This window comes from Rhodococcus sp. NPDC078407, from assembly GCF_044542515.1.
Lineage (GTDB): Bacteria > Actinomycetota > Actinomycetes > Mycobacteriales > Mycobacteriaceae > Rhodococcoides.
Window position 1 is genome coordinate 1 of sequence record NZ_JBITUQ010000026.1, and the last position, 54970, is coordinate 54970.

Sequence of the window (54970 nt, forward strand, 5' to 3'; positions counted from 1 at the left end):
TTGTTGCCGCACACCGCTGCGGCGCTGCGGGCGGGGTTGCTCGATACCAAGCACGTGCAGATGATCCGCGAATTCTTCAAACACCTTCCCGCGAGTGTGGACACGCAGACCAGAGATCTGGCCGAGCAGCAGTTGGTGGGCTTCGCATCGACCAGGCTGCCCGACGACTTCGCGCCGTTGGTGGCGAACCTGGATTCGATCCTCAATCCCGACGGCGACTTCGACGAGGACGAGGACGAGGACGGCAAGCTGAAGCCGCGGAAGCGGCGGGATGCGTTCTTCTATCTCGGGGAGCAGGGTGCCGACGGGATGTCGGAGGGCAACTTCTGCGTCGACCCCGAGTTGCGGGCGTACCTCGAAGCGTTGTTCTCCAAAGCCGCGAAGCCGGGAGTGAACAATCCGGCCGACCCGACATCGGTGGTGCACGACGCGACCGGCAGCGACCAGGCCGGTGACAAGACCAGCAGCGGTAGCAGCAGCGGCAGCGGCAGTGACGACAAGGGCGGGAGCAAGAGTCGCGGGAACGGCAGCGGCGGGATGCCGAACCCCGAGCCCAGCGATGCCGGGTCCAGTGATGCCGGACTGTGGCACAGCAACAACTGTGGCGGCGACGGCGACTGCGGCGACGATGAGTGCGGCTGCGACGAAGGCAACTGTGGCGACTGTGGTTGCGGCACAGGGTCTGATCGTTCCGACGACACCGACGACACCGACGACACCGACGACACCGACGACACCGACGACACCGACGACACCGACGACACCGACGACACCGACGGATCCGGCATCAACGGATCCGACACCGACACCGACGCCGACGATGCACCGGACAGTGCAGCACCAGAGACCGCAGCGCGGGATGCTGCTGCCGCTCGGGATACACGCAGTCAACGCGAACGTCACCACGACGCCCTCAAACTGGCGCTCCGGCACACCCTCGCGTCCGGGACTCTCGGCACCCACCGCGGACTACCCGTCACCGCCATCATCACCATGAGTCTCAAAGACCTCGAATCGGGCTGCGGATACGCCATGACCGCCACCGGATCCCGCGTGTCGATCCGTGACGCCATCCGCATGGCCTCCCACGCCCACCACTACCTGACGATCTTCGACGACAACGGCAGAGCCCTCTACCTCGGTCGATCCAAACGCATCGCCTCCGCCGACCAACGCATCGTGCTCATCGCCCGCGACCGCGGCTGCAGCTTCCCCTCCTGCACCCGACCCGCCACCTGGTGCCAAACCCACCACCTCGACGACTGGACCGACGGCGGACCCACCGACATCGACTCCCTCACCTTCGGCTGCGACATGCACCACGCACTCGTCGGCACCGGACCAGGAAAATGGGCGACCACCAAAACCGGAGCAACACACAGATATCCGGGCCGCACCCTGTGGCATCCACCCGCCCAGATGGACCCCAAGCGTCGCGGGCTGATCAACCACGCACACCACCCAGAAGAGGTCCTCTACCCACCCGACCACCACCACGACACAGGCGACACCGGCGACGAGGAACCACGACAACCTGCCTGACGACCCACAACAGCATCAGGGGCACAGCCCTGCCTTTCGTCGGTACATGGCGGCCGCGGAGACGGATTCACCTACGTCGAAGGCGACATCGCCCGCGGCACCCCACGCCGGTAAACCCGCCTCGCTGCCGGTAACCACCCGACCCAGTGAACCAAAACGGCACTGGGGCAACACCCATGACCACCTGGAAGGAACGCCCCTGATGCCTGCACAAGCATGGATCACCCTGATCGTCGGCGTCCTCGCCGTCGTCGGCGTCGCCCTGACCGTCCGCCAACGCACCGTGGCCGACAAACGCGCCCAAGCCTGGCAACGGATCACCTGGTGCTTGGAACGCACCACCAGCGACAACGACACCGAAGCCGAACTCGGATGGGACATCTACGCCACTGTCACCGACTCCGCCCTGATCACCCGAACCGAGCAGGATGTCCTGGTCGCGGTTTCCGATCGAGCTGCAGCCCGACGCGCACTGGCGGACCAGGAGCAAACCGAGGACACTGAAAACCAGAACGAGCTGGAGGAACCACGATGACCACGACCGAAAAGCGCACCGACCGCCCCGCCGAGCGTCCCCGAGTCGCCGCCGCAGCAGCCCGCGCCTCGATCGCGCTCCGCGAACGCAGCGGTCGCGAGGTACCCCAATGGCTCCGTGACACCGCCGAAGGGCGCCCGACCACCCCACCGGCCGAGCTGACCTGACACTGAGGCTCACAGCCCGTACAACCCGTCAAGGCCCGCATCCCTGTACACCGGGGCGGGTCTTTTCTGTTGCCCAGGTATGGACCAGCGAAACGAGTGGGACGGGGCGACCCTGCGGGCGACCACCGATTCGAACTCCGCTGCCCTGCAGCCGTTTGTGGCCATCGCAGCGACCACGTCGGGAAATTTCGCGTGGCCGGGGGTGCCGCCCTTCCCCAGATCGTCGAAAGCAGCGAGTTCGACCGCGTGGTCTGGAGCTCGCCGTGGCCCAACCTTCCCGACGTCCTGGTGCAGTTCGACCTCACACCCCAAACCCGGTTGCGCTGGACGCTCTTGGCCCACCCGCCCGTACCCGATCCGCAAATCGTCCAATGGCTACGCGAACAGGCGAGTCATCTGGTGAACATCGACCTACGCAATGCGACCGGATACTGAACTGTCATCGGTTGCCACCGCTCGGTCCGTAGGGATAGCGCTTACCGACTGTGAACCACAGGATCGGCCCGACGATCGGCAGTATCACCACGACGAATGCCCACGCCAGCTTCCCTGCAAGACCCAGGGTGCGGTCACGGACGATCGACAGCAACGCCAACAAGGACAGCAGAACTGTCACGGTGCGACCGGCGGAAGCCGTACCCGACGGTAGCCCAGTGGCTAGGCTGGCCCTCGAGGCGAAAGGGGTTGGCGGTGAACAGTGACAGCAACCCGACCCTGCCGTTGGCGTTCGATCTCGCCTGGATGGCCGCGGTCGTGGTGTGGCTGCTGATCGTCGGTGTTGCCTGGGCATCGATTCTGCGTACTCCCCACCGCCGCCGCGGAACCGCCTTCTGGTGGTGTCTGCTCACCTTGCTCATGCCGATCACCGGCGCGCTGATCTGGTTCATTGCTCGACCGAAAACCCCCGGCTCCGATCAGCGAACGAGTTCGTAGCGGGCCAACCACAGGCCCGGCACTACCTCTCGATCCTCGGTGTGCACGAAACCGAAGGACTCGTACAGCCTGCGTGCCGGAGGGTTGTCTCGCCCGGTGGCAACGTGCACACGTTGTCCCGCAATCGAATCCAGCATACCGTTGACCAACCGGCTTCCGATGCCCTGGCGATGGACACGGGGAGCCACCACCAACCGGTCGATCTCGGAACCGAACCACGCTGCAGCGCCCACGACTTCGTCGACATCACGCGCGACGAGCCAATGAACCTGTGCAGCAAGCAGATCGTCCACCGACTCGTGCAACAGCGGAATCCGGTTGTCGCCGATCAGTGCCGCTTCGACCGCATACGAACGCTTCTGCACCGCCAGAATCCGCTCAGCCAACGGTCGATCGGAGTGAGGGTCGACGCGAACGATCTCAATAGCGACCACCAGCAGGTTCCGGCAGGGCATCGAGGGTTGCGAGGTGCTCGGCGCTCAACATCAGTGAGGCCGCGCCCGCATTCTCGTCCAGACGCGACGTGCGTCGGGTGCCGGGGATCGGGACCACGTGCTCGCCCTGCGCCAGCACCCAGGCCAGGGCCACCTGTGCCGGCGTCGCACCGAGCTGGTCGGCGACGGCCGCGATGGCGTCGACGATCACGAGGTTCGCATCGAGGTTGTCCTGGCTGAAGCGCGGCAGCCGAGCGCGGAAATCGTCTGCAGCAGGCGTGGTTTCGCGGAAGTTTCCGGTCAGGAAGCCGCGGCCCAGCGGCGAGAACGGTACGAACGCAGCGCCGTTGTCCTGTGTCCATTTCAGGGATGTGGCGAGGTGATCTCGCGTCCACAACGACAGTTCCGACTGCACTGCGGAAATGGGATGCACCTGCTGGGCCCGATCGAGCTGTTCGACGCTGAACTCCGAAACACCAAGTGCTCGAACCTTTCCGGCCTGCACAGCCTCGGCCATCGCCCCGATGCTGTCCTCCACGCTCACGTCTGGATCCGGGCGGTGCAGGTAGTACAGATCGATGTGGTCGACGCCCAGCCGGCGCAGCGAATCGTCGATGGCCGATCGTAGGTGCTCGGGCTTGCCGTTGGGTCCCGAAATGACCGACTCGCCGGCGTCGCCGACGTGGGAGACGAGACCGCCCTTGGTTGCGAGGACGACCTCGTCGCGTCGGCTACCGATGGCCTTGCCGACGACCTCTTCGTTGGTGAACGGTCCGTACACATCGGCGGTGTCGATGAAGTTCACCCCAAGGTCCAAGGCGTGCCCGATTACCCTGTCGGGGGTCTCCGTCCGACCGTCGTCCTTGTATGCCCAGCTCATTCCCATGCAACCGAGTCCGATGGCACCCACCTCGGGGCCGTCGTTCCACAGCGTGCGGGTCGGTGTAGTCATGCATTCGACGATAGACCGACGGAGAAAGGTGTTTCATCAGCGATCAGCGGCCACGGGACGATTTCTCCGAACGTCGCTCGGTGTTCACCGAACATTCATGATTTCTTCGCCGTATCCGGTCTCGATCAGGCGGCCCGCTCTGGAGAACCGGGTGACAATTAGCCGGTGGTTACCTCGGCAAACGGCGTTCGGGCACTTGCCGTGTTCGACCTTGGGTGGATCACTGACGGCGGTAGACGCTTTCTGGGGCTCGACACCGAATGGATTCGGCACCCGCGTGGTGTGCGCACGCCCATCACGGACGGAGCGCTCGCGGGCATCTTTGCCGTGTACGCCTTCGTTTCGCTCGAGACCACGCGAAGCCTCGACGGTTTGGCCGACCTCAGATCACCCGTGTGGATGCAGGTGTTGTGGCTGGCGACGGCCTGTGGGTCCCTTGTCCTTCGCCGCACCGCGCCTCTGACCGTCATGTCGATCTCCCTGGCTCACCTCGTGCTCACCTCGCTCGCTATGCCGGAGCTCGAGTTCGTCACGGCCGTGCAGGTGTACTACTACCTGGTCGTGTACAGCACGGTCGCATGGACCAGGCGTCGCCGGTTTCTCCCGCTGATACTGATGCTTCAGGTTGCCGCTGTAGCCACCTGGTTCGTGCTCGACATCGTCGGGCGCGACCGGTTGAGTCGCTACGAAGACCGCCCGCAGACGGGGCTGTTTTCTTCGGAGCTGGCGGCGGTACTGCAAGTGGTGCTCAATTCGTCCGCGCTGATGGGTATCGCGGCGGTCGCCGGAGCGATGTCCTGGCACAGTGCCCGTCGCTACGCCAGGATCCAGGAGCAGGCGGCGGCTCTGGACAGACAGGCCGATCTGGCCCGGGAGCAGGCGGTTGTCGGTGAACGCCTGCGCATTGCGCGTGAGCTGCACGATGTCGTCGGGCACTACGTCGCGGTGATCGGCATCCAAGCGGGTGCAGCACGCCGCGTGGTGGACCGCAGCCCCGACGAGGCCAAGGGTGCCATGAGCATCATCGAGCGAATCTCCAGGTCCGCCGCCCGTGACATGCAGCTCGCAATCGGAACGCTGCGAACGGCCGAGAAGCGAAGCGAGCCCACCCTCGACCTGACCGACATTCCGGCTCTACTGCGCGAATCCGAAGGAACCGGTGTCCTCGTCGATTACGAGGGCGAGAGCGCCGGCGCTGCAATCCCACCCTCCGTGGCCACGTCCATCTACCGATGTGTCCAGGAATCGTTGACGAACGTCCACCGCCATTCGACCGCGCGACGGGTACTGGTGTCCGTCCAGGTGGCCGAGGTATGTCCGCAAACGGCGCGAGCTACTCTGCGCGTCGTCGACGATGGAGCTGCCCGCACGGACACGGCAGGCTCACGCGTCGGCCAGGTGGGAATGCGCGACCGCACGTCGATCCACGGAGGCACCTTTCACGCCGGTCCGCTCGACGGTGGCGGGTACGCAGTCGAAGCGACGTTCCGCTGGAAGATCGAGGACTGTGACGGCGAACGGACCAGTGTCGATTCCGGCGCTGGAGAGAGCCGCGACGCGATCGGTGTCATGCCATGACGATCACGGTGCTGATCGTTGACGATCAGACGCTGGTTCGATCGGGCATCCGGTTGATGTTGACGGCCGAGGACGACGTACTGGTCGTCGGCGAAGCCTCCAACGGTCGCGATGCGGTCACGGCCGCCGAATCGCTACGGCCCGACGTCGTGCTGATGGACGTCGAGATGCCGATCATGTCGGGTATCGAGGCCACGGAGAAGATCGTGACGGCCGAAACCGCGAAGGTGATCGTACTGACCACGTTCGATCGCGACGATTACCTGTTCGACGCTCTCCACGCGGGGGCCAGCGGGTTCCTGCTCAAGAACAGTGATCCGGAGGCCTTGGTCGCTGCGATCGGGACCGTCAGCTGCGGACATGCTCTGCTCGCCCCAGAGGTCACGCTGCGGGTGATCGAGGAGAGCGTCAATCATGCACGGTCGGTCGAGGGCGCAGCACCTCCCGGCCGAGACGAGCCCGGGTCGCCGTGTGGCGCGGACGTGCTGACCGTGCGCGAGCGTGAGGTGCTGTCGCTTCTCGTTCGGGGACGGTCCAACTCGGAGATTGCGAAGACTCTTGTGGTGGGTGAGGCCACGGTGAAGACCCACGTGTCGAACCTGTTGACCAAGCTTGCCTGTCGCGACCGAGTGCAGCTCGTCGTGCTCGCCTACGAGTGCGGGTTCGTCCGGCCGGGGGACGAGAGCGGCCCGGACGACCTGGCTGGACCCCGGTAGGACGCCGCCTCCCCCCATTGGGGGAGTGCCGGATCGACCGGAACGATGCATATTTCCGCCGCATGCTGGATGTGCCCGGTCGTTCGGCTTCGTAACGTTGGCCCTGCAGTGAGACAGCGAGTTCGGACAACGTAGAGCCGACATCCGACTCGCCCGTCTGCCACAGACACCGGCGATGCTCCCGAAAGGGGAATTCCTCAGATGAGCGCTGTTCACTACTCCGACCGGCTCGCAGCCGTATACGACCGGATGTACCCGGACGCGTACGGCGAGCTCGACTCTCTGTGCGCCTTCGTCGTGGGCAGACTTCCGGCGAACGGACGGGTGCTCGAGTACGGCGTCGGGACCGGACGTGTGGCCCTGCCGCTGGCCGAGCGCGGCGTAGAGGTCACCGGGATCGACGTCTCGGAAGAGATGCTTGCAGTGTTGAAGAAGAAAGACCCCGACGGCCGGATCAGTTGCGCCTCAGTTGATTTCATCGATGACCGAGTGGCCGGCACTTACAACGCGGTGTTGCTCGTGATAAATACGTTTTTCGTGGCGCAGTCGCTCGATCAGCAGGTCCGGATCTTCGAGAATGCGGCGGCGAACCTGGAGGCGGACGGATTCTTCGTGCTGGAGACGTTAAACCCGGCCTCGTATCATGCTCTCTCCGAGCCGAAGACGGACGTGCGTCACCTCGCCGAGGACGCGGTCATGATCGACCACTACATCGTCGACCAGGCGCAGCAGATCCTGCTGTCGCGGCACACGCTGCTCGACGGGGGCGCACCGGAGACCACCACCCACGTCGTCCGGTATGCGTTCCCGGCGGAGATAGACGCCGTTGCTCGGATCGCGGGCTTCGAGTTGGTCGAACGGTTCTCGAGCTGGCGAGGCTCGCCGTACGTGCACGGCAGCCCCCGATCGATTGCCGTGTACAAGGTGGGCAACCGATGACCGCGCCAGTGATCGATCGCCGCAGAACCGTCCTCGATACGCGAGCGCGCACGGTAGTGGATGCTGCATCGGCGATGCTCGAAACCGCCGGCTTCGATTCCGGTCGAGTCGCCGACGTCATGTCGACCGCAGGTCGAAACGACAGTGCCATAATCACATTCGACGACGAGACGAAGGTCTTCTTCAAGCAGATTCGTGGGATCGGCGGCGAGGCGCGATACGCCCGGAGCGCCGCATTCTTCGACGCTCTGGACGTGGAAGTCCTCGGCTTCTCGACGCCCGGATTGTTGGCGTCGGACGACGACGCGTTGGCGGCCCTGTACGAGTTCGTCGACGACGGTCCGGATGCATCGCAGCGGTTTCGGGCCGGAGAGATCGGGACCGTCGAGTACGTGCGGATCGGTTCTCTGCTTGCGCAGCTGCACGGTGCCCGCGTAGTGCGCGCGGACCGTATCGATCACAGCGTCCCGCCGCTTCCACCCACAGGAATCAACGCGATCCCGGTGGAGTTGTATGCGCAGTCGACGATGGGGCAGCTCGACATGTGGAAGTTGCTGCAGGGCGACGCTGAACTTCGTTCGGCTCTCTCGCGTCTGATCGTGGACGGCCGACAGGTCGACCGAAGTCCCGTTCACGGAGACCTACGTCTGGACCAGATCGTTCTCGGCGCATCTGCGTGGATCTTGGACTGGGAGGAGTTCCGTCTCGGTGACCCGGCGCGCGATGTGGGCGGAGTGCTGGGTGAATTGTTCTACTACCGGATGCGGCGCATCGTCGACGGTGCCAGCGACGATCTCACCGAGGGATTGACCCATGAGGAGGTCATGCGCCGAGGCGCTGGATTGCTGGCCGAATCACTACCCGACATGCAGACGGTGTGGAAGTCGTACCTCGGCACCGCGTCCTGTCTCGGGGACGGGGCGTCGTTCTCCGCCCGCTGCGTCGGGTACTTCGGCTGGCAGCTGTTCGACCGCGCTCTCGCGTCGGGCACCGCGTTCGGGCGGGTGTCGGCCCTGGATCGTGCGCTCGCTGGGATCGGCCGAGAAGCCATGGTGCGTAACGAACGCTACGTCTCGGCACTCGGACTGGAGGCGGCGGTATGACCACGGTGCACCCAGATTTGGAATGGTTGGTAGGACAGACGACCATCGCTCCGAACGGCCGCACCGCTCGAGTGGGCGGACACGACCTCACCGCGGAGACGTCGCAAGGACTGGTCAGCCGGATCAGCACTCACCTGTACACCGAATGGCACGCCGGCATCGTCCGGAAGGATTCGACTCCGTCGATGCCCGGATTGACCCGCGATCTGCAGTTCGAGGAACGACTCACTCAGGTGACGCCGCATACGAATCGCGAGGTCGAAGTACGGGTGCTGGAAACGGTCGACCGGGGTGAGGGCAGAAGGAACGGAATCGTATTTCTGCACAACGGGATACGGCTTTACGCTGACAGGGAATTCGAGCTGTCGGCGTCCGGCGACCGAGCTCGGGTTCGAGTGCCGAGCCTAGCCCCCAATCTGACACCCGGGTTCTTGTTCTACACCTCGCGCAACGGCACCGGCCACGCGAACAGGCCCTTGCGGTTGTACGTGCATCTGACCAACGGTGACGCTGCCGTCGATGCCTGGCAGCGGTGCCTGACCTGGGCCGAGGACCGAGGCCTGCCTTTTCGGGCGAAGGTTCTCTCGCGAGCCGACTCGTTCCCGCGACGTGATGCGCTGGTGCTGTACGCGCCGACGCAGATGTGGAATCGACTCGGAGACTTGGCGCGTCATCTGCGCGCTCCCGCATCGTTCGCGTCGACCAGCTCGGTCTTCGCCACTCGCATAGAGCACGGCGTTTCCGCTGCGTGGGAGCCGATGGACGCGCGTCGGTCGGCGGGTCAGACGAGCTTCGGTGAGCATCGCAGTCAGGCGGTAGCGCGTTCACTGGTGGCCAATCGGCACTTGACCGGCGAAGCGCTGTCGAGTCGACTGGCCGCAGACCTGATGGCAGCGAACATCGATCCTGCACACCCGCACCGCAACCTGGATTCGCCCCTACTCCTGCAGGGCTGTGGGATCTGAGTGGTGTTGTGACACAAAGACTCCGGTCGATCTCGACGATCGGTGACAGATGCTCTACCCGAACAGGGTCGCCGACCGGCAACCCGCTACTCGTGAGGAGAACCAACATGTCCGATGCCAACGCGCTCATCGAGGGATACCGCTCGTACGCGGCCGCTTCCGAACTGTCCAGCATCGACTCGTCCGCGCCGGCAATCACCCCCGCCACACCGCCGGTACTGAGTTTCATCGCCGAGTCGTCCGTCGCCTGCGGGGCAGGCGTAGGAGTCATCAGCAGCGGTGCCATCGGTGCCAGCGTTGCCTGGGGCTGCTGAGCCGGGCCACGCACTCTCACGCAACACATACTCGAAAGGAAACCGAAATCATGCACGCAGCACACGATTTGATCAGCGGTTACAAGGCCTACGCGCGCGCCGCAGAATTGACCGACATCTCCTCGGACGCACCGGCATTCTCGCCGGCCAGCATCACGGTGTCGTCTCCGGAGTGCGTTGCCTTCTCGATCGGCGTCGGTAGCGGGGCGATCACCAGCGCCGTCGGGACGGTTGCGGCCGGCTGCTGAACCTTCTATTCGCGAGGGTGACGGCGCTCCTCGGTCGCAGCAACGTGGCCGAGGAGCTCACCGTCACCCAGTCGACCACAGACGACGGGAGCTAGTTCGATGAGCGCATCACCAGTGCGGGACGTGGCTGTCGACCGGTGCGTCGGCGGGGTGACCCCGACCGGCCTGCGAGTGGTGGCTCAACACGTTCCGGGGTCTCGGTGTGTAGGGGTAACTCTGGTCGTCGGCTGTGGCTTCGTCGACGAGCGGGTCGGGCAGGCGGGGTATGCGCACCTCATCGAACATCTGTTGCACCAATGGTCGACCGGTCCGGGCGGGGATTTCCTGGATGCTCAGGTTCACCGGAGAGGGGGCATGTCGAACTCGAGAACATACCGTCATCACACCGAATACACTGCCGTCGCGCCCGCCTCGGAGGTGATCTGGACGAGCGCATCGCATCGCTTGGTCTGGCCCCGTCTCGACGACGAGGCGGTTGCCGCCGAAGTGCGCGTGATTGCTCGCGAGGTGGACGAGGTGACCCTCGACCGGCCACTCGGTGCGTTCCCCTGGTTGCAGTTGCCGGACGCTCTGTTCACCTCGTACCGCGAGACCCACGACCCGTTCACGAAGACGGCACCGGTGACCGGATCCGAGGACGGCGGGCTCCGGGAACTGTTCGAGCGGACCTATACGCCCGGGCGTGCGGTGCTCGCCGTGGTCGGAGCGATCGAGCCCGACGCAGTCCTTGCTGATCTCGATGCGGCTCGAGTCGAGTCGACCGACGCAGAGCTCGTGGCCACGAGGGTGCCGGTCGATCGGTGCCGGAGTGACCTCCCGCGTCACCTCGTTCGGGTCGACGGCCGGCTGCCCGGCACCGCGCGGGCCGAGGCGCGCGAACTCGACCTCCCTCGCGACATCTCCTGGCGTGCGGCGGCGATGGTTGCCGCCGAGGTCTTGTCCGAGCAGGGTGGCCCGACATTCTCGATCGGCCTGTTCGGTCCGCTGCGCGGACCCGATTGCTCCCTTCTCGTCGGTACCGAGCTGACCCCGCTCTCTCCGGTCTCGACCGACCGGGACCGAGGCGTCGCTGTCACGAGCGCTGTCGAACGTGCGGCCGAGCACCCGCCTGCTTACGACGAGATCGAACGCGCGCGCGGGAACGTTCGTTTCGCCATCGAATCCGAATTCGCTGGATGTGCTTCGCACAGTGCCTTTCTCGCCCGCGAGCAACTCTTCGGATACCCGCCGAACACGCTTCTGGCTGCGGTGGACGCACTCGATCTCGAGCAAGTCGTGGCAGTGCTGAGCATCGCCGCGAACAGTGATGCCGGTTCGGTGACGATCACGGGGCGTGCGTCATGACCACCGCCACACGCACTCGGCAGACTGGGCTGCTCGAACAATTCGGCACCACGACACTTCTGCACTTCTCCTGGGTTCTCCCGGCTGCAGACCTGATGCCGACCGAGCGCACCGCCATCGCGTACGCATCGGGTTGCGCACTGGCAACTGTGACAACATGTGCCGCGGCCGCGCAGGTTCGTACGACGGATACCTCGGTGGTGATGTCGGTGCGAACGTCGGCCGCAGGGCTGAGCTGGGTAGCTCGAATACTGCGGGATTGGCGGCACGAGACCGCCGAGAATCTGGCCCGCCGTGCGCGCCCCGGATCTCCGAGCGGACTCGTCGAGCTCGCGGATCGCTTGACCGTGATTGCGCCCGGCGACAACTCGAGTGACACCGATTCCCCCGACGCAACAGACTTCGGGAGGTCGACACAGGTGCTGCTCGGACGAGATGTATTGGTACACATGGCCGGCGGATATGGCCCGGACGACCTCGCTTCGTTTCGTGATCGGGTGACGATCGCGCTGGGGCCGGTACTCGGCACGGCGGTTCCGGTCTGCTCATCGATGGTGGTGCCGCGCACAGCAGGCCGGCTACGGCTCCCGAAGTCCGCGTGGGTGGCCCTCCCTGGGAGCGGATCCCCTCTCGTTCGGCTCTACACCCGTACCTGCGTGGACTCAGACGACCAGCGAGTGGCGTTGTCGATGGCCAATGTTCTGTTCGGCGGGGTCTTCGATTCGGCTCTGGTTCGAGCCGTACGGCGACGGAGCGGGCTGAGTTATTCGTGTGGATCGCAACTGAGATCGCTGCATTCCGTCGGGATGCTCGTCGTGGACATTCGGACTGGACCGGGAATGGAGCTCGCCTGTGTCGGCGCGGCCGCGGCTGCGGTCGACCGATTTCGCGAGAGCGGGGTGTCTGCGGAGGACGTCGATGCAGTTCGTCAGTACCTGATCGGTCGCGCAGTGGTCGAGTCGGACATTCTTCCGGCCCGAACACAGAACGCCGCCGTCGGGGAGAACCCGCACTCGGTGGTCGATCGACTCGCCACGGTCGATACGCGTGACGTCGCCGAGCAGATCGAACGACACTTTCGGTCGGACCACTTCAACCGTCTGGTCGTGTCCACGGCGAGTTGCCCCAGAGGATGGAAGGAGATCGGACGATCATGACGATGACCGGAGTGGGAATACTGTTCCCCGAGATGCCGACCCATACAGGGGCGGTGATTCCGTTCGCCGATCGAGCACTCGACAGCGGCGCTCGACTGTGGTTCGGACACTCGACCGCAGTGTGCTCGCTACAGACCATGGCCGCACTGATCGGGCGCGGCTACACCATCCCGTACGGAAGTGGAGTTGCGCTGCATCCGCTGTGGCACTGGTCGAACTTCGCCGTACAGGCTCGATCGATCTCCCGGCTGTCCGGTCACTCGTACGTCGCCGGTGTGGGTCCGGGAAGTGTTGCTTTTCAGCGTGATTGGCTCGGTGCCCCGCTGAAACGGCCGGTCGCTGAGTCGGAGGAGTTCCTCTCTCGCGTGTCGGGCCGGATAGGCACCGGGCCCGGCGGGGTGGAAACCGGACTCGGTGTCTTGCGCCCCCCGATGGCGCGTAGCGCCGGTCGCGTCGCAGACTGGGCGATCACGTGGCTCACCCCGACGTCGTACGTGCGCGATGTGCTGATCCCGGCCATGCACGCCTCCGCCGAGGAGGCGCAACGGGCAACGCCCAGAGTGGCGATGATCGTGCACGTCGCAGTCGAACGCCCCGGCCGTGACCCGTACGCCATGGCCCTCGAATCCGCACGGACTCATCTGCAGGCCCCGCACTACGTCGACATGTTGCGCCGATCGGGACTGGACATCGATGCCTCTGATCCGGTCGCCGGTGCCCGCGAACTCGTGCGATCGGGCACCTACATGTACGGAAGTGCTCGCGAGATAGCGGAACGCATTCGCAGCGCTCATCTGGACGGGGTCGAGGAGGTCGTCCTCAACACCGTGGGGTCGTATTCCGGACACGGCATCGGCGACGCCCTGATGGATATCGACGACATCACCGCTGCTCTGGACTCGAGCGCGAGGCCGGACCCGGTCGGGATTGCCTCATGAGTGCCGAGACCGCCGACCGGACGGAGAAACCGACTGCGAGCGGCGATCTGGCCGGGCGAAACATCGTCCTGGTCGCCACCGGTTCCATCGGTACGTCGCTGCTCCCGATCTGGTTGCCGTGGCTGCGCCATGCCGCCGACGTGAACATCCGCGTGGTGCTGACCCGCGCCGCGACACGGTTCGTCGGAACGGCCGCGGTGCACGCGTTCGCCGGTGGGTCGGTGCGGCTCGACGACTGGGATGCCTGCGGTGACGAGGCCGCTCACGTCGAAATGAACTCCTGGGCCGACGCGTATCTCGTCCATCCGGCGACGATGAACTTCGTATCACGATTCGCGGCAGGCCTCTGTGATTCTCCCTACCTGCTTGCCATGCAGGGGTTCACCGGGCCGATCGTGATCGCAGGCGCTGCGCCGCCCGGATTCGTCGAATCGCCGGTGTGGGGGCAGTACGAGCGCGCGATCGGGGCTCGACCGAACGTACGATTGCTCGCGCCGACCGAGGGGTTCAGCACGGCCGATCCGGACAATGCCGGTCTCCCCGCGGTGCAGTTCCCGCTGGCGGTCGGCGCACTGGCCGACGCGATAACTCAGGTCGCCTCATGACCCCCCGATCGGGCAGCGGTGCCCTGTGGCACCGTTCGACCGCAGTCTGGGAGCAGCAACTATGCACCGCCGAAACAGGTTTCGAGCTACGGCGCCGGTTCTGCCGTCGCGTCGATGCGCTTCCCGCCCGTACCGAGGTCGCTGCCGATCGACTGCCGGACTCGTCCGACTCGCCGGTACGGTGGGCCAGTCCGACGTTGCGCGACGAGACCGCTGTTTTCACGGTGCGAGGGTCCGCCCAGATCGCCGAGCAACTATGGCCCGAGCCGGGGCGATTCTGGACCGACCGCACCGGTGTGGAGGCCTTCACCGAGCTGGGGCGTGCACTGAGGCAGCTGCACACCGAGCCTCCGGATTTTCGACTGCCCACGTCGACACCGCATCTCGAACGGCTGGCGGCGTACCTCGACGACCGATGTGACACCTCGGGTGCGGCGACCGCTGTTCTGACCGATCTCGGTGCCGATGTCGTGGCGGTGTTGCGGATCTGGTTGCGGGAATTGCCTCCCGCGGACGCATTGGGGCACGGAGGGCTCAGTCTCGGCTCGACGTTCGTCGACGCAGATCCCACCGTCCATATCGATGTGGTCGTCGGGCCGGAGCTCGTACGAACAACGCCGGCAGTGGATTTGGGCTGGATCGTCGGCGAACTGATGGAGTTCAGCTACCTCCGCGCGATTCGCGGGATACCGGGCGATCCGTATCGCAGACTCGCGACGGCCTTCACGACGGGTTACCGCGGATCCATGGAGGGTCCGATGGACGACGAGATCGTGCATCGGGTGGCTTTGCTCCGAATCGTGCTTCACCTCTGCGACTACGCCGAGACCGTGCGCCTGAACGGTGATGCGGGGGCGCATGCCCACTTGGCGATCTACACACCGTTCGTCCGGGGACTCGTTGCGCACCCGGACCACAGAGAAGAAGGAGAGTAACGATGGTCGAGAATACGATGACGCTTCCCACCCCAGCATCCGCGCCGCCCACCTCCGACGCAGCCGTCGAGGTGAAAGGGTTGTCCATGAAGTACGGCAACCGCACCGTCGTCGATGACATCGACTTCACCATCGGTAGGGGTGAAGTGGTCGCCGTACTCGGACCTAACGGGGCTGGAAAGTCCACCACGATAGAGGTTCTCGAAGGCTTTCGGCGTCCGTCGGCCGGTCGGGTGAGCGTTCTCGGATGTGATCCGGCAACGGCCGATGAGCAGTGGCGCTCTCGTGTCGGCGTCGTCTTGCAATCGTGGCGAGACCACGGAAAGTGGCGTGTCAGAGAGTTTCTGGACTACACGGCAGCCGCACACCGAGCCATCGGACGTGAGCCGCGCGACGTCGATGCATTGGTCGAGACGGTGGGGCTCAGTGGCTTGGAGGGCCGTCGCATCGACAAGCTCTCCGGCGGTCAGCGGCGTCGCGTCGACGTCGCGGTCGGCGTCATCGGTCGACCCGAGGTGCTCTTTCTCGACGAGCCGACATCGGGCTTCGATCCCGAGGTCAAACTGGCCTTCGGTCGGATGATCGGGGATCTGGCCGTAGGAACCACCGTCATCCTTGCGACGCATGATCTGTCCGAGGCTCAGCGGCTGGCCGACCGGATAGTGATGCTCGCCGGCGGCCGAGTGGTGGCTTACGGCACGTCGGAAGAGCTCCGAAACAAGTTCGCCCGCGGTGTCCGCGTGCGGTGGACCTCGGACGGCGAAGCACGGGAGTCGATCGTGGACGAGGAGGTGCCTTTCGTTCGCGAGCTGCTCACCGGTCCCGACTGCCATCGGGTGGCGAATCTGGAGGTCACGCACGGGTCTCTGGAGGACGTGTACATGTCCATCGTGCGAAGCCAGCAAGATGCGATCGCCGACGCGGCGATTCAGGAGAAAGGAAATCTGCGATGATCACGAGCCTCGAAGCCGATTCCTCTCGTGTGTCGGCCTTCTCGCGAACTTCGTCCATGCCGCGCATTCAGGCAAAGGTGGAGATCCGCAATCGATTCGCCACGTGGACCGCCATCGGTATGTTGATCGGCCCGGCGATCGCCATCGTCGCACTGCATGCAACGGTCGGTGCAGGTGCCGACGCATCGCGAATTGTCGTAGGACTGGCGGCCGCATCCGTTGTACTCGGTGGATTCGTTGGCGTAGCAAGCGAATTGGTCACAGACCAAGCCGACGGTACGGTCCTGCGTGCCCGCACACTGCCGGTCGGCCTGCGGGGATACCTCGTCGGCAAAGTGGCATCGCTGACGGTGTACAACTTGGTGACGATGATGTTGCTCATCGTGCCGGCTCAGCTGTTCTTCGGAGGGATTCTGCCGGCGAATCCAATCGTGTGGATCGGTCTCGTCGTCATCGGTATCGTGGGCCTGGCATCGACGGTTCCGGCTGGTGCTGTTGTCGGTTGCGCTGTGCGCAGTCCGCTTGCCCTGCTTCCGGTTTCGTTGGTGTCTTACGCGTTGATGGCAGTGTCCGGAATCTTCTTTCCGGTCTCGAGTCTGCCGACCTTCCTGGAGTATCTCGGCAAGGCAACGCCGATCTATTGGATCGGTAGTTCGATGCGGCTTCTGCTTACTCCGGAATTGGCCGAGTCAGCCGGTGAAGCCGCCACTTCTCAAGTGGCCCTTGGTATACTCGTGCTCGGGTTGTGGACGGCGGCAGGTTTGGTACTGGCTCCGAGGGCGCTGAAGAGAATGTCCGGTCGTCAGTCCGGAGTCAAGCTTGCCAAGCAGCAGGAGCTCAAGGCCGTTCGCGGATACTGATCCGAATTTCATGCAGCACAACCACACAACACAGATGGAGGATGAACGATGGGCTGGACCGATCTGATTGCTGGAGACCGACGCGACCCGAATGCCGTCATCAACGAAATCTTCGGGAAAGACGGGCTCGGCGAGGCGCAGCGGTGGGCAACCGCCACGTTGAGCGAACATGGGGTCAACGCCTCTTCTGACCCCCTCGATGCCATGAAAGTTCTGCGCGATGCCCAGCCGCGACTGAGTCTGAAGGCCACCAAATTCCTCACGGAGTCGCTGTCCGCCTGAGGATCCGATAGTTCTCCATCGAGGCACCGTGGGTCGACGACATTCGACCGGCGGTGCCTCGATGCCGTCGGCGAGACGTACCCACAATGGCCATGGCGTCAGTTCGAGCATTTCTCGGGCAGGGAGAACGCTGGTCAGCGATCGACCTGGCCTGCACTCGAATTCAGCAAGACCTCCGCCGCAGCTCGTGCGGCAGCGGCAGATTCGGCCAGTTCGGTGATGGCCGCGGTGGTTTGCGCACCCTCGGCGAGCAGCGCTATCTGCAGCCCGACGGACGGCTCGCAGCCGGCTTCGACAGCCAAGGCGGTGACGTACTCGATGAAACTCTTCTTGTGCTGCAGTGCCGCGTCGGCGACCTCGGGCATGGTTGCGCCCAGTTCTCCGAACGAGTTGATGAAGGCGCACCCGCGGAAGTCGTCCTGGCGAAACCAGTGGTGCAGGAAGTCGAAGATGGACAACAGTTTTTCTCGAGGGGACTGGTGCCTTTCCGCCTCGGCGTGGATCCCGTCGTTCCATTGCTGGGTGCGACCGCGAAGAACCTCGGCGACGATGGCGGTCTTCGAGGGGAACAGCGTGTACATGCGTTTGAGGGATATGCCTGCCGCCGTGCGTAGCTCGTCCATGCCGACCGCCTGGATGCCGCGCGCATAGAACAGCTCGTCCGCGGCGTTCACAACCTGTGCCCGTCCGATTTCCGTACTCGTCATCCTTTACCCCTTGCCGAGAGAACCAACGTTCTCTACAGTAGTCCACACGCAGTGAGAACGACCGTTCTCCTGCGTCGGACTTCACTCACGAAGGAAGGCGACACCATGGCGTACATCAAGGTCGACACCGAGAACTCCACCCCCGTCGAGGTCTACTACGAGGATCACGGCACCGGTCAACCCGTCGTGCTCATCCACGGCTACCCACTGGACGGCAACTCCTGGGAACGTCAATCACGCGCTCTGCTCGACGCCGGCTACCGCGTCATCACCTACGACCGTCGCGGATTCGGCCAGTCGAGCAAGCCGACTGTCGGATACGACTACGACACCTTTGCCGCCGACCTGGACAAGGTACTCACCGAACTGGATCTCACCGACGTCATCTTGGTCGGGTTCTCCATGGGCACAGGCGAATTGGCTCGGTACGCCGCGAAGTACGGCACCGATCGTGTGGCGAAGTTCGCGTTCCTGGCCTCGCTCGAGCCGTTCCTGCTGCAGACCGACGACAACCCCACCGGCGTCCCGCAGTCGGTGTTCGACGGCATCGAGACCGCAGCTCGCGAGGATCGCTTCGCCTGGTTCGAGAACTTCTACAAGGACTTCTACAACCTCGACGAGAACCTCGGCAGCCGCATCAGCGAAGCAACGGTGCGCGCGAGCTGGAACACTGCCACCACCAGCGCCCCGGTTGCGGCCTATGCCGTCGTACCCACCTGGCTCGAGGATTTCCGCGGAGATGTCGCGAAGGTTCGTGAATCCGGCAAGCCCACGTTGATCCTGCACGGGACTGCCGACAACATCCTGCCGATCGATTCGACCGGCCGTCCGTTCCACGAAGCGTTCCCCGAGGCAGAGTACGTCGAGGTCGAGGGCGCTCCGCACGGACTGCTGTGGACGCACTTTCAGGAAGTGAACGACGCGCTGCTCGCGTTCGTGAAGTAGTGATCACGGGCGGCAGGCAACAGGCCTGCCGCCCGAGATGTCACTGCTGAACTGCGACGACTCCATCGTGGTCGCTGTAGACGATCTCTCCCGGGTTGAACGTCACTCCGCCGAAGCTCACCGGTACGTTCTTCTCGCCCGAACCCGTTTGCGTGCTCTTGCGCGGGTTGGTTCCCAGTGCTTTGACGCCGATGTCGAGCGTGCGCAGGATCGCCGAGTCACGCACCGCGCCATTGACGATGACGCCGGCCCAACCGTTGTCGACGCCCCGTCCGGCGATGATGTCGCCGACGAGCGCGGTATGCACGCTCGCATCGCCGTCGACCACCAGTACGCCGCCGTTGCCTGGCTCGCTCAGAGTTTGCTTGACCAGCAAATTGTCCTGGAAACAGCGGATGGTGGTGACAGGGCCCGCGAACTCGGTGTTCTTGCCGAACTGGATGAACTGGGTATCGCAGCTGCGGATGTCGGGACCGATCTCGTCGGCCAGATCAGCTGTTGCCTTGAATTCCACAGGTGAAGTCATGCGCCACAGACTATCGTCCGACCGTCAGCCGCGGCCGTGACGCCGTTCGTAGTCGTCGCGAGTGCGGTCGACCCGACTCTGCGCCTTGGCGTTGATCAACTGCGGATCGAGGCCGTGGATCAACAAGCGATGTCGTCGGTACACATTCATCAGGGCGATTGCGAAGTAGACCAACGGGATGAACAGCAACGACATCATCGCCAAGGACATCCACAGCGGCCCTGGAATCAGCAGGAACAACAGCAGCAGCGGGATGACCGGCACCGTGAATCGCGCGATGTAGCGGATCTGGGCACCATTGCCCACGAGGTCCTCGCGAACCCAGTCCTGCATCGACTCGGGCAAAGTGCGACCGAACGAGTAGCCCAGAAACTGCAGCGGGGTGGGCGTGGTTCGTTCGGTGGTCATCGCGCAATGCTAGTACGTGCGGTTCTGGTAAATCTCACCGTTGACTGCGGTTTCTCTCATATGTGACGATAGCGTCAGTTAAGCCACCGCGAGAGAAAGACGTCCCCGTGATCGATCGCAGAACCCTGCTCGGAGCGCTCGGAGCCGCGACGATATCCGGTGCCGCCCTCTCGGCAATGACGTCGGCAACGGTTTCGGCGTCGCCCACTCCAGCAGCCGGCGGGGTGATCGACGTCCATTCGCACATGGTGCCGGACTTGTACCTCCGAGAAGCCCTCGCGTCGGGCATCGTGTTGCCCGACGGCATGCCGAAGTGGCCGAGCTGGTCTGTCGGTGAGCACCTGCAGATGATGGACGGCTGCGGCATCGACAGTGCGATCCTGTCCGTCTCGTCACCCGGTGTGCACTTCGGCGACGACCGACAGGCGGCCGATCTGGCTCGACGGGTGAACGACTTCGGGGCCGGGGTGGTGCAGGGCCAACCCCGCTTGGGTTTCTTCGCATCGCTCCCGCTGCCGAATGTCGTCGACTCGACGATCGAGGCGATTCGCGCGCTCGATCAGCTCGGTGCCGACGGCGTGACGGTGATGTCCAACGCCGGCGGAATGTACCTGGGCAACGCCGTACTGACGCCACTGCTCGCCGCGTTGGATGCCCGTTCGGCAGTTGTGTTCGTCCATCCGACCTCGCCGCCGAACGCGCCCGCCGTCACGCTCGGGCGTCCGGCACCGATGATCGAATTCCTCTTCGACACAGCACGTACCGTCGTCGACCTGATTCTGTTGGGCGTGGTCGACCGATTCCCGAACATTCGTTGGGTGTTCACGCACGGCGGCGGAGTGTTGCCACTGGTGGCGGATCGTGTCGACTTCTTCCGAACTCAGGTGGGTCTGGGAACGCCGACGACGCCGGATATGCTGCAGCGCTTGTGGTTCGACCTTGCCGGAACCCCGGTCCCGCGGCAGCTGCCTGCCTTGCTGTCGACCGTGGGGCCCGACCGTCTGGTGTACGGAAGCGATTACTGCTTCACGCCGATCACCGGCGTGCAGGAGCAACTGCGATCACTCGACGCCGGTGCCGGCGCAGGTGGCCTCGAGAACTGGCGCGCCGCCACCTCCGCGAACGCCCGCCGACTGCTCGATCTCTGATTCGAAGGAACTGGCCGATGGCAATGAAAGCCCAAGCACTACAACCATTCTCGGACCACTGGGATTGGCAGATGAATGCGGCCTGCCGCTCGATGCCGGTCTCGATGTTCTACCCGCCCTTGGGGCTGCGGGGATACTCGCTGAGAAACCTCGAGCGTCAGGCCAAGCTCGTATGCGGTCGATGCCCCGTGGTCGTCCGCTGCCTGCAACACGCACTCGACACGGACGAAAAGCATGGTGTCTGGGGCGGATCGACCGCACACGAGCGGTCCCTGATGGCTCGCGTCAGCCCTGCCGAGCAGCGTTCGCGACGATGACGTCACGGAGGTACTGCGCCAAGCCGTCGGCAATTCCATTGTAGTGCTTCGCGAATCGTTCGTCGGCGATGTACACCTCCGCCAGATTCACCTGCATCTCGTAACCGCAGTCGTAGTACCGCTCGATCGATGCACGATGACGTTCGGCCAGCACCCCGGCCTCGGCGGACTCCGGCGACACACCCCGCTGCATCGCGGCAGCGAGATCCGCTTCCAGTAAGTCCGTCTCTGCCTTGACCGCTTTCCAGTCTTCCTTGGTGAACGACGCCGTCCGCTGCTGCGACTGCTTCCACTCGTCGGTTTCGCCCCAGCGCTGCTCGGCTTCCTCGGCGTATTCCTCGCCTGTCCAGTTGTCGCCGAAGATCTCTCGTTGCTCCTCAGGGGTCAGTTGCGTACCCATCTTCTTCGCCTCCATCATCTTGTCCACGGCCGCAGCCATTGCGTGCAAGTGATCGATCCGCTCGTTCAACAGCCCACGCTGCCGACGCAGATGCGCCATGGCGTCGACCGCTGGGTCGTCGAGCAACTCGGCGATGACGTCGAGCCCGAACCCGAGCTCACGGTAAGTCAGCACCTGGTGCAGCCGCTCGACGTCGGCGGACGAGTACGTCCGATAGCCCTTGGGTGTTCTCCCCGACGGCACGACCAACGCGATCTCGTCGTAATGATGCAGCGTTCTGACGCTGACACCCACCAACTTCGAGACCGCGCCGACCTGCATACCGACAGAACTGCTTGCGGACGAATCACTCACGAAGGACACTGTGCTGCCTCCCGTGGCGTGAGGGTCAAGCTTCTGGCCTCCCGGGTCGTTCCGCAGGCTCCACTCCTAGCGAACCACGCGTTCGCAGCCGGAGGTCGGTACTCCCGCGAGCCGCTGCGCAAGCCAATCGTATGCACCGGGACGGCCGTTGGCCTGAGCGAGCGTGTGGTCACCGGGGACCAATTCGAGATGGACCGAAGCACCTGCGGCGCACCACTGATCCTGCACGGCCTCGGCACCTTCCTTGGGAATGAGGAAGTCCTGCAGACCCTGGTAGATGTACACCGGTGCGTCCGGTTTCGTCTGGCCCATGCGATTCTCCTCGACGACGGCCCGGGTGATCGGGTGCTCGAAGACATCGGGCACGTTGGACAGGTTTCGCTGGTCCAACAGCAACAGTCCGGTGTAGGACAACACATCTACGCATTGGTCCTTCTGCGCCAGAGCCAGTCGCTTGCCGTTGTCGTTGGCGAGCTGCCGCATCTCGGGGTACTCCCGGGACAGTCCGATCGTCGCCGCAGTGAACAAGCCCGAGCCGATCTGGCCGTTCAATGAGGTCTGCAGAATTTTGTAATCGGTCGGCGGGCCGCCGAACGCAACGCCGGCGATGTTCAGCTCGGGTGCGTACGCCGGGGCCAACTGCGCTGCCCAACCCGAGGCGATGGCCCCGCCGGAATAGCCGGTGATACCGATCGGTGCATCCGCGCTCACACCTGCACTCTGGGAGGCGCGGAGGCCGTCGAGCACGGTGTGTCCGGAGACGAGACCGGCCGAGTAGGCCTGCCGAGGACCTTGGTAGTCGGTGACGACAACGGTGTAACCACGGTCGAGCAGGATCCGAACCTGATCGATTTCCTTGTTGTTGCCCCGCGGCAATGTGTAGGACGGCGCGCATTTGTTGCCGAGCGAGTCCGTGGCCTCGTTGTAGGCGATGACGGGCCGGTCGCCGCCCCCGGTCCACGGCGCGGTGGGCGTCAGAACCGTGGTTGCCGCAGCGATGGGCTGGTTCTTGGAGTCGGTCGAGCGGAATAGCAACTGCACCGAGGACGCCCCGGGCGTCACCGCCACATCACGACGGTTGAGGACAGCGCCCGGCTGGAGACTTTCGAAACCCGCCGGCGGATCGAACCACGGATCACCGAGGGACGTGGGGAGATACGCAGCCGGATCGCTCGGCGGTGCGATGAAGTCCTGAAGAGGATCGGCTTGAGCCGACCCTGCGAACGACAGCATCAACGCTGCAGCTCCGGCCAAAACGAATGCCTTGCGCATGTATTTCCCACCCCAGTAGCTCCGTACGCCCCGACGTCCGGCAGACCACTGCCCATCGTGCCACAGGGTCCGGGGATTTCAGCCCTGTGAAGTGAGCCGAAGACGGGGTAGGTTGTCTGTCAATCCAAACGTTACTCTTCAGTAGGGATGCAAAAATGCCTGCTCCGTCCACTGCGACCTTCTCCCGGCTCGCTGATCTCATCGCCTTTCCCGACGCCGAATCGCGGCCGACCAAGACGATCACCGAGGTGTTCACCGGTAAGGAACTGGCGACCATCCCGGTCGGCACCGCCGCAGATGCTACGGCAGCCATCGCGCGCGTACGCGCAGCTCAGGTCGCCTGGGCCAAGCGGCCGGTGTCCGAGCGAGCCGAAATCTTCCACCGCTACCGCGACCTGGTGCTCGCCCACCGCGAAGAACTGATGGACATGGCGCAGGCAGAGACCGGCAAGTCCCGCGCTGCGGCCCTCGAGGAAGTCCTCGACATCGCGATGACCTCTCGGCATTACGCCCGTACGGCAGCGAAGCTGCTGGCCCCGAAGAAGGTCTCCGGCATGTTGCCCGTGCTGACGAAGACTCGGATCCGCTACCAGCCCAAGGGCGTCGTCGGAATCATCTCCCCGTGGAACTACCCGATGACCCTCGCGGTGTCCGACGCGATCCCGGCGCTGCTGGCCGGCAACGGCGTGGTCCTCAAGCCCGACAGCCAGACCCCGTACTGCGCACTGGCCTGCGTCGAACTGCTCTACAAGGCCGGTCTGCCCCGCGACCTGTTCGCCGTGGTTCCCGGCCCCGGCTCGGTCGTGGGCACCGCCATCGTCGAGAACACCGAATACGTCATGTTCACCGGCTCCACAGCCACCGGTCAGTTGCTCGCCGAACAGGCGGGTCGTCGACTCATCGGTTTCTCCGCCGAGCTCGGCGGCAAGAACGCCATGATCGTCGCCAAGGGTGCCAACCTGCGGGAGGTGTCCGACGCGGCAGTCCGTGCCTGCTTCTCCAACTCCGGCCAGCTCTGCATCTCCATCGAACGTATCTACGTCGAGAAGTCGATCGCCGCAGAATTCACCGAGAAGTTCGGCGAGCGGGTGCGCAAGATGACCCTCGGAGCCGACTACGAATTCGGCATCGAGATGGGCAGCCTCATCTCCGAGGACCAGATCAAGACCGTGTCGGCGCACGTCGACGACGCCAAGGTCAAGGGTGCGACCGTCGTCGCCGGCGGCAAGGCCCGCCCGGACATTGGCCCGCTGTTCTACGAGCCCACGCTGCTGGCGAACGTCACCGAGGACATGGAGTGCGCGGCGACGGAGACCTTCGGGCCGCTGGTGTCGATCTACCCCGTCGCCGACGTCGACGAGGCGATCGAGAAGGCCAACGACACCGAATACGGACTCAACGCCAGTGTGTGGGCGAAGACCAAAGCGCAGGGCGAAGCCATTGCGGCGCGGCTGCATTCGGGCACCGTGAACGTCGACGAAGGTTATGCACCGACGTGGGGAACCACCGGTGCGCCGATGGGTGGCATGGGCGTGTCCGGGATGGGTCGCCGGCACGGTACCGAGGGCCTGCTCAAGTACACGGAACCGCAGACCATCGCGACGACCCGCCTGCTCAACCTCGGTGGGCCGCGCGGACTTCCGCCGAAGTTGTGGGCGAAGATCATGCCGCCGTTCATCAAGGCGCTCAAGTACGTCCCCGGTCGGTAGGGCCGCAGTCTGCTAGAACACGGGTAGACAAAACCACCGTCGACGACGGGGGAGTTCTACGTTTGTCGTAGAACCGAGATGCTCAGTGCCCTGCTGTAGATCGAGTCGGCATCGACTCGGTTCAGCGTCGGCCACGCCTGCATATCGATTCCCTCGTCGTCGAACGCCGTTGTGGGGATGTCCCACACGATGTTCCCGGTTCTGACGTCCAGGCCCCGCAACACATCCGGGCCGAACAGGGTGGCGACGTCACCGTCCACCGCGCCGACCTCGGCGTATCCGTCCGACTCCCGACTCCACACCGTGGCTCCGGTGCCGAGGTCCACGGCGAATTCCGTTGCCGTGTCGTTGTTACGGGCCAGAGCCACCGACCCCACGACGGCATACGCAAGTCCGTTCGTGGACAGGAACTTCGCGGCGGGCTCGGAGATGCCGTCCGGAACAGCCCAGAGGAGACTGTCCTCGACCCAGACCGGATCGGGATTCGACGGCTCGTAGCCGCCGGTACCGAGCAGCCGGGGTCCGGTCTCCGACGGCGAATCGAATGAGGGTTGCTGAACGGTGACGGAATCCGTTGCCGCGAGCACAGATCCATCGGTGCCGACGATTTCGGAGCCCGTGACTGCGCTGGGATCCGAGCAGTCCGCCCGTACCACCCGTACCGTGCCATCGAGCGCGGCAGCGCCGGAACGTGCGCAGTCGGGAGCCGTTCTGGCCCAGAGGTTGTCGCCGGACTCGAGATCGAACGCAAACAGGCCCTGATCGTCGTCGAACAGTCCGATTCCGTTCTCCGTGTGCAGTGTGGAGACCGACTGCGGGTTCGCCGAATCGAACTGCGCCGACCAGTCTGCGTCGAGGGAGTCTGCGGTGCCGCGCGATACCGTCGGCTCATTGCCCTCGTTCCCGCGATGCAGGGTGTAGACGTGGCCGTCGGTCGTAGTGAGATTCATGATGGCAAATGGTGCGTCCCGCGTGCTCGACTCTCCGGACTCGCCGTCGACGGTGACGATCTCGGAATTCGACCCACTGTTGCTGCGATAGCAGACGATGTGGCCGTCGACGAATTCCTCGCCGCAACCGTCGATGTCGTCCGCGGAAACACGCCAACGCTCTGCTCCATCGGCTGTGTCGAGACCCACCAGGTTGGCGTCGACGTACTCCCGCCCATCCTGACGGCCGATGAAAGTGACGACCGTCGACCCGTCGGAGACGGATCCGGATTCGGCCGAGTCGGTGGTGCTACCGCGCACGGGATCGCGGAACTGCCCGTCCGGGACACCGAGGTCAGCGGGCGAGAGTGCCCATGCCAGACCAGGTGCCGCTCCCGTGGCACCGTCGATCGGGGTGCCGGCCATAGGCGGTTGCTCCTCGGTTGCGCACGCCGTGCAGGCAACAGCCGTTGCCAGTACCGCCGCGACGAAGGAGAAGGGGAAGCGACGGGTCATGGAGGTTCTTTCGCCGAACTGGTGGTTCGAGTGTCGCACCAGCATAGGGGGAACGACGAAGCCCCGCACTCCAGAAGGGGTGCGGGGCTTGTTGTCGCAGACGAACTAGTTGACGCTGTGGCCGTTCAGTCCGGCGTGTGCGTAGTGATTGCGACTGTCGGGAATGTGGTTGTCTCCCAACACCCGTGCAATCTGGTCCTCGCTGAGTCCGAGGCGACGAAGCCGCTCGCACACTGCGTCGAAGTCGATCATCTTGGCATCGAGTTCCTGTTGCAGTGCAACAACTTCGGCGCGAATGGTCTCGGCCTCGTCGAGCGCGGCCAAGGTGTCTGTCGGCTCGGGCAGCAGCAAGGACAGCAGGCGATCACGTGCGTCGGTGCTCAGGCCCTCGAAGGGACGTTGCCCGGGCTGGGCCTCGTGGCGACCCTCGTACTCGCCCTGGTACCCGGCCGTGACGTACTCCTCGGTTGCACTCGAGGACGGGATCTCGGCGAGCTGATCCTTGGTCTCGTCCACCGGTCCTGCTGGGGGAGTCGAGGCGATGTCGATCGTCTGGCGCAGAGGGCGGTTGGGAATGAAGATCACTGCGATCAGGGTGACGATCGCGACGAAGCCGGCGATCATGAAGATGCGTCCGGTCGCGTCACCGTAGGCGGTGCGGATGACGCTGACGATCGGTGCGGGCAGCGAGGTGAGGTCGAGCGATCCACCACCACTCTGCGAGCTGTCCACGCCGAGCTGAGCCAGTCCGCTGGCCGACTTCTCGGCGACTCGGGTTGCAAGGAGCGAACCGAGAACCGAGACACCGATCGCGCCGCCGAAGGTACGGAAGAAGGCAACCGTCGACGATGCCGCACCGACGTTCTGCACGCTCACCGTGTTCTGCACTGCGAGAACGAGATTCTGCATCAGCATGCCGGTACCGAGGCCGACGATGGTGATGAAGATGCCGACCGTGACCAGGCTGGTGGCGTGATCGATGGTGCCCAGGAGCAGGAATCCGACGACCAGCAGAACCGAGCCGGTGACGATGAACGGCTTCCACTTACCGAACTTGGTGATGAGCTGGCCGGAGCCCACCGAGGCGACGAGCATGCCGAACACCAGTGGGATGGAAAGCAATCCGGCTTCGGTGGGGGTGTAGCCGCGAGCGGTCTGGAAGTACTGACCGAGGAAGGTCGTGGCTCCGAAGAGGCCGACACCGACGGCGATGGACGCGACGATGGCGAGTCCCGTCGTGCGCTCGGTGACGATTTTGAGCGGGATGATCGGCGACTTGTGCCGAGCCTCGACGATGATCGTCAGGACGAGCAACGCAACTCCGCCGCCGACGAGGTACGCCGTCTCACGGGAGATCCAGTCGTAGTAGTCCGCCTTGCCGGCGAACGAAACCCACACGAGGAGAACGGAAACGCCTGCGGTGAGCAGCAGTGCGCCGAGCCAGTCGATGGAGACGTTGTCCTTGCGGACGGTCTTGATGTGCAGTGTCTTCTGCAGCAGACCGAGGGCGACGACAGCGAGCGGCACGCAGACGAAGAAGCACCAGCGCCAGCCGAGGGGGCTGTCCACGATGACGCCGCCGAGGATGGGTCCGCCGGACATCGATACGGCCATGACAGCGCCGGTGTAGCCCGAGTAGCGACCGCGATCACGCGGGGAGACGATGGTGCCGATGATGGCGATGACGAGTGCCGTCAGACCGCCCATGCCGATGCCCTGCACCACGCGTGCGGCGAGCAGCACCGGAACGTTGTGTGCGAAGCCGGCGATCAGCGAGCCGATGACGAAGATGACGATGGCGCTCTGAACCAGGACCTTCTTGTTGAACAGGTCGGCGAGCTTGCCCCAGATGGGCGTGGACGCGGCGTTGGCGAGCAGCGCGGTGGTGATGACCCAGGCATACGCGGTCTGCGAGCCCTGCAGGTCACCGATGATGGTGGGCAGCGCCGTCGAGACGATGGTGGTGCTGAGCAGTGCGGTGAACAGCGCGGCCAGCAGGCCGGTGAGGGCTTCGAGGATCTGGCGGTGCGACATCGCGTCGGGATCGACGACTGCCGTATTGGGCGGATTCTCCGCGCCGGATGAGGTGGTCATGTGTTATCTCGCAATCAATTCAATACGGGCCACGTCCTGGTGCTGGGCGTGGGCGTCTTCGGTGAACGTGTCGTTGAGCTTGCGGATGGAATCGAGGGCGTCGAGCGCCTCGGTTTCACTCCATTCGCTCAACATCTCGGCCAGGCGACGAGCTCGTCTGTCCCAAATCTGTTTCAGTCGAGCCTGGCCCTCGTCCGACACGCAGACCCTGGACGCTCTTCTGTCGTCCGGATCCGGATGTCGATCGATGTAGCCGAGGTCGACGAGGTCCGCGATCTGCCGGCTGAGGGCGGACTGGCTGACGCAGAGCCTGCTGGCGAGGTCGGTCTGTCTGCATTCACCTTCGGCCGCCAGGATGGCCAGAACTCCGGTCAGCGCTTGCGGTAAGGGCGAATCCTCGACTCCGGTGGTCACGGCCCGCTTCAGCGTGCGCCCGAAGAGGAAAACCTCTTCGACCAGCGACTCCGCCGTCGTGGATTGAACTGCCATGAGTACTCCAACACTGAGTTCGATTACGTACTGTTCGATTACTTGCTGTCTGCAACCATATATATACATACATGCGCTAAGCAAACAATATTCCTGTCTGGTGGCTCACAGCGCTCGAGCTGGATCGAGGATCGGCTCCCCAGATATGGATTCCGGCTTCCGATCGGAGGCATATATCCGAAAGTGGGGAGCCGATTCGCGGCCACTCTCAAGCCCGGCGAAACCCTTCGAACCAGATGGGCCGCACTGAAGGATGCACCGACGGACAGGGTCGCGTGAGCCTCGCAGTCCGCTTACCGAAGAGTGGCGTCGACCTGGCGCGGCGCATACTCGGAACCCTCATCCACGATGTCTCCGACGCGGAAAACTGCTGGTGCACCGTCGTCGTCCGCTACCCCGACATCGAGTCGGTGCGTCAGCTCCTCCGGCGACCACATCGAGATACTCGCCCCAGAGCCAGCCCGCGAACGTGTCGGTCAGCTCGCTACTGTCCTGGCCGAAAGACGCTCACCGTCAGACACATGACTGCCGACTCCCTTGCCCGACGAACAGGCGGTGTGTCCATCCGTCACCGAAGTCGTACTCGTGTGCAGGTGTCTGTCCTCCCAGCCCGCCGCCACACCACGGGTTCGACGTCGGCCAGCGTCACCCTTGATCGGCAGCATCGAAACATCGTCTCCCCTGCGCGAGATGTTCGTCGAGAACGTCCCCGCGGGGACGCTTTCGGGGGGATACAGTCCGAACATGGACGTTGTGCGCGCGATGCCCCTGCTCACGGTGACCGATCTCGATGCGACGCTGGACGCGTATGTCCAGGTCACCGGCATGGAGGTCGTCATGAACCACGGTGGGATTGCCACACTGGCTCCGGCTGGAGACAGTTCGGCGCAGCTGAGCCTGATCACCACCGACCCCACCGGACCGGTGAACCCGTCGGCGTCCATCGAGGTGGACGACGTGGACTCGGCCTATCGGGCTGCGGTGGATGCCCACCTGGAGATCGTCTACGAGATCACCAACGAGGAGTGGGGCGTGCGTCGGTTCTTCTTCCGCGACGCGAGCGGCAATGTGGTGAACGTGCTCGCGCACATGTGAGCTCAATTGGGACGCAGCAGGTTTCCTCGTAGGACACCTCGAACGGTGCGGGTGGCGACGGTCATCCACGCTGTGAGGAGTAAGACGTAGAGGGCAACGGCCAGGGCCTGTAGCGCTCCGAAGTCCAGCGCACGTCCCAGTGCTGCGGCTCCGGTGACGCAGGTGCCGACGGGGAAAGTGAACGACCACCACGTCAGCGAGAACCCCATGTTTCGGCGCACCGCGTGCACGGTGAGAGCCGTCGCGAGGGTGAACATCAGAACGCCGAAGCCGCCCATGATCAGCCCGTAGCCGATGCCGAACACGTGTAACCCGACGGCGATCGACGACTGTGCACCGGTGAACACCATCGACGCGTCGGTGCCGAGCAGGTTCGCCGCAGTGATCGACTGACCGATCAACCCCAGCGTGATCCACACGGTCGGAGTCGCATCGACTGGTGGCAGCCCGCCGTGCAGTAGGCGTCCGTAGATCAATGTCATGGTGATCATGCCGACGATCAACGACAGGCCGAACATCGCGTAGCAGGCACACAGCAGAGCGAGTCGCCACTGGCCGTCGGGCAGGTGGGGGAGCAGCAAAGCTCCGGTGGACGCCGACACCATCGGCGGGACGACGGGCATCAGCCACGCCGGCAGGGCTGCGGTGTCGGTGTGATCGGCAGCGGTGATCATCCGATATGGAACGACAACGCTGGCGAGCAGGCCGGCAATCGTCCCCGCGATCCACAGCGCAGCGAACAGTGCGGCCGCTGCGGCGGATCCGAGCAGATCGGATCCAAGAAGGCCTGCTCCCGCGCCGACCGTCAGCATCGCCATCGGCAGGGCTCCGTAGAACTGCACCATCACCGGGTGCCGGGCATAGGCGACGGCCCGGTCGCGGTGGCTCATCCAATGCCGCGCGAAGGCTCCACCGATCACGACCAGCGCTGTAGCCGCAATCACCCACACCGCCACGGCGAAGACGTGGAGCCCAGGGAGCTGCACGGGCAAAGTGGCCGCCGCGGTGGCGACGATGCCGGTCCCCATCACTGCGGCGAACCAGTTGGGGGTGATGTGCTCGAAGGTGCGGCGGTGCGTGTCGGTTTCTGTGGAGATCGGGGCGGGAACGGTCACGGTCATGCTTTCAGCGTGCGCGTTGCGGATCATCCCCGGTAGGTAGCGAAATGTTCCCTACTCATAATGCGGGCTTATGGCTGTGGCGTCGCCGCGACTGTCAGCAGGTCTGCGGCCGGCCCCGTCGGGACGCGTCCGGACGGCCAGATCGCCCGCAGTTCACGGCGTAATGTCAGTCCTGGAATGGGGATGCGCATCAGAGTTCCAGCGGCCAGTTCCGAGGCGACGGCCAACGAGCTGAGTACGGCACCGCCGATTCCTGCGCCGACGGCCGACTTGATTGCGGTGGTAGACGAGACTTCGAGAAGCGCGGCTGCCGGTTGCCCGAGACCCGCTGCGGCCACGGCATTTTCATACGCGGAACGCGTCCCCGATCCGGTCTCGCGGGTGACCAATGCGGTAGCGACGATGTCGGTGGCCGACGGCGGGGTGCTGATCCACTCGTGCCCCGGTGCCACTACCAGTACCAATTCGTCGGTGGCCACGGTTCGATGGTCCAAAGACGAAGGCACGGCAGGGCTTTCGATGAATCCGACGTCTGCATCACCGGCCAGCACCTTGTCGGCAACCACGGCGGAATTGCCCGAACTCAGTGTCGGCACGAGATGCGGGGCAGTCGTATGGAGCGTGACCAGCCAGCGCGGCAGAAGATACTCTGCGACAGTCTGACTCGCAGCGATCTGCAGGTGTCCGACGCGCTCGGCGTGCAGCGTGGCGATCGCCGTCGCCAAGTCTTCCGCCGATCGGACGACTGGCGCTGCCCAGCTCGCGACGAGCTCGCCGAACTCGGTCAGCACCGTTCCGCGTGCGCCTCGTCTCAGCAACGGTGCCCCGACGCGCCGTTCCAGCGCACGGATGCGTGAACTCGCCGCCGGTTGCGACATGCCGTGAGCCCGGCCCGCTCGCCCGATACTGCCGAGCTCCGCGACCGACAACAGCAGGTCGATGCTGGTGAGGTCGGCAACGTGAGGGGGAAGCGGCACGATGCGAGCCTACGGCGAGACGAGTCAGTAGTCGCTGAACAGGTCCAACTCGCCGTCGGGTTCTGTGTCTTCCGGCTCGCTCCGCTCGTGCAGCACAGAGCCGACCAGCGCGGTGACGTCGATCGCGGCGGGATCGGGAATCGGGTGTCCCTCCACGTAGGCGAGTCGCTCGGCCGACAGGTACGCCAGGCGCACTGCTTGCACCACGAGGACGCGTCGAAGACCCTCGGACACCTCGCCTCGTTCGCGAGTGACAGCAGCGAGCCGCGAGATGGTTTCGGCGCGGCGTGCGATGCGGATATCGGGGTGGCCGCGCTCTCGGCGGGTCTGCTCGGAGATCAACGACCGACGCAGCGACGCGGGGAGCGTGATGGGTTCCGAGACCGGCGGGATCTTCTCGTTGAGGATCGCCTTGTGCCGTGACTTGTCGATGGCCTCGAGGTAGGCCGTGTACTCGTGGGCATTGAGATCTCGCTCGGCAGCGCGGAAATGCTCTGCGCCATCGGACTTCTTGAGATCCTCGTACTGCCACAGCGGCCAGATCTCGATCTCCGCGACCTCGAACACGTCGAGCACTCGCATCGCAACGGCGTCGGTCCGCTGGTTGGTCAGATGCCGCTGCACCCGGACGCTGAGCTTCTCCTTGGTCTGTCCCACATAGATCGGCTCGCCGTCGTAATCGTAGAACGCGTACACGCCCCACTTGGCTGCCGACCAGACGCGACCCTGATCGTCCTTCTCGCTCAACACTTCTCGTAGAGCCGTACGAAAGGACTGCACGTCGTCTGCCGGCAGGGTGCTCTTGCGCGGCGCGACCGCGGACGCCCGCAGCGAGGACTTACCGTGACTGGACATGTGTCACAGCCGAATTCGATGCGCTCAGTGTCCCGGTGACGAGCGGCATGAGGTAGTGCTCGGCGAGCCACGCGACCACGGGGACGCAGACGGCATCACCGAAGCCGAAGAGCGCCTGATTGTTTCGCAGACCGTCGAGGGTGTAGTCGCCGGCACCCATCAGCCGGGCGTACTCCACCGGCGTCATCCATCGCACCTGCAAGCGGCCGTTCCCCATTTTGACCACCGCCTGCTTCGACGAGCCGCCGCGTGCGGTGCGTAGGCAGCCCGAGATGTCGTCGGGCCGAGCCTCCCAGACGGCCACGCCGTTGCGGGTGCGTCGATAAGCGGTGCGGTAGCTGACCTTGCGTGCTTTCTTGAGAATGTCGATGCGCTGCAACTGAATCGGTGACAGCGACTGCACGAATGCCGCCGTGCGTTCGGCATCCCACCATCGTGCATCGCGGTAGTCCATGCGCTCGACGAGGTCGCTCAAGCCGCTGGTCAACGGAATCGGCGGACTCGGCAGTGGTGCCCGGTGCGTCAGCAACGTCGAATCGCCGTACACCGCCTGCAGCCAATCGGGCCGGAGTTCACTGTTGGGATCGCGAGCATCCTCCGGCGGATTCTGCGCGCCGATCAAGAACAGGCGCGGACGCGACTGCGGGACGAAGCGTCGAGCATCGATGGTGAGGACATCGACCGAGTAGCCGAGCTCGTTGAGCTCGCGGACCGCTGCAGCGAGATCGTCGCCGCCGTGACTCGTTGCCAGCCCCACGACGTTCTCGAGCGCCACCACCTCGGGGCGCGCGGCACCGAGCTCACCCAGCACCCGGGTGAAATGCCGAAAGGTGGACGAGTTCTTGCCCGCGAGCCCGGCCCGGCCACCGGCCAACGACAGGTCGGTGCACGGAAACGACGCCCACGCCAACGACAGACCCTCGGGCAGATCATGACCGCGGGTGGTAGCAACATCGCCGAGTTGAAAATGGCCGGCATCATCACCGAAGTGCTGGCGATACATGTGATGCTTGTCGCGCTCGATGTCGTTGGCCCATGACACCTCGAAACCGGCCTGCTCCAATCCCATTCGGACCAGACCGATGCCGGCGAAGAACTCTGCGACCGTGGGGATGCTCTCGACCGAGGACGCCGCAGAACCACTCGGCACCACAGTCAACTTCGGCATGCACTCAGGCTAGTACAGGGGGCCGACAGACTCGTTCATGCCGTGGTCGCCAGCGCCGCAGCCAGACCGAAGGCCACCGCCAGGACGCAGATGTGCGCGGCCGCGCGGCCCACCGAGTACTCCACGGTGGACCTGTGCCCGGCCACGCTGGGCAACCACGTTCGGCGGAAACGGTGAGCCACCGCGACCAGAATCACCGTGACGACAACTTTGGCGAGAACGACTCGGCCGTAACCGGTCTCGACCGCGGCACCGATGCCGTCCAGTTTGAGCACCGCATCCAACACGCCGGTTGCGGCGACGCCGAGAACACACCAGAAGGCGACGGTGGAATACATCGGCAGCAGCGTCGCCCAGGCCGATTTACTCCGCAGGCTCAGCGCCATCGCCCCCAGCACCCCCAGCCATACCGACGCGCACAGAACATGTACCGCAACGGCAATGGAGCCGAAGGCGAACTGCGACATATGGCCTGTGATCGGCCGCGCGACCAGTGCGAGGGAAGCCAACACGATCACCGGAACGGGAGACCAGTCTGCCCGGCGGCGATACCCGACCACTCCGATGGCGCATAGGGTGAGGGCCAGCAGAACCGTCGCCGTACCCAGTCGGCCGACCGAGATCTCGGTAGCGAATGTCGCGAACACGCTCGGCGACAACGTCAGCGGTGATCGGCCGGCGGATTCGGCCGCGGCCGCGACGAGTACCACGAACTCGGCAACCGCCCACAGGCCCGCGAGAAATCCGATCGCGCGCCACCTCACCTGCGGGTCGACGGCGTGGCGTCGGGCATCGGAACTGTCGTCCATCACTGCGAGAACGCCGAAACCCAGCACCACCGAACCTGCTGCCACCGCGATCACGCGTACCCACGAGGACCCATCGGGAAGGGTGGGGTACGCCAGTGCGAACGCAACGGCGACCCCCACCACCGCCGAGGCCGCGGCGGCGAGCACGAGCCGAGCGCTCCTCCCGCTCACCGCAGCCACGTCGGTTCTACTTCCGCGTCTTCGGCTTACGCAGGGCAAACCCCAACGCACCAGCGAAGGCCAGAACCGCAACCACGATCAGCACGATCCGACCGTAGCCGCCGAGGAACCCGCCCTCGGACTCGTCCGAGGTGGCCGACGCGTCGGCCGGTGCCCCGGGCGTGCCCGAACCTTCCTGAGTCAGCGTGAACGTCGCGGTGCCGCTCACCGGATGACCGTCGGCCGAGGTGATGCGATAGGCGAGGGTGTAGTCGCCGACCGGTCCCAGCTCGCCGACGTCGACGACGACGCTCTGGCCTTCGATGCGCGCGTCACCTTCGGACCAGATGTTGCCGTCGGGTCCGACGACGTTCAGTGTCGCGAACTGCGACTGCGGCACCTCGTTGAACGAGACCGAGGCCGTGCCCGGAGACGCGTCGAGCGAGGAACCGTCGGCCGGGCTGTATCCGGTGACCTGCGAGTGCGCCGACGCCATGGGGGCTGCGATCAGTAGAGACAGCAGTGCTACGGCCGCGACGACCAGTGTCTTCGTAGTGAAGGCCAGCACCCTCATGAGCGTCGGCTCCGGACGGTTGCGCCGATGCCGAGGCCGGCACCGATGGCACCGAGAACGAGACCGGCTCCGGCAATCCACCGGGCGGTGTTGTCAGAAGCGGTGTTGTCAGAAGCGGTGTTGTCGGAGGACGACGCCTCCGAGGATGCCTCGGCGGTCTCGGTCGTCTCCGAGTGGGTGCCGCCGTGAGCCTCGCCGCTGGCCGCGGCGAGAGTCAGGGTGGGCGCGGGCAATTCGGGCTCGCTACCGTCCTCGGTCATCGGCTCGTCCCAGTTCACGACCTCACCGTCGGTGTAGGTCTGGGTGGCGGGGAACGAGACGGTGTCCTCCTCCGGCAGCGGACCCGCCGAGAGCAGGAACTGTTGGAACTGGCCGGGCCCGACCTCGGCACCGGGATTCGCCGTCCACGTCACCGTCACCGCGAGATCGGCCGAGTCCTTCTCGACGGTGGATGTCCAGCCCGGAATGAGCTGGGTGCGAGCAGAATTGAGGCCGGGCAAGGTCACCTTGACCGAGTTGGTCGAGGCGGTATCGGATTCGGTGGGAACACGGAACGTCAGAACCGAGTAGCCGCCCTGCTCGGCGTCGGGAGCAGAGACGACGACGTGTGCCGATGCTGCACCTGCGCCGATCAGCAACGCGCCGACGGTCGTCCCGGAAACGAACAGGGCACGGGAAAGAGAGCTCTTCATGAGTATTGGGTCATTTCTGTGCAGAGATGTGGAAAAGGATGTCGGTCAGTACCGAGACACCGGGGGTCCACGACGAGAAATGGCCCAGTCCATGTCGATGCCGTGTACCGACGGCATCGCGACGGAGAACCGGACGCGGCCGACGGCGGAACCGTCGGGCAGGGGAGTGAGGAGCGCGAGAACGGCGCGGACGATGGAGGTGATCGGTCCGTAGAGGCGTTCGGCGGCGGCGATCAGCAGCGCGGCGACCACAGATGCGGCGGCGTGGAAGGCGATCATCGCTGCACTGGGAAGGAGCGAGTGATCGTGCACCATGCCGGACATGTCGCTCAGGCTCAGTGCGATGTGGGCGAGAAGCTGACCACCCATCAGGGCGGGCAGCAGGACCGTCGACCGTCTCGGTACCGCTGTCATGGCACCGACACCGATGCTGATGACGATCAGCAGAGCCAGTGCCGATCCCTGGGGATAACCACCGCCGGCGATGCCGTGTGCGGCAACCGCGAGAGTGGCGGTGACGCTACCGACAGCTCCGCCGCGCAGAGGTGCGGCGGAGGCGTCGGTCATCGTGTGAGCAGTGGGTCAGCGAACGCCGAGGCGGGCCAGCAGATCGGCTTCGATGCCGTCGAGCTCGGCGGAAATGGCCGCGTGGGCGGTCTTGCGACGGGCAGGCGGCATCTGCTCGGATGCACGCACTGCGGTCGTCAGATCGTCCAGGCGCTCGCTGATGGCGGCACCGAAACTCTTGGTCTCGGGGTCGGGGTGTCGCGCCCCGATGGTGTCCAGCGACTTCTCGGCTCCGGCGATGCGGGCGCTGAGCTTGCCGCCGTGGCCGCTGTACTCGCTGAGCTGATCCGGCGCGACACCCAGCTGCTGTGCCTTGCGGCTGTCCAGCTGCCCCCGGACGACGGTGGCCGCGCGGTAGGCGATGGGAGCCAGCACCGGCAGCAGCAGACGAGCGATACCGAGGTACTTGCGGATCTGAGCCACGCTGAGTGTGCCCGTGGCCGCCGCCTTCTGCTGCGCCCGCAGAGCCGAGACCTGCGCCTTCTCCACGTTCTTCTGCGACTTGGCCTCGACCGCGCTGAGCTTGCGCTGCGCCTTGGCGATCGACTTCAGCTGCTTGCGCTCGTTCTTCGCGCCGAGCTTCGCTTCCAGCGTGGCCTTGTGCTTGAGAGCCTTGGCCTCTGCCTTGCGAGTGGCACGACCCTTACGCTTACGGAACAAACCCATCGACAAGGCTCCTGACATGTACTGCTCGGCGGAAACGGTGCGTTTCTCACACCTTATCGGGCGCTGATCCGTGCAGGCTGTCGGAGGGCTGACCTAGTGTCTTGGAGTGTGAACGGTCAACGAGGTGCGCCAGTGCCCTCTCCCGTGCTGCTCGACGCCGGATCGTTGACGCGCTGCAGGCATCGGCTCTATCTCGATACCGCCTACGGATCGTTGCTGCGCGGTGAACCGGAGAATCCGGGTGTCCGGCAGCGACGGGAGGCAGCTCAGGCTCATCGAGAGAACATCCGCATGCAGTTGGCCGTCGCGGATCCGATGCGGTGGACCGAGATCGACGAGCCAACGGCCCGTGCTGCTGCCGACGCGACTGTCGCGGCGTGCCGCGCCGGCGTCGAGCGCATCTGGAACGCGGTACTGCCGCTCGAGCGTGATACCGGTCGGCGGGGGCGCAGCGAACTTCTGATTCGCGAGGCGTCGGGCGGCTACATCCCGGTGATCGTCGTCAACCACAAGGTCACCGATCCTGGCCGAGGCGCGCGAACCACCCCACTGACGCACTGGGACCCGGCCGTCGACGAGACCCGCAAGGTGCGCAGCCAGTTGCGCGACCAGCTTCGGCTCGCACACCTGTACCGCATGCTGGCGCACGAGGGGTTGGAACCGTCCGCGCCCGTCGGCGGCGCAGTGGGCTATCGAGGCGAATGCGTGCTGATCCACGACCTGACGACGGTGCTCGGTGAATACGACACGCGTTTCGCGGATCGGCTCGCCGTGGCCCAGGGCAGTGCCTTCACCGTTCCCTCGCAGGTGAGTGAATGTCGTTCGTGTGCTTGGTGGTTCGACTGCAAGCCGCAGCTCGAGGCCGTTCGTGACGTCTCGCTGGTCGCCTCAGGTTCGCGTGCCGATGTGCTGCGCAGCGCCGGCGTGCGGACGATCGACGAGCTGGCGCAATGGACCGGCCCGGCCCCGGAGGAGTGGCCGTTCGGAAACTTCGACGACGCGGTGTCCGCGGCCCTGGCCTGGCGAGCCGACGTGCCCCTGTTGCGTCGCTCCGAGACCGTCTCGGTGCACCGTGCCGACGTGGAAGTGGACGTCGACATGGAGAGTTACCAGGAACACGGTGCGTATCTGTGGGGCACGCTGCTCACCGAGGCAGGTGGACCGCCGCCCGAGTATCGGGGGTTCGTCACCTGGGATCCGCTGCCGACTGTCGACGAAGGTCGCTCGTTCGCGGTGTTCTGGAACTGGCTGATGGATACCAGGGCCGACGCCGCTTCTCGCGGCAAAACCTTTGCAGCATATTGCTATTCGCGTCAGGCCGAGGACAAGTGGTTGCTGGACTCGGCCCGTCGTTTCGCCGACGTCCCCGGTGTTCCCACCGAGGCGCAGATACGCGACTTCATCGACAGTGAGCAGTGGGTGGACGTCTACCAGGCCGTGAGCGATCAGTTCATCTGCCCGAACGGCAAGGGGTTGAAGAAGATTGCGCCCGTCGCGGGTTTCGCCTGGCGCGACGACGAGGCCGGCGGCGAGGCGTCGATGGGCTGGTACCGGGAGGCTGTCGGGTACGACGCGGAGCCCGATCACACCCAGCGCGAGCGACTGCTGGTGTACAACGAGGACGACGTGCTGGCTACAAAAGTGTTGCGCGAGTGGATGACCGACCGCGCCGAGAAGGAGATCCCGACGGTGGCGGACCTGCGCGCCCGTGCGTGACCCCGCGTCGAGAACCCGGGGTCACGCGCGAGGGGATCTTTAGCGCGGTGCCATCCGGATCGCGCCGTCCATGCGGATCGTTTCGCCGTTCAGGTAGTCGTGCTCGGCGATCATCTGCACCAACTGGGCGTACTCGCCGGGCTGAGCGAGGCGAGACGGGAACGGCACGGACGCCTCGAGGCCCTGACGGTATTCCTCGGTGACTCCGGCCAGCATCGGGGTGTCGACGATGCCGGGGGCGATGGTGTTGACGCGAATGCCGACCTGAGCCAGGTCACGGGCTGCGGTGATGGTCATCGCGTGCACGCCGCCCTTGGAGGCGGTGTAGGCGATCTGGCCGATCTGGCCCTCGAACGCCGCGACCGATGCGGTGTTGATGACAACGCCGCGCTGGCCGGCGTCGTCGACGGTGGCCTGCGACTGGATGCGGTTCGCGGCCAGTCGCATCACGTTGAACGTGCCCAGCAGGTTGATGGTGATGACGGTGCGGAACAGCTCGAGATCGTGCGGTCCCTTCTTGGACAGGATGCGACCCGCCCAGCCGACGCCTGCGCAGTTGACGACGATGCGCAGCGGCACACCGGATTCGACGATGGTGTCCAGTGCGGCCTCGACCTCTGCCTCGCTGGTGACGTCGGCGGGCAACAGAGTCACCCCGTCCGGCACGCTGTCGCCGGCCCGCTCGATGGACTGCGGTAGATCGAGTCCGAACACGGTGGCACCCGCGGCGGCCAGACGTGCGGCCGTTGCGGCACCGAGGCCGGACGCCCCGCCGGTGACAAGTGCTGCTGTTCCTGAAATCTCCACGTCGTACGATCCCCTTCGCTCACGATGGCGGGCCGCGGTACTGGCTGCGACCTCGTAGTCGCTTGCACCATAACCGGCGGGACACCTCACCGGCCCTCAGGCACCCCGCAGCGGGGACCTACTTGATCCCGCTGCGCGCAAATCCCGCGATGAAGTACTTCTGGAAGAACAGAAACAGCAGGGCCATCGGCACGACGTTGATCAGCGCGAACGCCATCGTGGCACCGTAGTCGCTGTTGGCCTGGCCCTGCAGGTACAGCAGGCCGATCGGTAGCGTGAACAGCTCGTTCTCGCGCAACGCGATGAGCGGCCACGCGAAGTCGTTCCACGATTGCAGCAGGCTCATGAAGGCGAGGACGGCGATCAGCGGTCCGGACAGGGGCAGCACGACGCGTCGGAAGATCTGCCAGTGCCCGGCACCGTCGAGTCGAGCCGCCTCGAGTAGCTCACGCGGAATGCCGAGCATGAACTGGCGCGCGAGGAACAGCCCGAACGCCGACGCCGAACTCGGCAGGATCACCGCCCAGTAGGTGCCGTACAGGCCGAGCCCGACGACGATGCGGAACAGCGCCACCATGATCACCTGGACCGGCAACACCAGTGTGGCCAACGCGATGAAGAACAGCGGCGTCGAGAATCGAAACTTCAAGTGCGCGAACGCATACCCTGCGAGCAGACTCGTCACGACGGTGATGATCGTAACCACGACGGCGATGGCGATCGAGTTGCCGAGCCACGTCGCGACCGGGAAGGAATCGAACACGCGGGTGACGTTCTCCCACGTCACCTGCCGAGGCCACAATCTGAGTTCGCCGCCGCCCAGCAGTTCGCCGCGGGTCGAGAACGCCACCGCGAGCATCCAGTACAGCGGTGCGACAGTGATCAGACCGATGACGGCGATGATCACGGTGCGCAGCGCCAGTGCGCGACGAGCGGATGCGTTTCTCGGACCGCTCATTCGACCAGATCCTTCGTTCGGCTCGCCCGCCACTGCGCGGCGGCGAACGTGAGGGCGAACAGGAACAGCACCATGCCTATCGACGCTGCATAGCCCTGGTCTCGGGTGACGAAGCCGGTCTCGTAGGCGTACGTGACCAGCACCGACGTCGCCCCGCCCGGTCCGCCGCCGGTGAGGACGAAGACCAGATCGAACACCTGGAACGAGTAGATGACGTTGAGGACCAGCAAGAAGAACGATGTCGGACCCAGCAGCGGCACCGTCACGTTGCGGAAGCGTTGAAAAGCGTTCGCGCCGTCCAGCCTTGCTGCCTCGTAGAGGTCCGGCCCCAGACCCTGCAGCCCGGCCAGATAGATCAGCATGTTCAACCCGGTGCGCCACCAGACCGTGGCGATGACGATCGACGCGAACGCCGGTCCGGGGGAGGATTGCCAATCGATGGCAGGCAGTCCGAAAAAACCGATCAGGTTGTTGAGCACGCCCGAGTTCTGGTCGAACACCAGAATGCCGATCAGGCCGGTCGCCACACCCGACACCGCCATCGGCAGAATCACCAGCGAACGCCACAGCGGCCGCGCCGGCAACGCAGAGTTGAGCAACACCGCAGCGATCAGACCGAACAGCATCGACAGCGGAGTGACCAACGCGGTGAACACGAGGGTGTTGATCAGTGCCCGCCAGAAGAGCGGATCCTCCACCAGGCGTGCGTAATTGGCTGCCCCGACAAATTCCCCGGCTCCGAAGCCGTCGGTCTGCTGCAGGCTGACGACGAACGCGGCGACGAGAGGAACGAGGACGAACACGGCCAGCAGTGCGTAGCTGGGTGCGAGAAATCCAGCGGCCGCGAACGCCTCCTTCCTGGCTCCGGCGCGCTTCGGTGTGCGATTCACGGTGGCCGTCATGCGCCGGTGACCCCGGCGATTCCGCTCTGCAATGCCGACACGGTGGCAGCCGCATCCTGCGAGCCTGCGAAGGCCAGGTCGAGCTGCTCCTTCAACACCGGGATGATTCCCGACATCGACGGCGACGCCACCTGAGCGGCATCCTGCGGCTGCACCGTCGTCGCCTGTCCGGCGAAGATCGGAGCCAGTTCCGAACGGATGTCGAACTCCAAGTCGGAGTTGAGCAGATCGGTGCGCGTCGGCAGCAGGGACGCGGCCCTGCAGAAGTTGCGCATCTGTTCCTGCTGGGTGACGAACTCGAGGAACGACGCCGCCAACTCCGGCTGCGAGGTCTGCGCCGTCGCGACGAGCGCGTTGCCGCCGAAGTCGCCGCCGCCCCGGCGATCTCGTGGTGCATACGTGGCCGTCCAGTCGAAACTGGCCGTGGCATCGGCGTCGGGCAACTGGAATGCACCCGACCACACCATGGCGACCGACTGCGAGAACCAGGCCTCGCTCGCGTAGCTCGAGGATGCGATGGTGTTGTTGGCCGGCACAAAGCTTTTCGAGAAGAACGACGACGAGAATTCGACGGCCCGGCGACCCTCGTCCGAATCGATCAGTGGGGTCTTCTGATCCTCGGCCAGGAACGCACCGCCGGCTTGGAACAGCAGGCTCAGCCACCGCGTGACGCCGTTGCCCTGCCAGTTGTAGGCCCACGGATACTTGTCGGCGGGCAAGGACGACCGCAACCGATCGCCGATCGAGTTCAGCTCGTCCCACGTCCAGGCGTCGTCCAGGGTGGTCGGAACGGAGTCGATACCGCCCTGCGACAACAGGTTTCGGTTCACCAGGATCGCCGAGGTGTCGGTGTGGTGCGGCAGGCCGTAAGGGATGCCGCCGTTCTGCACCGCGGCCCACGCCGTCGGCGTGAACTGATCCCGCGTGTCCGACGCCAACAGCGGTGACAGATCGAGCAACTGCCCGCGGCCGGCGTACGCACCGAACGTGTAGTACGGAACCCGGAAGATGTCGGGTGGATTGCCCGCCTGGAGCTGAGCGTCGATGTTGGTGAACATCTGCTCGTACGGCACCGCATTGAGGGTGATCGTCGACCCAGGATTGGCCGCCTCGAACGCGCTGATGGAGTCGCGGAAGCCGGCCAGTTCGGCGTCGGTACCCCACGTGGTGAACGTCAGCGTGCCCTCGGCCTGCTGCGTCGGGCTGGATTTGACGAAGCCGCAACCGGCCAGCAGCAGCGGCACCGCGGCGGCACCGGATCCGATCAGGAACGATCGTCGATCGAGAGGCATGGCGGGGCTCCATTCACCGTGGCAGTACAGACCTACTGGTCCTTATCGGTCCGGCGGAGGTTAACCACGAGTGTCTCGGCTCAAACCCGGTGTTCAGCTCCTGATTCGACCGTTGTCGTCGTACTCGATTCTCTGTGCACCGTCGCCGAGGTCGTCGAGCAGAACGGTCGCCGCAGCAGTGCGCCCGGGAGGAAGGAGCCGGACTGTTACCGAGCCTGCTTCGGCCGCATCGAGACTGTCCGCCGCGGCGGCCACGATGCGATCGCGCGCGTCGACTTCCAACGCGGCCGCGGCACGATCGTCGAGCAGCACGACCTCGACGCCGCGGGCCCGGGCGGATCTCGCTGCACGAGCGAGGTTCGGTTCGATCAGACCGCGGGCGCGGAGCGAATCGCGTAGCTCCGCTTCGAGTAACCGGCAGGCGAGGATTTCCTCGTCGGTGGGATCGGGACCGTCGGCTATGCGTTGAAGCAACGGCCGGGCCAACGCGTCGAGACTGGCCAGCCGCGCGTCGCGTTCCTCGAGCGCCGCGGCCGCCGCAGCCTCGGACGCGATCCGCACCGTCGACTGCTTGCGCAGCTCGAAAATCGCCGCGGCCAACGGCCGGATGGTGAACGCGAAGAACGTCGCCATCAGGAGCGGAGCAATGTTGATGAGGCTGAACGACAGCCCGTAGGCAACCCCCTGACCCGTCACCACAGCCCAGCCGATGGCGACCGACATGGTCAGTGCCAGCCCGAGCCACGCCGCCAGGGTGCGGCCGCGGACACACAGGAAGGTGTAGATTACCAGCGGCATGCCGAGGGGCCACGTCTGCAGGCTGCCCGTCAGCGGTACCGGCACCACTGCAAAAACCAGCGCGGCTGCCACCGGGCCGGATGCGGTCATCAGTGCGGTCGATCGGACGCTCGGTGGGTCACCCGGCGCGCGGAGCAAGAGCACGACCGCAGCGGAAAGCACGAGCACCGCCGCGTACTCGGGCCACACCGCGGACACCCCGGCCAGGGTCGTGGATGCGCACACCAGGCACGCGAGGACGAAGAATCCGGCAACGGCATAGGCTGCGGTCGACTTCATCGACAATAAATCGCGGACGTCCTCGCCGTTCATCGCTTCCAGCCCAATCGCACGATGGTGCCTGCGGTGGAGGAGTCGATATCGGCCGATCCGCCGTCGAGCTGACGCATCCGGCCCTCGATGCTGACGGCGACGCCGAGCCGGTGGGGCGGCACCGAACGCCGATCGAAGCCGATACCGTCGTCACGCACGGTGACATGCACTGTAGACGGAGCCAGCAGGGCCGAGACCGACCGTGTCGATGATCGGGCGTGAATCAGACTGTTGCGCAATGCTTCGGCAAGCGCGGCTGCGATGGCTCGTATCGCTTCGGCCGGATACTGCTCTGTCCGCTCCAGCACGCGCTCGTTCACGGTGAACTCGATGGACTCGTCGACTGTAGTTGCGGCAGAACGCAGCTGAGCCAGAGCCTCCTCGGCCGAGAACGTCTCGAAGACGGTGCCGGTAGTCAATTCGTCGAGATGCGCCAGAGCCGATCGGGCCTGACGTGCCAGGCTGGGCGTGCGGCCATGACGAGTCACGGCGAGCAGTGACGACATGACCTCGTCGTGAATCAGCGCGTCGAACCGTTCGCGCTCGACCTCGCGTGCGTCGGCCGCCGCTGCTCGGGCGGCGTCGTTCTGGGCCGTCGAGATCGTGGAGTCGAGAATGCGCCCGGTGCGAACCGCGGCGAGCGTTGCGGCCACGAACACTGTGCAGAACATCATCGCGAAGAATATGTCCGCGACCGCGTTGCTGCGGGGAAACGGTTCTCGTACAGCCTGATTGGTCAACTGCACGATGACGACCGATATGGTCATGTGTGCGAATGCGGGAACGGGGCGCCACACTGTCGCAGCGGCGAGTGCCGCCAGGCCGGGAAATGCCGCGAGAAATGTTCCCCCTTGATCGAATGTCACGCCGTCCCAGGCAGTCCACCACAGCCCGGCCATGACCGGGAACGTCAGCGCGGCGATGGAACCGGCAATGCGGATGACTTCGATGCGGGGGTGAAAGGTGGACGCCGCGAACGCAAAGCCGGTGCCGAACACGAGGACCACCGTCGTCGGAGTCCACCATCCGGGAACGACCGCACCGGTGCGCGCGATATCCGGGATCAACAGCAGCAGGTACGCCCCGTAGCCGACACCGACGAACCGGCCGATGATTCTGATCAGTCGATCCGTGGAACGATGCGCCGCATCGGACGTGCTCACCTGCTGGTCGTTGTTCATACACCCCTCCGGGGGAGGAGTGTAAACCAAGGTCAGGCGCGTTCGACGGCGCTGTGCTTCTCCTGTTGGCGCACAAGCTTGCTGCGAGAGCGTCGGACGAACACAGCAACGAGGACGGCAGACAACACGCCGATCGCGCCGGCGGCGATGTACGGAGCTGCGGTGCCGGGCATCAGGCCCTCGAAGAACAGGACGGCACCGAAGACGAAGAACAAGATGGCTGCGCCGTACCGAATCATGCGTTCCGGCAGATGCTTTCCGAGAACCGCGCCGACCACGATGGCGAGCGCATCGGCCGCGACCATACCGATCGTGGAGCCGATCCAGACCCCGACCCAGTCGTTGTCGGCCGCCAGAGTGACGGTGGCCAACATCGTCTTGTCGCCGAGCTCGGCGAGGAAAAACGCGGACGCGATGGCCAGGAAAGCCGACTTGGTGACGCGCGACGCCTTCGCGTCCTCGTCGTCGGACAGGGAATCGCCGCGCAGCGTCCAGAGTCCGAAGATGACGAACGCGATGCCGCCGACGATGGAGATCGCCTCGGTGGGGATCGACACACCGAGGAAGTGACCGACTGCGACCGAGACCAGATGCACGACGGTGGTGGCCACGGTGATGCCGCCGATGACGACGTACCACTTGTAGCGCAGGGCGAAGGTCATGGCCATGAGCTGGGACTTGTCACCCAGCTCGGCCACGAAAATCACAGCGAAACTCAACAACAATGCGGACAGCACAGCGGACTCCTCGGTCGTCGAACGGACCGAAGGTCTCGCCCACCGGTATGTGCCGGTTCAGGTGCCGGGTCGAGGAAACGACCAGTATGTCGACACGCTGATTGGGGGCTACTCCCCTTCGCTGCAGAGAACTTTAAGTGCCGCTTCGTCAATTGTCCAATGCGGCAATAAGTTTGGGGACCCGAAAAATGGTGTGCGGGTAGCGATCAGGACGCCAGGAGCATCGCCAAAACTGCGGTGTCGGGATCGCTGATCGGATCGAGACCCACCCGGCTGACCATCGACGTCACGGTGCCGTCGGCTTCGGCCTCCACCCACGCGGCCCGGTGATCGAGGCCCAGGTGCGGAAGTCCCGGCAGCAGAACGCAACCGGAGGCAGCGCCCGCGCATTCGGGTAGAGAGGGCGTCGTCTCCGACGGTGGATGCAGCATGAGCAACGCGGCCGGCTGACGGGCCGAGAACCGTCCGGGTGTCAACGCGAAATCGCCGATCACCGGCCCCTCGGCGACGACCAGTCCGATCGTTCCCGGCTCCGGATCCTCGGGCAGTTCCTCCCGCGCGCCGAACACCGTCGACGTTGCCAACAAACCTGGCATCGACGCGACCCGGACGGCCAGTGCCAGGAACTGCGCCCACTCCTTGGTGGTGTCCGGCCAGCGGCCGGAGATCACGAATCCGCGTAATAGACCGGCGGCGTGAAAAGGCGAGACACCGATGAGATCTCGATCGTCCATTGCGCATCCCTCCCAGACAGGTACGAGGCAGAAGCCGGGTACACGACGTTGGGTAAGGAGAAGGATGACCCGAAAACGGCTGGCACACAAGATGGGGAGAGTGCCAGCCGAAAACGTGGCAGGCCCACGGTGCACCGAGACCCGATACGCTGCTGCGGTGAAAAACGGAAGATTCGGTCGGTCCGGCGCTGTCTGCATCATGGTCGTCGCGCTGGCGCTCGGCGTGACTGCTTGCAGTAGTGAAGAAGCGAGCAGCGAGGAGCCCGGCGGCGAGGTACGCACCGTGCAGCACACTTTCGGCGAGACGAGTGTGCCGGTCGATCCGCAACGTGTTGCCGTACTCGACGGCGACCGCACTCTCGAAGCTGTTGTTGCTGTGGGAATCGAGCCCGTCGCTGCGGTGAGGCCGCCGCTCACCGGTGACTACGCACCCGTTGTCCGGGCCCGGCTGGCCGCGGAGCCGATCGAGATCGGGTCAGCTGACGCCGAAGTCGATATCGAGGCGTTGACGGCCGTCGCACCGGACCTGATCGTCATGCGAACGACGGGCCAGGACAACCGAGCACTGTACGACCAGGTTGCGCAGATCGCGCCGACTGTCGTCGTGGAGTACACCCCGGCCTCGTGGCGGAGCACCCTCGAGCGGGTCGCGGACATCTTCGGCCGGCAGGAGATCGCCGACGGCCTGCTGGCCGACTATCAGCGAGCGGTCGACGAATCCTCAGGTCGCGCCGATCGAGAGAACAGCACGTTGACCGTGGCGCGGGTACGTGCCGACTCGCTGCGATACATGACGCAGGACGGCTCGTTTCCCTATTCGGTGCTCGCCGATCTGGGGTACCGCGCCCCCGAACAGCAGGACCGCGGATCGGACGAGGTGCAAACCGTCGACGTCAGCCCCGAGCTGATCGATGTGTTCGCCGCCGACCGCATCGTTCTACTTACCGACGCCGGGACGGAGGACGCCGTCGCTCAGCTGCGGCAGAACCCACTGTTCACCGGACTCGGTGCCCAGGTGACCGAACTGCCGTCCAAGGACTACCTCTTCGGCAACGTTCTGACCGCGCTGGCGCTGGTGGAGACCGCGTCCGAACTAGGTGGATAGACGCGTGCCGGCATCGAACGCTTGGGTCGGCTGCGCCGCGGTGGCGCGCGAGAAAGGCGAATCGCTACGGGGCACGGCAGCCAGAGCCGACGGCTGGGTATTGATCGAGCACCCAGGCCCGTGGGGTGTCCAGCCGCTGGGGCCCGACGGGCCGCTGGGCCCGATCGGCGTCGAGGTTGCGCGCCGATGCACGGCAGCCGGAGTGCGACCCCAGCTCGTCCGCGACACTCACCGCAGGCGCGAACCCACCGATACGCGCCGGGTGTTTCTGGTTCATTCGGGGCGCGGGGGCCCGTGGGTGGAGCAGTACACGGTCGATACCGTCGAGCAGATGCTTCGATTGCCGCTCGAATCCGCCGCCACCGGCACCGCGCCCGGCACCGGGACGCGCGTCGAGCAGCCGTTGTACCTGGTGTGTACGCATGGCAAGAAAGACCCGTGCTGCGCCGTTCTCGGCCGGCCGGTGGCGGCTGCCCTGAACCAGCAGGATGGACGGGTGTGGGAATCGACCCACCTGGGTGGGGACCGATACGCAGCTGGAATGGTGGCGCTGCCGGACGGCAGCTACTACGGCAACCTCGACCCGGCGAACGCGCAGGCCGTGGTGGACGGTCACGACCGCGGGCAGCTCACCTTGCAGAATTACCGGGGCCGTTGCGTCGACGACACGGTTGCCCAGATAGCCGAACATGCAGTACGCACCGAATACGGCCTCACCGGTATCGACGACGTGCGTCCGGCCGAGGTCACCTCGTCCGGCGGCGGATCCGATGTCGTCGTGGTGACGGCATCGGGATCGGTGCACGTATACGTGACGCCCGATCCGCAGACTCCGCGCCGCACGACCTGCCGCTCCGAGACCTTGGCGTCGCCCGACCACGGCGTCACGTCGATTCGGCCGTTGCCCGCCCCCGGAAGGGGATGAGGTTCGAAACGCGGCAGGGCCACCGCATCGAATGCGGTGGCCCTGCCGGTGACCGAACGTAGTCGATCCTTCGAGAACTACGGGAAGATCAGGCCCGGGGTCTTCGACGTGGCGGCCTCGAAACGAGCCTGGACGTCGGCCCAGTTCACGACGTTCCAGAACGCCTTGACGTAGTCGGCCTTCACGTTCTTGTACTGCAGGTAGAAGGCGTGCTCCCACATGTCGACCTGCAGCAGCGGGATGATGCCCAGCGGCACGTTGGCCTGCTGATCGTAGAGCTGGAAGGTGAGGAGCTTCTTGCCCAGCGAGTCGTAGCCGAGTACGGCCCAGCCGGAGCCCTGCAGGCCGTTGGCTGCAGCGGTGAACTGTGCGCGGAACTTGTCGAACGAACCGAACTGGTCGTCGATCGCGGCACCGAGCTCACCCTCGGGCTTGTCGCCACCGTTGGGCGAGAGGTTCTTCCACCAGATGGAGTGGTTGACGTGGCCACCGAGGTGGAACGCGAGGTTCTTCTCCAGCAGGAAGATGCTGCCGTGATCCTCGTTCTCGCGCGCTGCGGCGAGCTTCTCGAGGGCAGTGTTCGCGCCTGCGACGTAGGTGGCGTGGTGCTTGGAATGGTGCAGCTCGTTGATCTCGCCCGAGATGTGCGGCTCGAGGGCGGAGTAATCGAAATCAAGGTCGGGCAAGGTGTACTCGGACACGTGGTTCCCTTCTCTAACGACGCCGTGCCCATCGCGTGATGCGGGCACGTTCGTCCTACTGCGGATCTTTCGTAGGGTTCAACCCAATCTCATTCGTACCCCTTGTGCAACCGTTGTAACCGAGATGCTTTTCTCGGAATAAATTCACATGAACAAGGCGGTCGAATCCGAGGAGCGAATTCGCCTCGAATATCACGAAACAGTTGCGGAAGATCTCCGAATTGGTCTCCGAGATGAACGGAACCTAAACTCGCGAGGGTGGAAGGGGACCGACCGAGCCGAAACGCGGTCGACGACTCCGCCGCCGTACAGCCCGTAGTTGCGCCCCGAGTGCAGATGAACGGTGCCGACCTCCTGCGCGCCATCGCTGCCCTCGCCGTCCTCTACTCCCACATCTCGTTTTGGGTGATCGACGACCTGGGCGAATCCTGGTGGTTCCTCGACGCCTCCAAGACCGTCCTGAATGGAATGCTGGGCCTGACCCTGCATCTGTCTCTCGTCGGAGTAGGCATCTTCATGCTTCTCACCGGCCTGTTGGTGACCAGATCCGCCATGAGGCAAACTCATCGGGACTTCATGGTGGCCCGGCTCGCACGCCTCGTACCCGCCTTCTGGTTCACGCTCGTGCTCGTACTGCTGATAGGAGCCGCCGAAAACAACGGCGACATCGGTATCGGCTTCGTCGACGCGGCGTTGAATTTCGTTCTGGGCGGATTCTTCCTGACCCCACAGGTGCTGGTGCTCGGCGTGACGTGGACCCTCGTCGTGCAAGCAGTCTTCTACCTCTACTGCACTGCGATGCGATCGGTGCTGCGCAGCGCCCCGTTCCTTGTACCCCTCGTCGGAGCGGTCCTGTGTGTGTCGATCCTGCTGTACAACCTCACCGTCCCAGAGGGCTGGGCCGTACCATTCCTGACCCGGGTCGCGGCGATACTTCCCACCTTGTTCCTCGGCCAGATCATCTACCTGGCCTGGGCCCGGCTGGTGGCGTGGCGATGGGTGGTCCTCGCTGTGCTCGCACAGGTGGAAGTGGTCAGACTCGCCATCCACGCCGACGCATTCTGGATGGGCTACCGATACCTGTGGACACTGTTCGTCATCACCATGGCCGTCGTCCTGCTGGCCCGATACAGCGGGTCGATCACCCGCTGGCCCCTGGTCCACTGGCTCGGCACCCGTAGCTACGCCATCTACCTGCTGCACACGCTCGTGCTGTACCGCACCTACAACACCGTCGAGCCGAGCCTCGGAACCTCGGCGGCAGTCCTCGTGTTCCTCGCCATCACCGCCCTCCTGGCCGAGATCACCTACCGCTGGATCGAACTACCCGCAGCACGACACATCAGTGCGACGTACGCACGCCTACGCGCCCGATCCACCGCCTGACCGCAGCCCTTGGGTACTCAATGTGACATTTGGTGGCCTTTTCGGGGGTGAATGTCACATTTGGTGGACCTCGGTGGGTGGACTTCGGTGGGGTTACAGCTGCGGGAGAACCTCGGATGCGACGAGTTCGAGATGATCGAGGTCGGTGAGGTCCATGGTCTGCAGGTACACGCGGGTGGCTCCGACGGCTCCGAAGCTGCCGATTTTGTCGACCAGTTCGGCGGGGCTTCCAGCGGCACCGTTCTCGCGTAGCTCCGACACCTCGCGGCCGATGGCGGCGGCGCGTCGAGCGATTTCTTCTTCGGTACGGCCGCAGCACAGGACTAGGGCGTTGGAGTAGACGAGGGAGTCGGGGTCGCGGTCGGCGGCAGTGCAGGCAGCGCGAACGCGACCGAACTGCGTTTCGGTGTCGGCCAGGGACGCGAAGGGGATGTTGAACTCGTCGGCGTATTTCGCGGCGAGTGCCGGAGTGCGCTTCTTCCCGCCGCCGCCGATGACGATGGGAGGGTGCGGGGTCTGCACCGGTTTGGGGAGCGCGGGTGAGTCGGTGACGGGGTAGTGCGTGCCGGCGTGCGAGAACGTATCGCCGGCGGCGGTGTTCCAGAGTCCGGTGATGACGGCGAGCTGCTCTTCGAGCCGGTCGAAGCGCTCGCCGAGAGCGGGGAACGGGATGCCGTAAGCCTTGTGCTCGTCCTCGAACCAGCCGGCTCCCAGGCCGAGGTCGACGCGTCCGCCGCTCATGGCGTCGACCTGCGCGACGCTGATTGCCAGGGGCCCGGGGTAGCGGAAGGTCGCCGAGGTGACGAGTGTGCCGAGCCGGATGGTCGACGTCTCGCGAGCCAGGCCGGCCAGCGTGATCCACGCGTCGGTGGGTCCGGGGCCGCCGTCGCCGCTCATTGCGAGGTAGTGGTCGGACCGAAAGAAGGCACCGTAACCGAATTCCTCGGCGGCCTTGGCGACGCGGAGCAGCTCGTCGTAGGTGGCCCCCTGCTGGGGTTCGGTGAAGACGCGTAGCTCGATGGAGGTCATGAATTTCAGCCTAATCCTCGTCCGACGCTACTCGCTGCGACGTGTCAGGAGGTGCCGTTGTCGGACTCGGTCGAGCCAGGTCGTGTACTTCCCGAAGACCAGTGCCCACAGGATACTCCATGCCCTGGATCCGGTGCTCAGTGCGTGACCGACTGCATCCATGAATCTTCCTTCCGCGGGTCTGTGAAGATGTTCGAGGGGACCCGCGGGCTGGAGTACCCCAGCGTGCGACGGTAGACGCCTGGGCGCGATCGCGCGCAGTACGGGCAGAAATGGACGGGAACCGAATGAGAACGAAGCTGTCGCGTCTGTCCGATGTGTTCTGGTTTCTGCCGATGGCCTTGGGTATCGGTGCGCTGTTGCTCGCCCAGGGTTTGATCTTCATCGATCGAGCCCTGAACGACGCGGATCTGGGCGTCTGGGGCGCACTTCTCTACCGGGTCGGAGCCAGCGGCAGCCGGGACATCCTCGGCGCGATCGGCGGCTCGATGTTGGCCGTCGCCGCGACGTCCTTCTCGATCACGGTGTCGGTGTTGGCCACTGCCAGTTCGACGTACGGACCTCGACTGGTCCGAAACTTCATGAACGACCGTGGCAATCAGTTCGTGCTGGGAACCTTCGGGGCGACCTTTCTCTATGCGCTGATGGTGCTGCGGTCGATTCAGGACGCCACCATCGACAACGGCTCGTTCGTCCCCGACATAGCGGTCAACGTGGCCGTGCTGCTCGCCGTTCTGGACGTTGCGGTCCTCGTGTACTTCATCAATCACATCGCCGGTTCCATCCAGGTGTCCACCCTGTCTGCGCGAGTGCGTTCGGAGTTGGTGACCGTGGTGGACACGCTCTATCCCGAGGAGCAGCCGGAGGATTCGAGGCCTGCGGTGGCACCCAGCACCGAGAGCGCCACGATCGCGAGCAAGGAATCAGGGTTCGTGCTCAGCGTGGACGAGCCCGCCTTGCTCAGGGCCGCGGAGTCTTCCGAGTGTCTGATAGAGGTACTGGCGCGGCCGGGCGACCACGTGGTCGAGGGCGAACCGCTGGTCCGTGTTCATCCCCCCGAACGGGCATCCGATGTCACGGACGCGGTGTGCAAAGCTGTCGACTACGGCATCACTCGCACTCCGTATCGCGACATTCAATTCGCCGTGCAGCAGTTGGTCGAGATGGCCGTGCGTGCGTTGTCCCCCGGTACCAACGATCCGTACACCGCGCACAACGCCTTCAACGAGCTGGCGACCGGACTGGTCCCCATGGCGCGACGCCCCGCGCCCAGGTTGGGCCGGGTCGACTCCGACCGGACCCTGCGGCTCATCGTCACCAGGCTGCCGATGACGGAATTGGTCGACGATGTCTTCGACGCCGTGCGTATCTATGCTTTGGAGGCGCCGGTGGCCATGACCGCGGCGATCATGCTCGCCCGGCGAATCGGAGTCGCTGCGGTGGATCCAGATGTCCGTGAGTCGGTCCTGCGACATCTGGCGTTGATCAGTGCTGCCGAGGAGGCGTCGTCGGGAGATCGGGTCAACGTCGAGTTCTGCCGCGGCGAGATCGACGTCGCGAGAATGGCCATTCTGACCGCCTCGTAGCCGCGAACGACCGTGCGTACGACGGCTGTGTCAAATCACCATCGATCCACAGGCTGCGTTGGTATTCGGTACACCGGGGGACCGACTCGAAGCTCTGACCTGTGGATAGAAACCGGCATCGGCCCCGATTCTGTGCATCAACCTGTGGATACTGTGGATAACTTCTGTGACGAGAGTGACGCAGGTCATAGCCCGACCGCACGTGCAGGGTTCAAGCACCGGTGGCAGCCCCGCGCAAAGCCGTGACAAGATCGAGGTGTGTCTCACCCCGAGTTGCCGCCCGCTGTCACCGTCGATCGCCTTCCGGTGCCGTTCCCGACGACGGCAGTTCTGCTCGACGTGCGCGAAGACGACGAATGGCAGGCCGGGCACGCTCCCGATGCCGTTCACATTCCGATGGGAGACATCCCGTCCCGTGCCGGCGAGATCGACAATCAAGCCGAGGTCTACGTCGTCTGCAAGGCCGGTGGACGGTCGGCCCGTGTCGTCGAGTACCTGAACCGGGTGGGATTCGATGCGATCAACGTCGACGGTGGGATGCTGGACTGGCACGCTGCAGGTAGGCCCATTCAGCGCGACGACGACTCTCACGAAGCGAGAATCATCTAGATGACGGCACCGCAGGGGCGCGCACAGGCGTTCCAGGTCTGTGCCCGCTGCAGCACTCGCTGGGCGGTGGGTGCACGACCGGGCACGTGGTGCCCGCGTTGCCATGGTGTCCTCCTCTCGCCGGTGTCCACCCGAGCACCTGCGCAGGGTCGTAGAAACTTCCGCTGGGTCGCGCGTCCGGCAGCA

61 protein-coding genes are annotated in these 54970 nt (G+C 64.9%); 31 read left to right on the top strand and 30 right to left on the bottom strand.

All coding sequences use genetic code 11. The features are described 5' to 3' along the window. The 4 genes from ACIGGF_RS21165 to ACIGGF_RS21180 all read left to right on the top strand — a co-directional run. The coding region (locus ACIGGF_RS21165; RefSeq protein WP_397523124.1) for a DUF222 domain-containing protein at positions 1 to 1542 on the top strand (1542 nt) is incomplete at its 5' end. A gap of 202 nt (positions 1543 to 1744) precedes the next feature. Beyond that, on the top strand, positions 1745 to 2077 hold the full coding sequence (locus ACIGGF_RS21170; protein ID WP_397523125.1) for a hypothetical protein: 333 nt from the start codon (positions 1745 to 1747) through the stop codon (positions 2075 to 2077). Then, positions 2074 to 2244, top strand: coding sequence for a hypothetical protein (locus tag ACIGGF_RS21175; protein ID WP_204857521.1), 171 nt, complete (start codon positions 2074 to 2076; stop codon positions 2242 to 2244). The genes ACIGGF_RS21170 and ACIGGF_RS21175 overlap by 4 nt, the downstream gene beginning before the upstream one ends. 192 nt (positions 2245 to 2436) lie before the next feature. Further along, entirely contained in the window at positions 2437 to 2679 is a 243-nt protein-coding gene (locus ACIGGF_RS21180) for a hypothetical protein (protein WP_397523126.1), read from the top strand. 4 nt (positions 2680 to 2683) lie between these two features. Here the strand turns inward: ACIGGF_RS21180 and ACIGGF_RS21185 are convergent, their stop codons facing one another. Next, on the bottom strand, positions 2684 to 2860 hold the full coding sequence (locus ACIGGF_RS21185) for a PLD nuclease N-terminal domain-containing protein (RefSeq protein ID WP_397523127.1): 177 nt from the start codon (positions 2858 to 2860) through the stop codon (positions 2684 to 2686). Positions 2861 to 2934: 74 nt separating this feature from the next. Here ACIGGF_RS21185 and ACIGGF_RS21190 point away from each other — a divergent pair, with 74 nt between their 5' ends. Beyond that, positions 2935 to 3177 (top strand): hypothetical protein, encoded by a 243-nt coding sequence (locus ACIGGF_RS21190; RefSeq protein ID WP_397523128.1) that lies wholly within the window; start codon positions 2935 to 2937, stop codon positions 3175 to 3177. On the opposite strand, the gene ACIGGF_RS21195 is transcribed toward ACIGGF_RS21190, so the two are convergent. Both ACIGGF_RS21195 and ACIGGF_RS21200 read right to left on the bottom strand, forming a co-directional pair. Beyond that, positions 3159 to 3563, bottom strand: a complete 405-nt coding sequence (locus ACIGGF_RS21195) for a GNAT family N-acetyltransferase (protein ID WP_397523129.1) — start codon at positions 3561 to 3563, stop codon at positions 3159 to 3161. The genes ACIGGF_RS21190 and ACIGGF_RS21195 overlap by 19 nt on opposite strands. A 34-nt stretch (positions 3564 to 3597) precedes the next feature. Continuing rightward, positions 3598 to 4563, bottom strand: a complete 966-nt coding sequence (locus ACIGGF_RS21200) for an aldo/keto reductase (protein WP_397523130.1) — start codon at positions 4561 to 4563, stop codon at positions 3598 to 3600. A 165-nt stretch (positions 4564 to 4728) separates the two neighbouring features. On the opposite strand from ACIGGF_RS21200, the gene ACIGGF_RS21205 reads away from it, so the two are divergent. The 15 genes from ACIGGF_RS21205 (at position 4729) to ACIGGF_RS21275 (ending at position 17500) form a co-directional block, all read left to right on the top strand. Then, positions 4729 to 6141 carry a sensor histidine kinase gene (locus ACIGGF_RS21205; protein WP_397523131.1) on the top strand — a complete coding sequence of 471 codons (1413 nt, stop codon included), beginning with the start codon at positions 4729 to 4731 and terminating at the stop codon, positions 6139 to 6141. Then, positions 6138 to 6857: a response regulator gene (locus ACIGGF_RS21210; RefSeq protein WP_397523132.1), complete on the top strand. Its 720-nt coding sequence runs from the start codon at positions 6138 to 6140 to the stop codon at positions 6855 to 6857. The genes ACIGGF_RS21205 and ACIGGF_RS21210 overlap by 4 nt, the downstream gene beginning before the upstream one ends. 201 nt (positions 6858 to 7058) lie before the next feature. After that, positions 7059 to 7796 carry a class I SAM-dependent methyltransferase gene (locus tag ACIGGF_RS21215; protein WP_397523133.1) on the top strand — a complete coding sequence of 246 codons (738 nt, stop codon included), beginning with the start codon at positions 7059 to 7061 and terminating at the stop codon, positions 7794 to 7796. After that, complete coding sequence (locus ACIGGF_RS21220; RefSeq protein ID WP_397523134.1) at positions 7793 to 8899, top strand: phosphotransferase; 1107 nt, start codon at positions 7793 to 7795, stop codon at positions 8897 to 8899. Before ACIGGF_RS21215 ends, ACIGGF_RS21220 begins: the two co-directional genes overlap by 4 nt. Further along, entirely contained in the window at positions 8896 to 9864 is a 969-nt protein-coding gene (locus tag ACIGGF_RS21225) for a T3SS effector HopA1 family protein (protein ID WP_397523135.1), read from the top strand. Before ACIGGF_RS21220 ends, ACIGGF_RS21225 begins: the two co-directional genes overlap by 4 nt. A gap of 107 nt (positions 9865 to 9971) precedes the next feature. Continuing rightward, positions 9972 to 10178 (top strand): hypothetical protein, encoded by a 207-nt coding sequence (locus tag ACIGGF_RS21230; protein ID WP_397523136.1) that lies wholly within the window; start codon positions 9972 to 9974, stop codon positions 10176 to 10178. 50 nt (positions 10179 to 10228) lie between these two features. Continuing rightward, positions 10229 to 10426, top strand: a complete 198-nt coding sequence (locus tag ACIGGF_RS21235) for a hypothetical protein (protein ID WP_397523137.1) — start codon at positions 10229 to 10231, stop codon at positions 10424 to 10426. Positions 10427 to 10525: 99 nt separating this feature from the next. Continuing rightward, the gene (locus tag ACIGGF_RS21240; protein WP_397523138.1) at positions 10526 to 11770 is read left to right on the top strand and encodes a M16 family metallopeptidase; all 1245 of its coding nucleotides are present in this window, start codon (positions 10526 to 10528) and stop codon (positions 11768 to 11770) included. Further along, positions 11767 to 12927 (top strand): insulinase family protein, encoded by a 1161-nt coding sequence (locus tag ACIGGF_RS21245; RefSeq protein WP_397523139.1) that lies wholly within the window; start codon positions 11767 to 11769, stop codon positions 12925 to 12927. Before ACIGGF_RS21240 ends, ACIGGF_RS21245 begins: the two co-directional genes overlap by 4 nt. Continuing rightward, positions 12924 to 13865 carry an LLM class flavin-dependent oxidoreductase gene (locus ACIGGF_RS21250; RefSeq protein WP_397523140.1) on the top strand — a complete coding sequence of 314 codons (942 nt, stop codon included), beginning with the start codon at positions 12924 to 12926 and terminating at the stop codon, positions 13863 to 13865. Before ACIGGF_RS21245 ends, ACIGGF_RS21250 begins: the two co-directional genes overlap by 4 nt. Continuing rightward, the gene (locus tag ACIGGF_RS21255; protein WP_397523141.1) at positions 13862 to 14470 is read left to right on the top strand and encodes a flavoprotein; all 609 of its coding nucleotides are present in this window, start codon (positions 13862 to 13864) and stop codon (positions 14468 to 14470) included. The genes ACIGGF_RS21250 and ACIGGF_RS21255 overlap by 4 nt, the downstream gene beginning before the upstream one ends. Beyond that, positions 14467 to 15405 carry a hypothetical protein gene (locus ACIGGF_RS21260; RefSeq protein WP_397523142.1) on the top strand — a complete coding sequence of 313 codons (939 nt, stop codon included), beginning with the start codon at positions 14467 to 14469 and terminating at the stop codon, positions 15403 to 15405. Before ACIGGF_RS21255 ends, ACIGGF_RS21260 begins: the two co-directional genes overlap by 4 nt. 2 nt (positions 15406 to 15407) lie before the next feature. Further along, the gene (locus ACIGGF_RS21265) at positions 15408 to 16358 is read left to right on the top strand and encodes an ABC transporter ATP-binding protein (RefSeq protein ID WP_397523143.1); all 951 of its coding nucleotides are present in this window, start codon (positions 15408 to 15410) and stop codon (positions 16356 to 16358) included. Beyond that, on the top strand, positions 16355 to 17218 hold the full coding sequence (locus ACIGGF_RS21270; protein WP_397523144.1) for an ABC transporter permease: 864 nt from the start codon (positions 16355 to 16357) through the stop codon (positions 17216 to 17218). The genes ACIGGF_RS21265 and ACIGGF_RS21270 overlap by 4 nt, the downstream gene beginning before the upstream one ends. 48 nt (positions 17219 to 17266) lie before the next feature. After that, positions 17267 to 17500 carry a hypothetical protein gene (locus tag ACIGGF_RS21275; RefSeq protein ID WP_397523145.1) on the top strand — a complete coding sequence of 78 codons (234 nt, stop codon included), beginning with the start codon at positions 17267 to 17269 and terminating at the stop codon, positions 17498 to 17500. A gap of 134 nt (positions 17501 to 17634) precedes the next feature. Here the strand turns inward: ACIGGF_RS21275 and ACIGGF_RS21280 are convergent, their stop codons facing one another. Next, positions 17635 to 18207 carry a TetR/AcrR family transcriptional regulator gene (locus ACIGGF_RS21280; protein WP_397523146.1) on the bottom strand — a complete coding sequence of 191 codons (573 nt, stop codon included), beginning with the start codon at positions 18205 to 18207 and terminating at the stop codon, positions 17635 to 17637. Positions 18208 to 18312: 105 nt separating this feature from the next. On the opposite strand from ACIGGF_RS21280, the gene ACIGGF_RS21285 reads away from it, so the two are divergent. Continuing rightward, entirely contained in the window at positions 18313 to 19152 is an 840-nt protein-coding gene (locus ACIGGF_RS21285) for an alpha/beta fold hydrolase (RefSeq protein WP_397523147.1), read from the top strand. A 40-nt stretch (positions 19153 to 19192) separates the two neighbouring features. Here ACIGGF_RS21285 and rraA read toward each other — a convergent pair whose 3' ends face one another. Next, a complete protein-coding gene (gene rraA, locus ACIGGF_RS21290; protein WP_397523148.1) occupies positions 19193 to 19678 on the bottom strand; it encodes a ribonuclease E activity regulator RraA in 486 nt (161 codons plus the stop codon). A 24-nt stretch (positions 19679 to 19702) separates the two neighbouring features. Further along, positions 19703 to 20086, bottom strand: a complete 384-nt coding sequence (locus tag ACIGGF_RS21295; RefSeq protein ID WP_397523149.1) for a DUF5313 family protein — start codon at positions 20084 to 20086, stop codon at positions 19703 to 19705. 107 nt (positions 20087 to 20193) lie between these two features. Between ACIGGF_RS21295 and ACIGGF_RS21300 the strand changes: the two genes are divergently transcribed. Both ACIGGF_RS21300 and ACIGGF_RS21305 read left to right on the top strand, forming a co-directional pair. Then, on the top strand, positions 20194 to 21234 hold the full coding sequence (locus ACIGGF_RS21300; RefSeq protein ID WP_397523150.1) for an amidohydrolase family protein: 1041 nt from the start codon (positions 20194 to 20196) through the stop codon (positions 21232 to 21234). Positions 21235 to 21305: 71 nt separating this feature from the next. Further along, the gene (locus ACIGGF_RS21305; RefSeq protein WP_397523193.1) at positions 21306 to 21551 is read left to right on the top strand and encodes a WhiB family transcriptional regulator; all 246 of its coding nucleotides are present in this window, start codon (positions 21306 to 21308) and stop codon (positions 21549 to 21551) included. Here the strand turns inward: ACIGGF_RS21305 and ACIGGF_RS21310 are convergent. Both ACIGGF_RS21310 and ACIGGF_RS21315 read right to left on the bottom strand, forming a co-directional pair. Next, the gene (locus tag ACIGGF_RS21310) at positions 21520 to 22272 is read right to left on the bottom strand and encodes a MerR family transcriptional regulator (RefSeq protein ID WP_397523194.1); all 753 of its coding nucleotides are present in this window, start codon (positions 22270 to 22272) and stop codon (positions 21520 to 21522) included. The genes ACIGGF_RS21305 and ACIGGF_RS21310 overlap by 32 nt on opposite strands. Positions 22273 to 22380: 108 nt before the next feature. Continuing rightward, positions 22381 to 23586: a lipase family protein gene (locus tag ACIGGF_RS21315; RefSeq protein ID WP_397523151.1), complete on the bottom strand. Its 1206-nt coding sequence runs from the start codon at positions 23584 to 23586 to the stop codon at positions 22381 to 22383. Between the two features lie 155 nt (positions 23587 to 23741). On the opposite strand from ACIGGF_RS21315, the gene ACIGGF_RS21320 reads away from it, so the two are divergent. After that, positions 23742 to 25295, top strand: a complete 1554-nt coding sequence (locus ACIGGF_RS21320; RefSeq protein ID WP_397523152.1) for a succinic semialdehyde dehydrogenase — start codon at positions 23742 to 23744, stop codon at positions 25293 to 25295. Positions 25296 to 25351: 56 nt separating this feature from the next. On the opposite strand, the gene ACIGGF_RS21325 is transcribed toward ACIGGF_RS21320, so the two are convergent. The 3 genes from ACIGGF_RS21325 to ACIGGF_RS21335 all read right to left on the bottom strand — a co-directional run bounded on the left by ACIGGF_RS21325 (position 25352) and on the right by ACIGGF_RS21335 (position 29323). Then, the gene (locus ACIGGF_RS21325; protein ID WP_397523153.1) at positions 25352 to 26740 is read right to left on the bottom strand and encodes a PQQ-binding-like beta-propeller repeat protein; all 1389 of its coding nucleotides are present in this window, start codon (positions 26738 to 26740) and stop codon (positions 25352 to 25354) included. Between the two features lie 105 nt (positions 26741 to 26845). Next, positions 26846 to 28834, bottom strand: coding sequence for an MDR family MFS transporter (locus ACIGGF_RS21330; RefSeq protein WP_397523154.1), 1989 nt, complete (start codon positions 28832 to 28834; stop codon positions 26846 to 26848). A gap of 3 nt (positions 28835 to 28837) precedes the next feature. After that, positions 28838 to 29323, bottom strand: a complete 486-nt coding sequence (locus tag ACIGGF_RS21335) for a MarR family winged helix-turn-helix transcriptional regulator (protein ID WP_397523155.1) — start codon at positions 29321 to 29323, stop codon at positions 28838 to 28840. Between the two features lie 744 nt (positions 29324 to 30067). Between ACIGGF_RS21335 and ACIGGF_RS21340 the strand changes: the two genes are divergently transcribed. Beyond that, entirely contained in the window at positions 30068 to 30418 is a 351-nt protein-coding gene (locus ACIGGF_RS21340) for a VOC family protein (protein WP_397523156.1), read from the top strand. A 2-nt stretch (positions 30419 to 30420) separates the two neighbouring features. Here ACIGGF_RS21340 and ACIGGF_RS21345 read toward each other — a convergent pair whose 3' ends face one another. The 9 genes from ACIGGF_RS21345 to ACIGGF_RS21385 all read right to left on the bottom strand — a co-directional run bounded on the left by ACIGGF_RS21345 (position 30421) and on the right by ACIGGF_RS21385 (position 38006). Beyond that, on the bottom strand, positions 30421 to 31539 hold the full coding sequence (locus ACIGGF_RS21345) for a TDT family transporter (RefSeq protein WP_397523157.1): 1119 nt from the start codon (positions 31537 to 31539) through the stop codon (positions 30421 to 30423). 68 nt (positions 31540 to 31607) lie between these two features. Further along, positions 31608 to 32516: a LysR family transcriptional regulator gene (locus ACIGGF_RS21350; RefSeq protein ID WP_397523158.1), complete on the bottom strand. Its 909-nt coding sequence runs from the start codon at positions 32514 to 32516 to the stop codon at positions 31608 to 31610. A 24-nt stretch (positions 32517 to 32540) separates the two neighbouring features. Then, a complete protein-coding gene (locus ACIGGF_RS21355) occupies positions 32541 to 33371 on the bottom strand; it encodes a GIY-YIG nuclease family protein (protein ID WP_397523159.1) in 831 nt (276 codons plus the stop codon). Next, positions 33355 to 34539 (bottom strand): DNA cytosine methyltransferase, encoded by a 1185-nt coding sequence (locus ACIGGF_RS21360; protein ID WP_397523160.1) that lies wholly within the window; start codon positions 34537 to 34539, stop codon positions 33355 to 33357. The genes ACIGGF_RS21355 and ACIGGF_RS21360 overlap by 17 nt, the downstream gene beginning before the upstream one ends. 35 nt (positions 34540 to 34574) lie before the next feature. Further along, positions 34575 to 35519 carry a CopD family protein gene (locus ACIGGF_RS21365; protein WP_397523161.1) on the bottom strand — a complete coding sequence of 315 codons (945 nt, stop codon included), beginning with the start codon at positions 35517 to 35519 and terminating at the stop codon, positions 34575 to 34577. A gap of 16 nt (positions 35520 to 35535) precedes the next feature. Further along, positions 35536 to 36081, bottom strand: coding sequence for a copper resistance protein CopC (locus ACIGGF_RS21370; protein ID WP_397523162.1), 546 nt, complete (start codon positions 36079 to 36081; stop codon positions 35536 to 35538). Then, positions 36078 to 36773 carry a YcnI family protein gene (locus tag ACIGGF_RS21375; protein WP_397523163.1) on the bottom strand — a complete coding sequence of 232 codons (696 nt, stop codon included), beginning with the start codon at positions 36771 to 36773 and terminating at the stop codon, positions 36078 to 36080. The genes ACIGGF_RS21370 and ACIGGF_RS21375 overlap by 4 nt, the downstream gene beginning before the upstream one ends. Before the next feature lie 45 nt (positions 36774 to 36818). Further along, the gene (locus ACIGGF_RS21380) at positions 36819 to 37340 is read right to left on the bottom strand and encodes a hypothetical protein (RefSeq protein WP_397523164.1); all 522 of its coding nucleotides are present in this window, start codon (positions 37338 to 37340) and stop codon (positions 36819 to 36821) included. A 15-nt stretch (positions 37341 to 37355) separates the two neighbouring features. Next, positions 37356 to 38006, bottom strand: a complete 651-nt coding sequence (locus tag ACIGGF_RS21385; RefSeq protein ID WP_397523165.1) for a DUF6474 family protein — start codon at positions 38004 to 38006, stop codon at positions 37356 to 37358. Between the two features lie 147 nt (positions 38007 to 38153). Here ACIGGF_RS21385 and ACIGGF_RS21390 point away from each other — a divergent pair, with 147 nt between their 5' ends. Continuing rightward, the gene (locus ACIGGF_RS21390; protein ID WP_397523195.1) at positions 38154 to 39722 is read left to right on the top strand and encodes a TM0106 family RecB-like putative nuclease; all 1569 of its coding nucleotides are present in this window, start codon (positions 38154 to 38156) and stop codon (positions 39720 to 39722) included. A 39-nt stretch (positions 39723 to 39761) separates the two neighbouring features. Here the strand turns inward: ACIGGF_RS21390 and ACIGGF_RS21395 are convergent, their stop codons facing one another. The 8 genes from ACIGGF_RS21395 to ACIGGF_RS21430 all read right to left on the bottom strand — a co-directional run bounded on the left by ACIGGF_RS21395 (position 39762) and on the right by ACIGGF_RS21430 (position 47443). Next, positions 39762 to 40529, bottom strand: coding sequence for an SDR family NAD(P)-dependent oxidoreductase (locus ACIGGF_RS21395; RefSeq protein WP_397523166.1), 768 nt, complete (start codon positions 40527 to 40529; stop codon positions 39762 to 39764). A gap of 118 nt (positions 40530 to 40647) precedes the next feature. Further along, on the bottom strand, positions 40648 to 41487 hold the full coding sequence (locus tag ACIGGF_RS21400; protein WP_397523167.1) for a carbohydrate ABC transporter permease: 840 nt from the start codon (positions 41485 to 41487) through the stop codon (positions 40648 to 40650). Then, positions 41484 to 42389 (bottom strand): carbohydrate ABC transporter permease, encoded by a 906-nt coding sequence (locus ACIGGF_RS21405; RefSeq protein ID WP_397523168.1) that lies wholly within the window; start codon positions 42387 to 42389, stop codon positions 41484 to 41486. Before ACIGGF_RS21405 ends, ACIGGF_RS21400 begins: the two co-directional genes overlap by 4 nt. Beyond that, positions 42386 to 43681, bottom strand: a complete 1296-nt coding sequence (locus ACIGGF_RS21410) for an ABC transporter substrate-binding protein (RefSeq protein ID WP_397523169.1) — start codon at positions 43679 to 43681, stop codon at positions 42386 to 42388. The genes ACIGGF_RS21405 and ACIGGF_RS21410 overlap by 4 nt, the downstream gene beginning before the upstream one ends. 93 nt (positions 43682 to 43774) lie before the next feature. Beyond that, positions 43775 to 44758: a hypothetical protein gene (locus ACIGGF_RS21415; RefSeq protein ID WP_397523170.1), complete on the bottom strand. Its 984-nt coding sequence runs from the start codon at positions 44756 to 44758 to the stop codon at positions 43775 to 43777. 29 nt (positions 44759 to 44787) lie between these two features. Beyond that, entirely contained in the window at positions 44788 to 45972 is a 1185-nt protein-coding gene (locus ACIGGF_RS21420) for an ATP-binding protein (RefSeq protein ID WP_397523171.1), read from the bottom strand. 32 nt (positions 45973 to 46004) lie between these two features. After that, positions 46005 to 46709 (bottom strand): TMEM165/GDT1 family protein, encoded by a 705-nt coding sequence (locus ACIGGF_RS21425; RefSeq protein WP_397523172.1) that lies wholly within the window; start codon positions 46707 to 46709, stop codon positions 46005 to 46007. 206 nt (positions 46710 to 46915) lie between these two features. Then, on the bottom strand, positions 46916 to 47443 hold the full coding sequence (locus tag ACIGGF_RS21430) for a peptidase (protein WP_397523173.1): 528 nt from the start codon (positions 47441 to 47443) through the stop codon (positions 46916 to 46918). Between the two features lie 157 nt (positions 47444 to 47600). Between ACIGGF_RS21430 and ACIGGF_RS21435 the strand changes: the two genes are divergently transcribed. Then, entirely contained in the window at positions 47601 to 48548 is a 948-nt protein-coding gene (locus tag ACIGGF_RS21435) for an ABC transporter substrate-binding protein (protein WP_397523174.1), read from the top strand. A 4-nt stretch (positions 48549 to 48552) separates the two neighbouring features. Then, positions 48553 to 49473, top strand: a complete 921-nt coding sequence (locus ACIGGF_RS21440; RefSeq protein ID WP_397523175.1) for a sucrase ferredoxin — start codon at positions 48553 to 48555, stop codon at positions 49471 to 49473. Between the two features lie 77 nt (positions 49474 to 49550). Here the strand turns inward: ACIGGF_RS21440 and ACIGGF_RS21445 are convergent, their stop codons facing one another. Continuing rightward, complete coding sequence (locus ACIGGF_RS21445; protein ID WP_397523176.1) at positions 49551 to 50174, bottom strand: superoxide dismutase; 624 nt, start codon at positions 50172 to 50174, stop codon at positions 49551 to 49553. 258 nt (positions 50175 to 50432) lie between these two features. Here ACIGGF_RS21445 and ACIGGF_RS21450 point away from each other — a divergent pair, with 258 nt between their 5' ends. Continuing rightward, complete coding sequence (locus tag ACIGGF_RS21450) at positions 50433 to 51560, top strand: acyltransferase family protein (protein ID WP_397523177.1); 1128 nt, start codon at positions 50433 to 50435, stop codon at positions 51558 to 51560. A gap of 93 nt (positions 51561 to 51653) precedes the next feature. On the opposite strand, the gene ACIGGF_RS21455 is transcribed toward ACIGGF_RS21450, so the two are convergent. After that, on the bottom strand, positions 51654 to 52580 hold the full coding sequence (locus tag ACIGGF_RS21455; RefSeq protein ID WP_397523196.1) for an LLM class F420-dependent oxidoreductase: 927 nt from the start codon (positions 52578 to 52580) through the stop codon (positions 51654 to 51656). 296 nt (positions 52581 to 52876) lie between these two features. On the opposite strand from ACIGGF_RS21455, the gene ACIGGF_RS21460 reads away from it, so the two are divergent. Both ACIGGF_RS21460 and ACIGGF_RS21465 read left to right on the top strand, forming a co-directional pair. Continuing rightward, positions 52877 to 54175, top strand: coding sequence for a DUF2254 domain-containing protein (locus ACIGGF_RS21460; protein WP_397523178.1), 1299 nt, complete (start codon positions 52877 to 52879; stop codon positions 54173 to 54175). Positions 54176 to 54433: 258 nt separating this feature from the next. Further along, positions 54434 to 54784 carry a rhodanese-like domain-containing protein gene (locus ACIGGF_RS21465; protein ID WP_397523179.1) on the top strand — a complete coding sequence of 117 codons (351 nt, stop codon included), beginning with the start codon at positions 54434 to 54436 and terminating at the stop codon, positions 54782 to 54784. Positions 54785 to 54970 lie beyond the last annotated feature (186 nt).

What these genes read in the sequence shown, in the direction of transcription:
- ACIGGF_RS21170 (WP_397523125.1), top strand. Translation starts at nt 1,745, where the DNA reads ATGCCTGCACAAGCATGGATCACCCTGATCGTCGGCGTCCTCGCCGTC.
- ACIGGF_RS21175 (WP_204857521.1), top strand. Translation starts at nt 2,074, where the DNA reads ATGACCACGACCGAAAAGCGCACCGACCGCCCCGCCGAGCGTCCCCGA.
- ACIGGF_RS21200 (WP_397523130.1), bottom strand. Translation starts at nt 4,563, where the DNA reads ATGACTACACCGACCCGCACGCTGTGGAACGACGGCCCCGAGGTGGGT.
- ACIGGF_RS21210 (WP_397523132.1), top strand. Translation starts at nt 6,138, where the DNA reads ATGACGATCACGGTGCTGATCGTTGACGATCAGACGCTGGTTCGATCG.
- ACIGGF_RS21215 (WP_397523133.1), top strand. Translation starts at nt 7,059, where the DNA reads ATGAGCGCTGTTCACTACTCCGACCGGCTCGCAGCCGTATACGACCGG.
- ACIGGF_RS21220 (WP_397523134.1), top strand. Translation starts at nt 7,793, where the DNA reads ATGACCGCGCCAGTGATCGATCGCCGCAGAACCGTCCTCGATACGCGA.
- ACIGGF_RS21225 (WP_397523135.1), top strand. Translation starts at nt 8,896, where the DNA reads ATGACCACGGTGCACCCAGATTTGGAATGGTTGGTAGGACAGACGACC.
- ACIGGF_RS21230 (WP_397523136.1), top strand. Translation starts at nt 9,972, where the DNA reads ATGTCCGATGCCAACGCGCTCATCGAGGGATACCGCTCGTACGCGGCC.
- ACIGGF_RS21235 (WP_397523137.1), top strand. Translation starts at nt 10,229, where the DNA reads ATGCACGCAGCACACGATTTGATCAGCGGTTACAAGGCCTACGCGCGC.
- ACIGGF_RS21240 (WP_397523138.1), top strand. Translation starts at nt 10,526, where the DNA reads ATGAGCGCATCACCAGTGCGGGACGTGGCTGTCGACCGGTGCGTCGGC.
- ACIGGF_RS21245 (WP_397523139.1), top strand. Translation starts at nt 11,767, where the DNA reads ATGACCACCGCCACACGCACTCGGCAGACTGGGCTGCTCGAACAATTC.
- ACIGGF_RS21250 (WP_397523140.1), top strand. Translation starts at nt 12,924, where the DNA reads ATGACGATGACCGGAGTGGGAATACTGTTCCCCGAGATGCCGACCCAT.
- ACIGGF_RS21255 (WP_397523141.1), top strand. Translation starts at nt 13,862, where the DNA reads ATGAGTGCCGAGACCGCCGACCGGACGGAGAAACCGACTGCGAGCGGC.
- ACIGGF_RS21260 (WP_397523142.1), top strand. Translation starts at nt 14,467, where the DNA reads ATGACCCCCCGATCGGGCAGCGGTGCCCTGTGGCACCGTTCGACCGCA.
- ACIGGF_RS21265 (WP_397523143.1), top strand. Translation starts at nt 15,408, where the DNA reads ATGGTCGAGAATACGATGACGCTTCCCACCCCAGCATCCGCGCCGCCC.
- ACIGGF_RS21270 (WP_397523144.1), top strand. Translation starts at nt 16,355, where the DNA reads ATGATCACGAGCCTCGAAGCCGATTCCTCTCGTGTGTCGGCCTTCTCG.
- ACIGGF_RS21275 (WP_397523145.1), top strand. Translation starts at nt 17,267, where the DNA reads ATGGGCTGGACCGATCTGATTGCTGGAGACCGACGCGACCCGAATGCC.
- ACIGGF_RS21280 (WP_397523146.1), bottom strand. Translation starts at nt 18,207, where the DNA reads ATGACGAGTACGGAAATCGGACGGGCACAGGTTGTGAACGCCGCGGAC.
- ACIGGF_RS21285 (WP_397523147.1), top strand. Translation starts at nt 18,313, where the DNA reads ATGGCGTACATCAAGGTCGACACCGAGAACTCCACCCCCGTCGAGGTC.
- rraA (WP_397523148.1), bottom strand. Translation starts at nt 19,678, where the DNA reads ATGACTTCACCTGTGGAATTCAAGGCAACAGCTGATCTGGCCGACGAG.
- ACIGGF_RS21295 (WP_397523149.1), bottom strand. Translation starts at nt 20,086, where the DNA reads ATGACCACCGAACGAACCACGCCCACCCCGCTGCAGTTTCTGGGCTAC.
- ACIGGF_RS21305 (WP_397523193.1), top strand. Translation starts at nt 21,306, where the DNA reads ATGAATGCGGCCTGCCGCTCGATGCCGGTCTCGATGTTCTACCCGCCC.
- ACIGGF_RS21310 (WP_397523194.1), bottom strand. Translation starts at nt 22,272, where the DNA reads ATGCAGGTCGGCGCGGTCTCGAAGTTGGTGGGTGTCAGCGTCAGAACG.
- ACIGGF_RS21315 (WP_397523151.1), bottom strand. Translation starts at nt 23,586, where the DNA reads ATGCGCAAGGCATTCGTTTTGGCCGGAGCTGCAGCGTTGATGCTGTCG.
- ACIGGF_RS21320 (WP_397523152.1), top strand. Translation starts at nt 23,742, where the DNA reads ATGCCTGCTCCGTCCACTGCGACCTTCTCCCGGCTCGCTGATCTCATC.
- ACIGGF_RS21325 (WP_397523153.1), bottom strand. Translation starts at nt 26,740, where the DNA reads ATGACCCGTCGCTTCCCCTTCTCCTTCGTCGCGGCGGTACTGGCAACG.
- ACIGGF_RS21330 (WP_397523154.1), bottom strand. Translation starts at nt 28,834, where the DNA reads ATGACCACCTCATCCGGCGCGGAGAATCCGCCCAATACGGCAGTCGTC.
- ACIGGF_RS21335 (WP_397523155.1), bottom strand. Translation starts at nt 29,323, where the DNA reads ATGGCAGTTCAATCCACGACGGCGGAGTCGCTGGTCGAAGAGGTTTTC.
- ACIGGF_RS21340 (WP_397523156.1), top strand. Translation starts at nt 30,068, where the DNA reads ATGGACGTTGTGCGCGCGATGCCCCTGCTCACGGTGACCGATCTCGAT.
- ACIGGF_RS21345 (WP_397523157.1), bottom strand. Translation starts at nt 31,539, where the DNA reads ATGACCGTGACCGTTCCCGCCCCGATCTCCACAGAAACCGACACGCAC.
- ACIGGF_RS21355 (WP_397523159.1), bottom strand. Translation starts at nt 33,371, where the DNA reads ATGTCCAGTCACGGTAAGTCCTCGCTGCGGGCGTCCGCGGTCGCGCCG.
- ACIGGF_RS21360 (WP_397523160.1), bottom strand. Translation starts at nt 34,539, where the DNA reads ATGCCGAAGTTGACTGTGGTGCCGAGTGGTTCTGCGGCGTCCTCGGTC.
- ACIGGF_RS21370 (WP_397523162.1), bottom strand. Translation starts at nt 36,081, where the DNA reads ATGAGGGTGCTGGCCTTCACTACGAAGACACTGGTCGTCGCGGCCGTA.
- ACIGGF_RS21375 (WP_397523163.1), bottom strand. Translation starts at nt 36,773, where the DNA reads ATGAAGAGCTCTCTTTCCCGTGCCCTGTTCGTTTCCGGGACGACCGTC.
- ACIGGF_RS21380 (WP_397523164.1), bottom strand. Translation starts at nt 37,340, where the DNA reads ATGACCGACGCCTCCGCCGCACCTCTGCGCGGCGGAGCTGTCGGTAGC.
- ACIGGF_RS21385 (WP_397523165.1), bottom strand. Translation starts at nt 38,006, where the DNA reads ATGGGTTTGTTCCGTAAGCGTAAGGGTCGTGCCACTCGCAAGGCAGAG.
- ACIGGF_RS21400 (WP_397523167.1), bottom strand. Translation starts at nt 41,487, where the DNA reads ATGAGCGGTCCGAGAAACGCATCCGCTCGTCGCGCACTGGCGCTGCGC.
- ACIGGF_RS21405 (WP_397523168.1), bottom strand. Translation starts at nt 42,389, where the DNA reads ATGACGGCCACCGTGAATCGCACACCGAAGCGCGCCGGAGCCAGGAAG.
- ACIGGF_RS21410 (WP_397523169.1), bottom strand. Translation starts at nt 43,681, where the DNA reads ATGCCTCTCGATCGACGATCGTTCCTGATCGGATCCGGTGCCGCCGCG.
- ACIGGF_RS21415 (WP_397523170.1), bottom strand. Translation starts at nt 44,758, where the DNA reads ATGAAGTCGACCGCAGCCTATGCCGTTGCCGGATTCTTCGTCCTCGCG.
- ACIGGF_RS21420 (WP_397523171.1), bottom strand. Translation starts at nt 45,972, where the DNA reads ATGAACAACGACCAGCAGGTGAGCACGTCCGATGCGGCGCATCGTTCC.
- ACIGGF_RS21430 (WP_397523173.1), bottom strand. Translation starts at nt 47,443, where the DNA reads ATGGACGATCGAGATCTCATCGGTGTCTCGCCTTTTCACGCCGCCGGT.
- ACIGGF_RS21460 (WP_397523178.1), top strand. Translation starts at nt 52,877, where the DNA reads ATGAGAACGAAGCTGTCGCGTCTGTCCGATGTGTTCTGGTTTCTGCCG.